Annotated in this window: 49 protein-coding genes, 1 tRNA gene, 1 rRNA gene and 3 pseudogenes (1 of these 54 running past the window's edge); 15 read left to right on the top strand and 39 right to left on the bottom strand. The window is 70.0% G+C overall.

The annotated features are described in order from the left end of the window. Positions 1-1,320, top strand: partial view of a glycosyltransferase gene (locus AB0E90_RS47740; RefSeq protein WP_360419702.1) — the 3' portion only. The gene continues 1,266 nt to the left of window position 1, outside the view; the window shows 1,320 of its 2,586 coding nt (coding positions 1,267-2,586); the start codon falls outside the window, past its left edge; the stop codon is at positions 1,318-1,320. 615 nt (positions 1,321-1,935) lie between these two features. Here AB0E90_RS47740 and AB0E90_RS47735 read toward each other — a convergent pair. Next, positions 1,936-2,088 carry a hypothetical protein gene (locus AB0E90_RS47735; RefSeq protein WP_360419700.1) on the bottom strand — a complete coding sequence of 51 codons (153 nt, stop codon included), beginning with the start codon at positions 2,086-2,088 and terminating at the stop codon, positions 1,936-1,938. A 43-nt stretch (positions 2,089-2,131) separates the two neighbouring features. Between AB0E90_RS47735 and AB0E90_RS47730 the strand changes: the two genes are divergently transcribed. After that, positions 2,132-2,512, top strand: a complete 381-nt coding sequence (locus AB0E90_RS47730; protein ID WP_360419698.1) for a hypothetical protein — start codon at positions 2,132-2,134, stop codon at positions 2,510-2,512. A 14-nt stretch (positions 2,513-2,526) separates the two neighbouring features. Here the strand turns inward: AB0E90_RS47730 and AB0E90_RS47725 are convergent, their stop codons facing one another. Beyond that, positions 2,527-2,976, bottom strand: a complete 450-nt coding sequence (locus AB0E90_RS47725) for a hypothetical protein (protein WP_360419696.1) — start codon at positions 2,974-2,976, stop codon at positions 2,527-2,529. Beyond that, positions 2,973-6,218 (bottom strand): CHAT domain-containing protein, encoded by a 3,246-nt coding sequence (locus AB0E90_RS47720; RefSeq protein WP_360419694.1) that lies wholly within the window; start codon positions 6,216-6,218, stop codon positions 2,973-2,975. The genes AB0E90_RS47725 and AB0E90_RS47720 overlap by 4 nt, the downstream gene beginning before the upstream one ends. Positions 6,219-6,375: 157 nt before the next feature. Between AB0E90_RS47720 and AB0E90_RS47715 the strand changes: the two genes are divergently transcribed. Next, positions 6,376-6,735, top strand: coding sequence for a hypothetical protein (locus AB0E90_RS47715; protein WP_360419692.1), 360 nt, complete (start codon positions 6,376-6,378; stop codon positions 6,733-6,735). A gap of 241 nt (positions 6,736-6,976) precedes the next feature. Further along, entirely contained in the window at positions 6,977-7,183 is a 207-nt protein-coding gene (locus tag AB0E90_RS47710) for a hypothetical protein (protein WP_360419689.1), read from the top strand. Between the two features lie 97 nt (positions 7,184-7,280). On the opposite strand, the gene AB0E90_RS47705 is transcribed toward AB0E90_RS47710, so the two are convergent. Continuing rightward, on the bottom strand, positions 7,281-8,249 hold the full coding sequence (locus AB0E90_RS47705; protein ID WP_360419687.1) for an HNH endonuclease: 969 nt from the start codon (positions 8,247-8,249) through the stop codon (positions 7,281-7,283). A gap of 885 nt (positions 8,250-9,134) precedes the next feature. Here AB0E90_RS47705 and AB0E90_RS47700 point away from each other — a divergent pair. Continuing rightward, entirely contained in the window at positions 9,135-10,001 is an 867-nt protein-coding gene (locus AB0E90_RS47700) for a hypothetical protein (RefSeq protein WP_360419685.1), read from the top strand. A gap of 286 nt (positions 10,002-10,287) precedes the next feature. Beyond that, positions 10,288-12,027 (top strand): hypothetical protein, encoded by a 1,740-nt coding sequence (locus tag AB0E90_RS47695; protein WP_360419683.1) that lies wholly within the window; start codon positions 10,288-10,290, stop codon positions 12,025-12,027. A gap of 830 nt (positions 12,028-12,857) precedes the next feature. Here the strand turns inward: AB0E90_RS47695 and AB0E90_RS47690 are convergent. From AB0E90_RS47690 to cmk, 3 genes are all read right to left on the bottom strand, one after another. Further along, a tRNA-Pro gene (locus AB0E90_RS47690) sits at positions 12,858-12,931 on the bottom strand. A 50-nt stretch (positions 12,932-12,981) separates the two neighbouring features. Further along, complete coding sequence (gene der, locus AB0E90_RS47685; protein WP_360419681.1) at positions 12,982-14,370, bottom strand: ribosome biogenesis GTPase Der; 1,389 nt, start codon at positions 14,368-14,370, stop codon at positions 12,982-12,984. Further along, positions 14,367-15,047 carry a (d)CMP kinase gene (gene cmk / locus AB0E90_RS47680; RefSeq protein WP_360419679.1) on the bottom strand — a complete coding sequence of 227 codons (681 nt, stop codon included), beginning with the start codon at positions 15,045-15,047 and terminating at the stop codon, positions 14,367-14,369. The genes der and cmk overlap by 4 nt, the downstream gene beginning before the upstream one ends. 113 nt (positions 15,048-15,160) lie before the next feature. Here cmk and AB0E90_RS47675 point away from each other — a divergent pair, with 113 nt between their 5' ends. Next, a complete protein-coding gene (locus AB0E90_RS47675) occupies positions 15,161-15,850 on the top strand; it encodes an enoyl-CoA hydratase-related protein (RefSeq protein ID WP_360419677.1) in 690 nt (229 codons plus the stop codon). A 32-nt stretch (positions 15,851-15,882) separates the two neighbouring features. Here the strand turns inward: AB0E90_RS47675 and AB0E90_RS47670 are convergent, their stop codons facing one another. From AB0E90_RS47670 to AB0E90_RS47655, 4 genes are all read right to left on the bottom strand, one after another. Next, positions 15,883-16,314 (bottom strand): hypothetical protein, encoded by a 432-nt coding sequence (locus AB0E90_RS47670; RefSeq protein ID WP_360419675.1) that lies wholly within the window; start codon positions 16,312-16,314, stop codon positions 15,883-15,885. Between the two features lie 338 nt (positions 16,315-16,652). Next, on the bottom strand, positions 16,653-17,810 hold the full coding sequence (locus tag AB0E90_RS47665; protein ID WP_360419673.1) for a helix-turn-helix transcriptional regulator: 1,158 nt from the start codon (positions 17,808-17,810) through the stop codon (positions 16,653-16,655). 33 nt (positions 17,811-17,843) lie between these two features. After that, positions 17,844-18,428 (bottom strand): helix-turn-helix domain-containing protein, encoded by a 585-nt coding sequence (locus tag AB0E90_RS47660; protein ID WP_360419671.1) that lies wholly within the window; start codon positions 18,426-18,428, stop codon positions 17,844-17,846. A 127-nt stretch (positions 18,429-18,555) separates the two neighbouring features. After that, positions 18,556-18,777, bottom strand: coding sequence for a hypothetical protein (locus tag AB0E90_RS47655; RefSeq protein WP_360419668.1), 222 nt, complete (start codon positions 18,775-18,777; stop codon positions 18,556-18,558). Between AB0E90_RS47655 and AB0E90_RS47650 the strand changes: the two genes are divergently transcribed. After that, a complete protein-coding gene (locus AB0E90_RS47650; RefSeq protein ID WP_360419726.1) occupies positions 18,676-19,236 on the top strand; it encodes an alcohol dehydrogenase catalytic domain-containing protein in 561 nt (186 codons plus the stop codon). The genes AB0E90_RS47655 and AB0E90_RS47650 overlap by 102 nt on opposite strands. On the opposite strand, the gene AB0E90_RS47645 is transcribed toward AB0E90_RS47650, so the two are convergent. The 7 genes and pseudogenes from AB0E90_RS47645 to ald form a co-directional block, all read right to left on the bottom strand. Next, positions 19,213-20,031, bottom strand: coding sequence for a pseudouridine synthase (locus tag AB0E90_RS47645; RefSeq protein ID WP_360419666.1), 819 nt, complete (start codon positions 20,029-20,031; stop codon positions 19,213-19,215). The genes AB0E90_RS47650 and AB0E90_RS47645 overlap by 24 nt on opposite strands. After that, positions 20,000-20,794 carry an SMC-Scp complex subunit ScpB gene (gene scpB / locus AB0E90_RS47640; RefSeq protein WP_360419724.1) on the bottom strand — a complete coding sequence of 265 codons (795 nt, stop codon included), beginning with the start codon at positions 20,792-20,794 and terminating at the stop codon, positions 20,000-20,002. Before scpB ends, AB0E90_RS47645 begins: the two co-directional genes overlap by 32 nt. 1,514 nt (positions 20,795-22,308) lie before the next feature. After that, positions 22,309-23,145 (bottom strand): annotated as a pseudogene (locus tag AB0E90_RS47635) (segregation/condensation protein A); the annotation flags it as partial. A 93-nt stretch (positions 23,146-23,238) separates the two neighbouring features. Further along, on the bottom strand, positions 23,239-23,907 hold the full coding sequence (locus AB0E90_RS47630; protein ID WP_360419664.1) for a hypothetical protein: 669 nt from the start codon (positions 23,905-23,907) through the stop codon (positions 23,239-23,241). A gap of 4 nt (positions 23,908-23,911) precedes the next feature. Further along, positions 23,912-24,844, bottom strand: coding sequence for an AAA family ATPase (locus AB0E90_RS47625; RefSeq protein WP_360419662.1), 933 nt, complete (start codon positions 24,842-24,844; stop codon positions 23,912-23,914). Between the two features lie 118 nt (positions 24,845-24,962). After that, a complete protein-coding gene (locus AB0E90_RS47620) occupies positions 24,963-25,865 on the bottom strand; it encodes a site-specific tyrosine recombinase XerD (protein ID WP_360419722.1) in 903 nt (300 codons plus the stop codon). Continuing rightward, positions 25,862-26,977, bottom strand: coding sequence for an alanine dehydrogenase (ald, locus tag AB0E90_RS47615; RefSeq protein WP_360419659.1), 1,116 nt, complete (start codon positions 26,975-26,977; stop codon positions 25,862-25,864). The genes AB0E90_RS47620 and ald overlap by 4 nt, the downstream gene beginning before the upstream one ends. Before the next feature lie 137 nt (positions 26,978-27,114). Here ald and AB0E90_RS47610 point away from each other — a divergent pair, with 137 nt between their 5' ends. Further along, entirely contained in the window at positions 27,115-27,777 is a 663-nt protein-coding gene (locus tag AB0E90_RS47610) for a class I SAM-dependent methyltransferase (RefSeq protein ID WP_360419657.1), read from the top strand. Here the strand turns inward: AB0E90_RS47610 and AB0E90_RS47605 are convergent. After that, positions 27,750-28,001, bottom strand: a complete 252-nt coding sequence (locus tag AB0E90_RS47605; protein ID WP_360419655.1) for a hypothetical protein — start codon at positions 27,999-28,001, stop codon at positions 27,750-27,752. The two genes, AB0E90_RS47610 and AB0E90_RS47605, sit on opposite strands and share 28 nt — an antisense overlap. Positions 28,002-28,187: 186 nt before the next feature. Here AB0E90_RS47605 and AB0E90_RS47600 point away from each other — a divergent pair, with 186 nt between their 5' ends. Next, entirely contained in the window at positions 28,188-28,604 is a 417-nt protein-coding gene (locus tag AB0E90_RS47600; protein ID WP_360419653.1) for a PPOX class F420-dependent oxidoreductase, read from the top strand. Between the two features lie 93 nt (positions 28,605-28,697). Next, positions 28,698-29,075: pseudogene (locus tag AB0E90_RS47595) on the top strand (SDR family NAD(P)-dependent oxidoreductase); the annotation flags it as partial. Here AB0E90_RS47595 and AB0E90_RS47590 read toward each other — a convergent pair. Together AB0E90_RS47590 and AB0E90_RS47585 are read right to left on the bottom strand one after the other, a co-directional pair. Further along, positions 29,061-32,354 carry a TIM-barrel domain-containing protein gene (locus AB0E90_RS47590; RefSeq protein ID WP_360419651.1) on the bottom strand — a complete coding sequence of 1,098 codons (3,294 nt, stop codon included), beginning with the start codon at positions 32,352-32,354 and terminating at the stop codon, positions 29,061-29,063. The pseudogene AB0E90_RS47595 and the gene AB0E90_RS47590 sit on opposite strands and share 15 nt — an antisense overlap. Before the next feature lie 120 nt (positions 32,355-32,474). Next, entirely contained in the window at positions 32,475-33,971 is a 1,497-nt protein-coding gene (locus AB0E90_RS47585) for a cellulase family glycosylhydrolase (protein ID WP_360419649.1), read from the bottom strand. Positions 33,972-34,075: 104 nt separating this feature from the next. Between AB0E90_RS47585 and AB0E90_RS47580 the strand changes: the two genes are divergently transcribed. Further along, positions 34,076-34,861, top strand: a complete 786-nt coding sequence (locus AB0E90_RS47580) for an alpha/beta hydrolase (protein ID WP_360419647.1) — start codon at positions 34,076-34,078, stop codon at positions 34,859-34,861. A gap of 174 nt (positions 34,862-35,035) precedes the next feature. On the opposite strand, the gene AB0E90_RS47575 is transcribed toward AB0E90_RS47580, so the two are convergent. After that, positions 35,036-35,818, bottom strand: coding sequence for a DeoR/GlpR family DNA-binding transcription regulator (locus tag AB0E90_RS47575; RefSeq protein WP_360419645.1), 783 nt, complete (start codon positions 35,816-35,818; stop codon positions 35,036-35,038). A 59-nt stretch (positions 35,819-35,877) separates the two neighbouring features. Between AB0E90_RS47575 and AB0E90_RS47570 the strand changes: the two genes are divergently transcribed. Further along, entirely contained in the window at positions 35,878-36,537 is a 660-nt protein-coding gene (locus tag AB0E90_RS47570; RefSeq protein WP_360419643.1) for an NUDIX domain-containing protein, read from the top strand. On the opposite strand, the gene AB0E90_RS47565 is transcribed toward AB0E90_RS47570, so the two are convergent. From AB0E90_RS47565 to AB0E90_RS47510, 12 genes are all read right to left on the bottom strand, one after another. Then, positions 36,527-37,114 carry an NUDIX hydrolase gene (locus AB0E90_RS47565; RefSeq protein WP_360419641.1) on the bottom strand — a complete coding sequence of 196 codons (588 nt, stop codon included), beginning with the start codon at positions 37,112-37,114 and terminating at the stop codon, positions 36,527-36,529. The genes AB0E90_RS47570 and AB0E90_RS47565 overlap by 11 nt on opposite strands. Beyond that, the gene (locus tag AB0E90_RS47560) at positions 37,111-38,793 is read right to left on the bottom strand and encodes a CTP synthase (RefSeq protein WP_360419639.1); all 1,683 of its coding nucleotides are present in this window, start codon (positions 38,791-38,793) and stop codon (positions 37,111-37,113) included. Before AB0E90_RS47560 ends, AB0E90_RS47565 begins: the two co-directional genes overlap by 4 nt. Before the next feature lie 122 nt (positions 38,794-38,915). Continuing rightward, a complete protein-coding gene (locus AB0E90_RS47555; RefSeq protein WP_360419637.1) occupies positions 38,916-41,123 on the bottom strand; it encodes a hypothetical protein in 2,208 nt (735 codons plus the stop codon). Beyond that, positions 41,120-42,250, bottom strand: a complete 1,131-nt coding sequence (locus AB0E90_RS47550) for a glycosyltransferase family 4 protein (protein WP_360419635.1) — start codon at positions 42,248-42,250, stop codon at positions 41,120-41,122. The genes AB0E90_RS47555 and AB0E90_RS47550 overlap by 4 nt, the downstream gene beginning before the upstream one ends. Next, positions 42,243-44,015, bottom strand: a complete 1,773-nt coding sequence (locus AB0E90_RS47545) for a lipid II flippase MurJ (RefSeq protein WP_360419633.1) — start codon at positions 44,013-44,015, stop codon at positions 42,243-42,245. The genes AB0E90_RS47550 and AB0E90_RS47545 overlap by 8 nt, the downstream gene beginning before the upstream one ends. Then, entirely contained in the window at positions 44,012-44,848 is an 837-nt protein-coding gene (locus AB0E90_RS47540; RefSeq protein WP_360419631.1) for a hypothetical protein, read from the bottom strand. Before AB0E90_RS47540 ends, AB0E90_RS47545 begins: the two co-directional genes overlap by 4 nt. 25 nt (positions 44,849-44,873) lie before the next feature. Then, complete coding sequence (locus tag AB0E90_RS47535; protein ID WP_360419628.1) at positions 44,874-45,809, bottom strand: copper transporter; 936 nt, start codon at positions 45,807-45,809, stop codon at positions 44,874-44,876. A gap of 18 nt (positions 45,810-45,827) precedes the next feature. Then, positions 45,828-47,006 carry a putative cytokinetic ring protein SteA gene (gene steA / locus AB0E90_RS47530; RefSeq protein WP_360419626.1) on the bottom strand — a complete coding sequence of 393 codons (1,179 nt, stop codon included), beginning with the start codon at positions 47,004-47,006 and terminating at the stop codon, positions 45,828-45,830. Between the two features lie 106 nt (positions 47,007-47,112). After that, positions 47,113-48,870 carry a DNA repair protein RecN gene (gene recN, locus AB0E90_RS47525; protein ID WP_360419624.1) on the bottom strand — a complete coding sequence of 586 codons (1,758 nt, stop codon included), beginning with the start codon at positions 48,868-48,870 and terminating at the stop codon, positions 47,113-47,115. 43 nt (positions 48,871-48,913) lie between these two features. Continuing rightward, positions 48,914-49,801, bottom strand: coding sequence for an NAD kinase (locus tag AB0E90_RS47520; RefSeq protein WP_360419622.1), 888 nt, complete (start codon positions 49,799-49,801; stop codon positions 48,914-48,916). Then, on the bottom strand, positions 49,802-50,647 hold the full coding sequence (locus AB0E90_RS47515; protein WP_360419619.1) for a TlyA family RNA methyltransferase: 846 nt from the start codon (positions 50,645-50,647) through the stop codon (positions 49,802-49,804). Next, positions 50,647-50,946, bottom strand: coding sequence for a hypothetical protein (locus tag AB0E90_RS47510; protein ID WP_360419616.1), 300 nt, complete (start codon positions 50,944-50,946; stop codon positions 50,647-50,649). The genes AB0E90_RS47515 and AB0E90_RS47510 overlap by 1 nt, the downstream gene beginning before the upstream one ends. Before the next feature lie 62 nt (positions 50,947-51,008). On the opposite strand from AB0E90_RS47510, the gene AB0E90_RS47505 reads away from it, so the two are divergent. Continuing rightward, positions 51,009-51,728 carry a pentapeptide repeat-containing protein gene (locus AB0E90_RS47505; protein ID WP_360419720.1) on the top strand — a complete coding sequence of 240 codons (720 nt, stop codon included), beginning with the start codon at positions 51,009-51,011 and terminating at the stop codon, positions 51,726-51,728. On the opposite strand, the pseudogene AB0E90_RS47500 reads toward AB0E90_RS47505, so the two are convergent. Beyond that, positions 51,629-51,919, bottom strand: a pseudogene (locus tag AB0E90_RS47500) (hypothetical protein); the annotation flags it as partial. The gene AB0E90_RS47505 and the pseudogene AB0E90_RS47500 sit on opposite strands and share 100 nt — an antisense overlap. Before the next feature lie 114 nt (positions 51,920-52,033). Here AB0E90_RS47500 and AB0E90_RS47495 point away from each other — a divergent pair. Next, the gene (locus AB0E90_RS47495; protein WP_360419613.1) at positions 52,034-52,369 is read left to right on the top strand and encodes an SCP2 sterol-binding domain-containing protein; all 336 of its coding nucleotides are present in this window, start codon (positions 52,034-52,036) and stop codon (positions 52,367-52,369) included. Here AB0E90_RS47495 and AB0E90_RS47490 read toward each other — a convergent pair. The 4 genes from AB0E90_RS47490 to rrf form a co-directional block, all read right to left on the bottom strand. Continuing rightward, complete coding sequence (locus AB0E90_RS47490) at positions 52,366-53,649, bottom strand: methyl-accepting chemotaxis protein (RefSeq protein WP_360419611.1); 1,284 nt, start codon at positions 53,647-53,649, stop codon at positions 52,366-52,368. The two genes, AB0E90_RS47495 and AB0E90_RS47490, sit on opposite strands and share 4 nt — an antisense overlap. Before the next feature lie 49 nt (positions 53,650-53,698). Continuing rightward, positions 53,699-54,691 carry an HAD-IIA family hydrolase gene (locus AB0E90_RS47485; protein WP_360419608.1) on the bottom strand — a complete coding sequence of 331 codons (993 nt, stop codon included), beginning with the start codon at positions 54,689-54,691 and terminating at the stop codon, positions 53,699-53,701. Beyond that, positions 54,688-55,704, bottom strand: coding sequence for a Replicase polyprotein 1ab (locus AB0E90_RS47480; RefSeq protein ID WP_360419718.1), 1,017 nt, complete (start codon positions 55,702-55,704; stop codon positions 54,688-54,690). Before AB0E90_RS47480 ends, AB0E90_RS47485 begins: the two co-directional genes overlap by 4 nt. A 1,885-nt stretch (positions 55,705-57,589) precedes the next feature. Beyond that, positions 57,590-57,671 (bottom strand): 5S ribosomal RNA (gene rrf / locus AB0E90_RS47475); the annotation flags it as partial.

Here is a 57,671-nt window from a genome sequence, read left to right as displayed (position 1 = left end):
TTGGCCACCGCCCTGACCTGGACCGGCCTGCACCTGCTCACCGACCGGCCCGTGCTGTGGCTGGGCGCGGCCCTAGTGGCAGGCACGCTGGTACTGCTATCGGTGCGGCCGCGCCGCCGACCGGATGGCCCGTTGCGGGTCCTGCACCTCGGCTTCGAAGACCCGGCCCGGCCCGGAGCCGGCGGCGGCTCGGTCCGGACCCACGAGGTCAATCGGCGGCTGGCCGCGTCCGGCGTAGAGGTTGTCGTCGCGTGCAGCCGGTATCCGGGCTTCACCGAACGGGTACAGGACGGCGTCCGGTACATACCGTGCGGCTGGCGACTCGGACCGCTCTCCGCCGGACACTTCCCGTCGCTGCTCGCCTACTTCGGAGCGGTGTTCACCGGCCTGAGCCGGATGGAGCGCCGCTGGCGGCCGGATGTCATCGTCGAGGACTTCGCCGCGCCCTTCTCCAGCATCGCCGTGCCCTACCTGACCCGGACACCGGTCGTCGGCGTCGTGCAATGGCTTTTCGCCGCCGACAAAGCCCGCCAGTACCACCTGCCGTTTCATCTGGTCGAACGGCTCGGCGTCGGTTCGCACGACGCACTGGTCGCGGTCAGCGCGGACCTTGCACAAGAACTCCATGGACGCAACCCCCACGCCGCCGTGTACGCGGTGCCCAACGGCCTGGAGCCGGCCGCATGGCGGACCCCTCCCCGCACGCGAGGCAACCATCTGCTGTTCCTAGGCCGGCTGGAGATCGCCCAGAAGGGAATGGATCTACTGCTGGATGCGTACGCGGCCGTAGCCCCATACACCGGCTCAGACCTGCACATCGCCGGCGACGGACCGGACGAGGACGTGCTGCGGGCCCGCGCCGCCGACCTCGGAATCGCTGACCGGGTGCACTGGTTGGGCCGGATCGACGGAGCCGCGCGGTTCGAAGTGCTGGCGTCCGCCCGGCTGGTCTGTATGCCGAGCCGCTACGAGACGTTCGGCATGGTCGCGGCGGAGTCCCTTGCGGTCGGTACGCCGGTGGTGGCCTTCGAGATACCGTGCCTGCGCGCCCTGGTGCGGCCGAACGTAGGTGTCGGAGTGCCGGCATTCGACGTCCCCGCGTTTTCAGCCGCGATGCTCGCGCTGGCCAACGACCCGGTCCGGTGCCGAAGGCTCGGCGCCGCGGGCCCAGCCTCGGTACGGCACCTCGACTGGGATGCCGTCGCCGCCGCCCAGCTCGCGGTGTACGAGTCCGTCCAGCCGGACTCGTCAAGCGTGAGGCAAACGGATTCGCCCGTCGACCCGGTTCTCGTCTTGTCGACGGGCGTCGAGCCGCGGTAGCCGTCAGCCGCAGCGACATGTATCCCATGGTTCGTAACAACGTCACCCGTTACTCTCCGACCTTGCCCTGCGGCAATCCGGTCGACGCCCACAGGCACTGATCCACGGCAGCCCATCCGCCGCCGATGCAAGCTGGGCACGGGGACCGGCTCCTGGTCGTGGCCGACTCGGACGCCGCCACGCTCACCGGCTTCCCCCTCGCCATGCCCGACCAGCTGACCGCCTGCACCCAGGCGCACCAAACGGACGACCGTCCTGTACACCAGCGGCGGCCGGGAGGCCGAGCTGGCGGCGGCCCCACTGCTGCTGGACCGGGCGGGCATCTCCCCCGACGAGCTGTTGGCGGCCCCGGTGACGGCGGTGCCGACGCTCGCCGAGTACCCGCTGCTCGCGGCCGCGAAGACGGCGCGGCACCGGGCTGCTGGCCTCGGACACCGACGGTGAGTCTCCTGGCTGGAACTCGCGGCAATGGCGATGGCAGCGAAGAGGTGGCAGGCGGGTGACCGAGGGCATCACCAGGACCACCTCCTCGGGACAGGGCGTCGCCTCGCCGTCGGCAAGATGCGTCCCGGCCGGGCTCCGGCTGACGGCGAGGCACCCGTCGACGACGCGGACCTAGAGGATCCGGAGGGCGATCCATGCTCGCATACGTTCGGACGGGCAGGCCAGGCCCGGAAGCAGCTCCGCAAGCGCCATGGCCGCGGTGGACGGGCTGCTCATGTGTCCGTTCTCGACGAACCCCTGCGCCAGCTCATAAACACGATTCACGCACGTCAGCGACTCTTTGCGGTGCGCAGCTGGCCCTCTCATAATGTTGAGCCACGCAGGTCAGCGGGTCAGCCGTGGCTCACGTCGTCTGAGAACAAACAGGTATCCGGTCAGCCCGACGCGCCAGCCAGCGAAGGTCTGGAGGCAGGTCGATAACACCTCTTCTGTCACCTACGAAGCCATCGGTCACGGCGACGCCGACGAGTTCCATGACGCTCTGGCCGAGCGCGGCATTGACTCCGCAGTGCAGGTCGCACGCAGGACCGCCTACCTGCTCAGCATCGAGGTGGCTTATTGGAACGGTGGCGCTTATTCCAAGGTCTCGGCCGGCCAGCAGATTACGCTGGGCAGCCTACCCGCCGGCAGCGATGACACAGGTCGCGTGCCGCGAAACCTACCGATCCGACGTGGTAATCCTCGATAACTGGCCTTCCACGCTCATCCGATGGCGTGCGGTCGTTGCACCTCCCGGTCTGCCTCGGTCGCCGAACGTCCGCTCACCAGCGCGCCGAGGGCCTTGGCGACATATTCCCCGACCTGCTCCTGCGGAAGGTCGGTGCGCTCCACCCGGTCGCCGTCATTCGACAGCATGATGACAGTGCCGGTGTGCACGCCGTCCAAGCGGGAGATGCGCGGATCGCCCTCGCCGCGGGCGTCGATGAGCACGCCGAACTCGCGGCCGCGGCGGCGCCACGCGGTCGAGACCGCCGACAGCGTCAGCGCTAGACCACCCGGGACGGTCACGCTGAGCACGATGACGTCGGACAGGCTCCGCATGGTCTCGGTCTTGACCGCGGCGCCGCCAGCAGTCAGTGCCCGGGCGATGTCCTGGGCCTCCTCCGACGAGGAGGATAGGAGGTTGAAGTTGAGGTCGGCCGGCAAAGTCACTTCGCGCCTCCTTGACGCCAGTCACCGGTCAGGACAAATGCGGCCCAGTCTCGGTACCGGGGAAACTCCTGCCGGGTTCGCAGCTGGGCGTGGCGAAAACAAGACATTGGTGCGACGCCGCCGTCGGCGAGCGCCCGGTAGAACTCAGTGAAGAAAAGCTTCGCGGCCCCGTCGGAGACGTTCCAGATGGTTCCCAGCACGCTCGCCGCGCCGGCCATGAGGAGTGATGCGGTGACGCCTCGCTGGTTGCCGCTGGTGTCGATGCGCCCGAGCGAGGTCTCGCACGCGCTCAACGATACGACCTCCAATCCACGAAGATCCAAGTCGAGTACCTCGTACGCGGCCAGAGTGCCGTCGGCGTCGTCGGGTGCGAGGTAGAGCCGGTGTAGCGACGGCGAGTCGGGCAGGTGTCGGCCGTGAGTCGCGAGGTGTACGTAACGTGATCTGCGCAGGGCCCGACGGAACCGCTGCTTGGTCACCTCGCCGTCGAGCACTGCCGTCTCGCCCATGGCCGCGGCGACGTCGCTGGCCTCGTCGCGCGCTCCGCGCAGCACGGGCAGGCCTCGGGGATCGCCGGCAAAGGAGATGCCGAAGGACTCCAGGCGCCGCTCGCGCGCGGGCACGTCCCATCGGCGCGTCGCCAGCAGTTCGAGGCAGGGTAGGTAGGAGATGGTCCACGTGTCGGCGAGGGGCCGCCCGGCCGGAGCCAGCAGGTGGAACGGGAACTGGTGCAGCGGGCCATGCGGCTCGATGACTAGGTGGCGCGCGCCCGCGGCGTACTCGGCGTCCAGGATGTCGGCCACGTTCGGGAAGTAGGAGTCGAGGCAGGTCGCGAGTGTCTGGAGCGCGAGCGAGGAGGCGACCTCGCCGCGTCGCGCGTCGGCGTTGACGAGGCTCCGCACCGAGTAGACGAACAGCTCGAGTGGCCGAAGCTCGAACTTTCGCCGTTCGCTGGTGATCGACCAGTGCGGTATCTCGTTGAACGCGTCGGCGTACGCGATGTATGGCTCCCTTCTCGGTCCCAGGACGACGGAGTAGAGGACGTTGCGGCCTCTCTCGTCCTTGGCGAAGTAGATGGACCACAGAACCGAGTCGCGGGGGAGTTCGTCCGCCAGATCGTTGAGATTCCTCACGTGGAAACGGACCGGCGGCGCGTGCAGCAACCGCTGCAGCCTGGACTCGAAGGTTCGTTCGACGTTGGCGCGATACACCGTATTGACATTGTTTGCGGAGCGCACTGGACGATCGTCGTAGGCGGACACCACCACCATCTCGAGGTCGCTTGCGGCTGCGATCACCTCCTGCCGGTCCTCGCTGACGGACCGGATGGAGTCCGCCAATGCGAAAAGGCTCTCGTCGCGCCGTCGGTCGAGCAGCACCGGCGAGTTCCGCAGCGCGGCGGCCAGCCGCGCACCCTTGGCCAGCTGAAAGAGTTCGAGAATGTCCATGCCGTCGCCCGCCGCGATCGAGTCGGCGACAGCTTTCGCCCAGATCTGCTGCAGCGCCACCCGGGCGTACTCGCCGGCCGAGGTCTCCACGGCCAGCGCCCACGGAGCGACATGCTCAAGGAGCGCCTTGTTTGCAGGCATTCCGAGGTGATCCAGGCCTCGCCGGATGACGGTTACCGACTCGGCGGCGGCGTCCGCCCAGCGCAGTGCGAGGAACTCCAGCATTGCCTGGGTGTTGAGCTCGATGAAGGTCGCCACGTCGCGCTTCTGTAGCGCCTCAGCGGCGATGTCCGAATCCTGGACCGCTCGGGCAAACGCCAAGGCCGGCCGGAATAGGCCGCGGTCTTCGAAGGCGGCCGAGGCTAGCCGCAACGCCTCCCGCTTGACCGTGATGTCCACACCCGGCGTCATCGCCAGAGCAAGGCGGCCACGAGCAAGAGCGATCGGATCCCAGGACTCTTCCTCGGCGGCGCGCAGGAGCGACGACTCCGTCATTGAAGTGGTCAGCTTGTCCATGACCGGGACGAACAGGTAATAGAGTTGTGCCTGCAAAAGTTGCTGCGCCGGTCTCTCGGCCAATCTCGGGTAAAGAAACACCGTGCTGGCGGCTAGGTCGACGGCGTCACTGCCGGTGGCGGTCAGGACGCCGAGGAGACTCAGCGCGGCGGCCAGCGCGTTGGTCAGGCCCGATCTACGCTCAACCTGCAGGAGATCCAACGTTCGCAGGAATTGAACGTCCGGGTCGATCAAGGTGTGGTCCACCGTGCATCGCTCGGCGAGCAGCCGGATCCTCGTCTCGACATCAGCAGTGCCGATGTCGTCCAAGGCTTGATCGATGTCGCGGACGATACCCGCTGTGTCGAGCGGTTCCTTGAAATGGAGATGCAACCAATAGCGTGTCCGGACGAGCAAGGCGACAGCCCAGGCCCTCTGGACCCCATGTAACAGCCCGGCCGCCTCATCCAACGCCGAGCGCCCGCGGCGCAGCTTCTCGCCAATTCGCCAGTAGTCCTTGACCGCGGGAAGTCGCCCTCCGGACCGCACGAAAAGATCTTCGATGTTCTTTTCCAGCCACCGCCTCGTCGAGCCGAGATCAGCCAGGGACCTTCCCAGCACGACCGGCTCGACCAGAGCGCGGCCCAGCAGCAGAACCGCACCAGCCAGTACCGCCTCGTCGGCCGCCGCTCGCGCCACCGCCACGACGTCACCGGCCAGATCGACCGCCCGGTCCCAGGCGTCGAAGTCGCCGATCAGCCGCAGCCCTAGAAGGTTGAGCTCGACCGACCCGTGAGCCCCGATCAGACGAACGGGGTGTCCGTGCTCGAGATGGCCGACCGCGGCGTCGATCAGCTGGGCGGCCACGATCGCGAGGTGCGGATTGGACGGATCCGCCGCCTGAACGAACCCGGCGAACGCGCCGACGTAATGCTCGCTGACCACGCGCCGCATAGCGGCCGACCCGGCTTCCCGGACGGCCGCTTCCTCGTCGATCGTCACCCCCGTGCTCAGCCAGAGCGTCTCCAGCGGCCCACCGCCGATCTTCCACGTCGTCCGGCGCTCGCGCAGATCGGCCTCAAAGCCTGCGAGGACCTCCCGAGTGGCCGCAATCCGAGGATCGGCCGACGAGTGGTCCGCTGCTCTTAGAGTGGCCCGGAAGAAGACACCCACTAGGACCGGATTCTGAAACAACAGCGTGCCGAGCTCGCCGCTCTCATGCGCGGAAAGGATTGTCCGGCAGGCTTGAAGCAGACGTTCGGGCGGCAGAGCACCCTCAGCGTCATCCTTCTCCCCCATGGACCCTCCTGGTTCAGAAGCCGGTAAGCCAAGCTACCTTCATGCCCGGCTGACCGCCCAGCATGGAGGCCGCTCACCTAGAGTGACGCGTTGAGCTGGTGAAAGCATCTTCGTGCGCGGACGGTTACCGCCGATTCCGTCAGGGAACCGTAAGGAGATGAGCACATATCCTGATCCGGCCTGGCACGGCGACGTCTACCCCTCTGAAGAGGAGATCGATCCGGCCGGCACCGACGGCCCGGTCGGGGCGTACGCCAGCCGGCCCGGCCCACTACCATCCTCCGCGCCTGGATCGCCGCCCATCCCCGGACCGGCGGGCCGGGTCGCCACCACCGCTAATTCGATTGTCAGCCGGCGCTCGGACGGATCGATTGAGGTGGTCACCGACCTCGACGGTGACGGCATCGCCGACGTGGTGCAGCTCGACCTCGACGGTGACGGGGTGCCCGAGCTCACCTACCTCGACACAGACCGCGACGGGCAGCTCGACACCGTGCTGCGCACCCCGAACCACTGACAGCACGGTGCTACGCCGATCCCATTTCCGGACCGCACCCGCGGCCGCAGCTCATCGTGCCCGGAGCGGTGACGACCCAGACTGCCGCAGCGACCTCAGCGACGGCTGAGTGCGGGAGAGCTGATCTCGTCAGCGTCGAGGTGCTCCTGCACGGATCCGCTACGAAAACCGACGGGCAACGCGCCACCAGCACGCGAGTACGCTCCACGTTTTGTCTGCGGCATGAGAGTAAGTTCGGCTCGTGACCGACGACATCACGCTTCGGCTCGATCGGGCCACCGCCGAGGACCTTTACGTGGCGTTGTATGAATCGGGAGAGCACATCGCAGCCGGCGCCGCGATCCATGAGCCCAGCACCGACGAGGTCAAGCGGCTCGGGAAGCTTCTGCAGGATCTCGGCCATCGTCTCGGACGCACTTGCTCGCCTTACTGTGACCAACTCATCTGATCCGCGGCCGCACGGATTGCGGCATGTCAGTGCGCTGCCCGCCGAGAGGCTGCGAAGGTCTGCCGCGCGTGGACAGTGCATTTCTGCGAATTACGCCTCACCCTTTGGCTCGGCAAGCTACAAGCTCTCGCAGTGCCTCAACGGTCAACCATGGATGAGTTCGATGCACCATGCGGTGACAGTTGGAGCAGATAAGCGCCAGGTCACTTAGGCGGGTGTCTGTCTCGCCAGTGACGTGTAAGGGTGTCCGGTGATGACACTCGATGTAGTCGCGTCCCCGGTCGCCGTAGACGCGTCCGAAGTCGAAGCCGCACGCCTCGCAAGCAATTGGTTCGCCGCCGCGCTTTGCCTCGGCGATCTTCAAGCGGCGAAGCCTCGGATCCCGCTCGCGCCGTAGATGCACGCGCAGCGCTACTCCGCCCTCGCGCGCACCGATCTCGTCGATGTCGAGGTCGGCCGGATCAGGACCGACATAGGTGCCGACGGGTGTCTGCATTAGTTCACGAATGCGACCGGCCAAGGCGCGCATCCCCACCGGATCGGCTAGGAACTCTCTACGTATCTCGTCACAGAGATGGCCTTGGCCAGGAGTGGCGAGGCTGCGAGTCTTCAGCGCGACGCCTGCCGGATTGCGGAATTCCGGATTGCGGTGGTCGCCGTGGATGGTGGGGCTCCGCAGCAAATGCGACAGGACCCTCACCCGTTCGTCGTTGATGTCGAGCCGCTGCCAGCCGTTGGCCTCAACTGCCTCGCAGACGAGGATAAGCTCGTCCCTGGTCCACTCGGGATTCGGCAGGAAAGCAACGGTGAAGCCGAGGTCTTCGAGCTGCCGCGTTACGGTCTTGTCCCCGCCGCTAAAGTCTCTTGGCCTCCATGGCGTGCCCGTGTCAACCCCGTGGGCATACCCCATCAGCGGCTTGGAATCGTAGAGCTGCCCTTCGTGGTCCAGGAAGTAAGCCTTCGACCTGCTGAAGCCATGGTCGGCGAGGAATGCCTCGCGACCGAGGCGATTGAACTCCTCGACGGCAGCGAGCACACCAGCGCGAGTCACGTCAGCAAGAGTCACGTACAGACCCTACGACGCGTTCCCAAGCTGATAGCCGCTCACTACCGAGGTCGGGCACCGGCGCACGCATCGGCCACCTGGCGATGCGGCTCGGAGGCGACCGCCCGCTCATTCACCTACTCACGCTGCCGTCGCCTAAAGACGGCCCACTCCGGACTTCGGATGCGATGGAACTTCGAGTCACCAGCGGAGGCCGTTGCCCGATGGCCGAGGCCTCCGAGGACGCCAGACTGCGGCTGGCTGCAAAACCGGTGCTGCAGGGACGCGCTATCGGGGCAGCGTCGAACTGGAGCATCCGCTGCCCGCGCCCGTACCGAAACGTCGCATCGAGGCGCCGGCCAGCGCCGACGACCTACGAAGGCCGCCGGTCGCGCTGATAGCAACCAGAAGAGGACGTTCGACGGAACGCCGGCAAGTTGCGCCGAGATCAAGATGAGAACCATGACCGCCAAAGACGAGATTCTTGCTGCGCCGCCTGGCATCGAGGTCCGAACCGCAGACGGCTCGTTCCAGCCCCCAAGACGTCGTAGACGGGTTGCGCCGACGCGAAACCGATCTTGCGGAGTTCACGATACGAACCCATGTCATGAGCCGGATGTGCTCCAACGCCCCTGACAACCACGCCCGTACCTACGACGACTTGGAGCGTGTGTCGGACGGCCGCTACCGACGCAAGTAGCCGGCCCGTGCGGCAGCGGGCTCGCGCACTATCTGCGGCCATGAGTGCGCGTCCGATCAAGCCGGGCTCAGTCATACCAGCAGCATCTAACACTGCTCCGACGGAACGTCAACGAGCATTCGCAGTCGCGCAGGCGGCTGGCACTAAGCAGGCGTCGGACCAAGGAACCACCCCCGCGTGACTCTGTGGCTGCGTACGATTACTCAATGTCGCGATACAACTTACAAGAATGGCGCTGCCCTGACTCTGATTCACCCGATGCACAGGGTCGGCTGGTGCAAGTAACCTCAGACAAAAATCAGTACGTAAGAATTGGCACCCTGACGGGCGGCCCCGATAGGTGGGAGCAAGAGTTTAGACTGCCGGCAGGCGGTCATGTGTCAATCACTGAAGCTAAGAAGCAGCACAGTTTGACTGAACTAATCGATTGGTTGAATTCTAACGGAGCGGTTCCTGCCAAAGCGAATCCGAGGCCGACGCTCGTCCGGGAATTGCCAGAACCAGGATGGATGGCTGAAGCTAAGGCTGCCGTGGAGTCGGGGTTGGATTCACTAATTGACGACTTTCTCGAAGATCCCTTTCGTCATCGGGTGGAGCACTCGCTTCACGTGCTTTTGTACGAACGCCTGGCAGCGACGGGCGGTTTTAGCAAGCTCTGCCCGATAGGCGATACGCAGTATCGCACAACAATGCTGCACAAGGAATGGCCCGAGACGACGCCCAGGCCTGAGAAGAGTGGTCGCGGAAACTTCGATCTTGCCATCATTGCGCCTAATCAACTGGAGCAGACTAAGCTGCCCCAGTTCGTCGGCGGACATGTGGAAGCAGCCATCGTCATTGAAGTTGGACTCAACTACGGCCACAATCACCTTAAGAACGACTACAACAAACTCGATGCGGCAAAAGTCGTTGCAGGCTACATATTGGATCTGCACCGGATCGGGCAACCGAACCCCATGAGCGTCAGCCTTGCAAGGAAATCTGGGCCCTCAATACATGTGGCGTATGCCCATTACCTGCGCGGACGAGAGCCGGTCTATAAATACGTTCGAGGTGATTTCGTCGGGTTGTAGAAGGTGAAGCCGGTCCTTGGCGTGTCCGCTCATCGGCATGAGCGCGCGGCTGGCACCGCGACCGGCTCACGCCGCGTGACGGGTTTCGGCCGGTCCGCCGCGCAGGGGCAGCGGCATGAAAGCACACACGTCCGCGCAATCTCGATCACTGAAAAATCGAAGTCTAAAAGTCCTTCGGTCTGCGACACTCGGTGATCGAACGCCCTCCTCGACGCAACTCGCAGTGAAGAAGGAGGCACACTATTCTACTAACAGGCGTCTAGCGCCGACTGGGAGTGAACACAGTATGCGTCCCGACGGCCGGGTGGAAACATCGCAGACGCGCACGCTTCGGGCAGCGACCCGGGCACTGCGGCTCCATCTGGACACGCTGCCGATAGATGTCTCGGTTGACGTATCTGGTGATCATTTTCTAGCCGGGCTGGCATTCATGTTCGCCCGTCAGCGCTATGACTGCGCGGAATCGATGATCGGGGCTGGGTTCGGCGGCACAGTGTTGGGATCTATGGCCCGTAGTCTGCTCGTCGACGGCCTCCGTTGGTTATGGATAGGGGAACAGCCGCATCGGCGCCGAGCGCTGCTTGGCGATCTGCTCGAAGAACGCAACCGAATCTGCATAGCCTTGGAGAAGGCCGACGCGAGTTGCCCCATCCTGACTCGCTGGCTCATGCCGTTGCCCGCGGTTGCAGATCTGACTGGTCAGTCCATGTCATGGGTTGACGCTCCGCCAATGCCCAGCGAGGACCAGCTACTCGACGACCTATTCGCTCCGACCGCACCCGGCCCGTCGGCGGTGCCGACCGCCACACATCTGCCGGCGCAGTTGCGGATAGCACGCCAGCTTCTAGACATGGTCGGACTTCGCGGTGCTGCAATGGTCTTGGCCCATGCCGGCCACGGTAATCACCTGGGCATGCTGAGCAGCTTGACCGACGATGGTGTGGCGGGCCACGACCTGCGAGCCGACCACGAGGCTCTGTTCATGCAGGTGGCCGCGGCCGGGGTCGTTACAACGCTCCTCGGCGCCGTCGCGGCAACGCCCGAGTCCTGGCCACCGGACGTGGAGCAGGAGCCCTACCTGCAGCGTGCCGTCGACCTGGCCGCCGACGTCGCGGCAGCCGCGGTCCCCATTCATGGGTTGGCCACGACACGCGCCGTCCGCGCGCAGTCCTCCAGGAGCCAGAGCCGCGCCCGCCCGCGCCAACCGGTTCTGCTCCGTCCACAAGCGTTGCTCGCCGCTGACGATTTGCTTCCAGATGTGAACTCGGCTGCAGAGGTGGCTTTTGCAGCCGAGGCGTACTACGAGGTGGCTCGCACCATGGCGATCAACCCGTGGGAGCACGGCTCACCGATTCTGCATAGCTTCCTCACTTACGGTGGGGGCCACTCAGGCCTTCAGACCGTGATCTCCACCTACAACCAACCGGGCTCGGCCGTGATCTCTGTCTTCGCGGCTCGCATGTTGCTCGAGGAGGCGGCCCGGCTAATCTGGCGATATTCCGACCCGACCATTGTCGAGGAGCGGGCAAAGCAGTATTTCGACGAGTATCGCGCCCGACAGAGGAAGACAATCAACACCCTGGTCAATGCTGGCGTGCCTAAAGCTGCCGCCGAGAGCATCTTTTCTCGTCCTAGCAACGTGATCTTGACGCCTGAAGGAATTGCCAGAGGGCGTACGCCTTTGCCCTCAATCTCCGTCATGCTGCGACAAATGGGAGCACCCTTTCCGGAGCCCGGGTGGCTTGAGGTGGCCTACTCGATGCTGAGCCAAGTCACTCACAGCACAGCACTGGGGCATCTGCACACCGTTCGATTTAGCAATGGCATTTGGCAGGGCAACGCGCTTAGTGCGGAGATGCAGGCCCTTGCACTGGATGTGGCATGCCTCGGTAGCGCCCACCTGATCGGCCTGTCAGCAGCTGTTCTGGCAGACCTTAGCGAGGAGTCGAAATCGTACCGGCATGCCCTGCTCCGGTCCTCCGCGCAGGTGCACAATGCCGCTCGCCTGGTCCATGGCCTCGACTAGGAATCATGACTTAATCGGGGCATGGGGGGTACTACTACTATTTAGTTGCCGATCGGGCCGGGCAATTGTTATCTCAAGTGGCGGTCCGCTTAACACCTCTGGTGAACGCTCCTCGGCATTATCGGATGCACTATTCTCGGCAGACCCGTGCGTCGATCACGTAGCCCGATCGACCTCGATTTCACGAAGCGTGACGACCTCGCGTCATTGGTTCACCGACGTAACCCGGCCCACGCCGCCACGTCGACGACACGCAGGCCGCGCCACGGCCTACCCCATGCGATGGCCCCGCCATCGCTGTACGTGCAAGGTCGGCACCGACGAACTCCCACGGCGGCGGCCCGGAGCAGCTCCGCCCACTCCCTCAGAAAGCCGACACCTGCTCCAGCACCGACGTCGACGATTCAGTCGGACGCCGGGACAACCACAGACAACCCCCGTCAACTTCCGCACCTCGCCGCCAAGCGCGATCATGGATTCACCGGCCCGGCCGGTGAACCAAGCGAAGATCACCGTACGAGCGTTCGTGTCACCCAAGTGTCACGATCATCCACAGTAGACATGGACAGGCGCCAGCAACTGCGGCAACCGTCAGGTCCCGAAAGCTAGACACCTTCGGACACGTATCACCAGCTCAGCGCCATGTTCCCAGAAGAGCAGGACCAAAGCGTTGCCCGAAGCAGCACGGCACCACAAACCGGAATGGAGGATCCGACCAACGAGCGATACGTAAACCGTACGCGCGTTCGGGCAAAAATGCGTGTCGCGGAGATCCGGACGTATTCACAGCGGGAAATGAAAAAGGCCAGCTGAGCTGGCCTTTTCAAAAGTCGGGCTGACAGGATTTGAACCTGCGACCCCTTGACCCCCAGTCAAGTGCGCTACCAAGCTGCGCTACAGCCCGATGCCACCCGGTAACCTCACCGCGTGGCAACCTCTACACCCTACCAACCCCTAGCCATGGGCTTTCCCGCGACCCCCCGGCCCCAGCTTCTTGCGCGGCTTCACGGTCAGCTCGATCGGGGACCCCTCGTAGCCGAACTCTTCGCGCAGCTTGCGCTCGATGAAGCGCAAATACCCCGCGTCCATCGGCCCGGTGGTGAACAGCACAAACCGGGGCGGCGCGATGCCGGCCTGGGTGGCGAACAGGATCCGCGGGGCGCGGCCGCCACGGACGGGGTGTGGGGTCGCCTGGGTCAGGGCGGTCAGCCACTGGTTGAGGGCCCCGGTCGGAACCCGCTGCTCCCAGGATGCGAGCGCCCGGCGGATGGCCGGGGCCAGCTTGTCCATGGCGCGGCCGGTCTTGGCCGAGATGTTCACCCGAACCGCCCACGGGAGGCGCTTCAGTTCGCGGTCGATCTCCTTGTCGAGATAGAACCGGCGGTCCTCGTCGACCAGGTCCCACTTGTTGAAGGCGATCACCAGTGCCCGCCCGGCCTCGACGACCTGCGACAGGACTCGCTGGTCCTGTTCCGAGATGACCTCGCCCGCGTCGAGGAGCACGACCGCTACCTCGGCGGCCTCGACGGCGCCGGCGGTGCGCAGGGACGCGTAGTACTCCGTGCCGGAGGCCTGGTTTACCCGCTTGCGCAGGCCGGCGGTGTCGACGAACTGCCAGACCTCGCCGTCCATCTCTACCAGGCTGTCCACCGGGTCGACCGTGGTGCCGGCGACCGAGTCGACTACCGCGCGTTCTTCTTTCGAGACCTTGTTCAGCAGCGACGACTTGCCCACGTTGGGGCGGCCGACCAGGGCGACCCGGCGCGGGCCGCGTGGGGCGCCCTCGATGATCGGCGGGGGCGACGGCAGTGCGGCCAGGATGTCGTCGAGCAGGTCGCCGGAGCCGCGGCCGTGCAGGGCTGAGATCGGGTGTGGCTCGCCGAGGCCCAGGGACCAGAGCGAGACGGCTTCGAGCTCTAGGTTCTGGTTGTCCGCTTTGTTGGCAACCAGGATGACCGGCTTGTGGCTGCGCCGCAGCATCTTCACCGCGGCCTCGTCGACATCCGTCGCGCCGACGGTGACGTCCACGACGAAAATGACGACGTCGGCGGTCTGGACGGCGATTTCGGCCTGGGCGGCGATAGCGGCCGCGCGGTCCTTGGCGTCCGGTTCCCAGCCGCCGGTGTCGACGACGGTGAAGCGGCGGCCGACCCACTGGGCGTCGTAGGGGACGCGGTCCCGGGTTACGCCGGGGACGTCCTCCACTACCGCCTGGCGGCGGCCGATGATGCGGTTGACCAGCGTCGATTTGCCCACGTTGGGGCGGCCGACGACGGCCACTACCGGAACCGGACCGGCCACGTACGATGTCTCGTCGAGGTCGGCGACGGGGAGCTCACTCACTTGGGCACCTTGGAATTCAGAAGCTCGAGAAGATGGGCAACGACCTCGTCGATGCCCATACCGGTCGTGTCGACCTCGATCGCGTCGGAGGCGAGACGCAACGGGTCGGTCGCCCGCGAAGAGTCAAGTTTGTCACGCCGCGCCAGGTCGGCTTCGGTCGCGGCCACGTCGGTGGCGTCCTCGGCGCTGCGCCGGGCGGCGCGGGCGGCCGCGGAGGCGGTCAGATAGACCTTCAGGTCGGCGTCGGGGGCGACCACGGATGCGATATCGCGGCCTTCGACGACGATGCGCGGATGTGCGGCGATGATCGCCTGCTGCAGAGCGACAAGCTGCTTGCGTACGGCGGGGACAGCCGCGACGGCGGAAACCGCACCGGTGACCTCGGGTCCGCGGATCGGCGCGTCGACGTTGGTCCCGTTGGCCGCGAAATGGGGCGCGGCCGGGTCGGTGCCGATCGACAGCTCGGCCTCCAGCGCGATCTTCGTGATCGCGTCCGGGTCGGACAGGTCGGCGCCGGCCTGGAGGACCGCCCAGGTCACCGCCCGGTACATCGCGCCGGTGTCGAGGTAGACCCCGTCGAGAGCGGTGGCGAGTCGCCGGGAAACAGTGGATTTGCCGGAACCGGAAGGCCCGTCGACGGCCACCACGCACTTGTCTGGCCGCACTTCTTCCGCCACCGTTCCCCCCAGGTTTGTCAACCGGTCAAAACCAACCCTCCCATTGTGCCGGTTGTCCCGCGCATCGACGAATTAGGGTATGTTACCGGCGAGTAACCACGGAGGGAGCTGCCATGCCGACGATCGACCGCCACGACGCCGTCTTCGTCCTCGACCTGGGCGACACCGAGAACCGCTTCCACCCGGACTGGATCGCCGAGGTCAACGCTCATCTCGACCAGGTGGAGAAAGACGCAAGCGCGCTGGTAACCACCGCAAGCGGGAAGATCTGGTCGAACGGTCTCGATCTGGAATGGCTCATGGAACATCCGGAGCAGTTCCCGGCGTACACCTCAAGCGTCCATGATCTTCTTGCCCGGATGCTCAGCCTGCCGATGATCACGGTCGCCGCCCTGCAGGGCCACACCTTCGCGGCCGGCGCAATGCTCTCGCTCTGCCACGATTTCCGCATCATGCGAGCCGACCGCGGCTACTGGTGCCTGCCCGAGGCCGACATCAACATCCCGTTCTCGGTGGGCATGAGCGCGCTCATCCAGGCGCGGCTGACGCCGCAGACCGCACACCAGGCGATGGTCACGGCCCGGCGGTTCGGCGGCCAGGAGGCGTACGCAAGGCAGATCGTCGACGAAGCGGCGCCCGAGGCCGAGGTCCGCGAGAAGGCACTCGCCCTCGCCACGGCACATGTCCCCAAGGCCGGCCCGGCACTGCAAACCATCAAGACGCGGATGTACGCCGGGGTTCTCGCGGCCCTGAAATCCGAGTCGGACAAGGCCCCGGACGCACAATTGCTCGGCCGGCCATAGCAAGAGCTACCGCTCGGCGGCCGATTGCGGGCTCAGGAAGCGCTGCCGCCCGCGATCTCCGCGCGGGCGGCACTGACCAGCTCCGCGTTGGTGTGGGCGTGGCCCCACAGGCCCCAGCCGCCCTCGGCCGCCTCGGTCAGCAGCACCCAGGTCCGCTTGCCCAGCGCCGGATCGCCGGCCGCCGACGCCACGATGCTCGTCAGCCGCTCCACCACCGCGAGCTGCTTGTCCCGGTCGAGGGCGCCCGCGTTCGTGAGCACCTGAACCCGCACGTAGTCGCCGTCGCCGTCGACGTTCGCCAGATCACCGGCGGGCAGGTCGTGCACGAAGGCCGCCGTGTTCTTCCGGAACATCGCGATGTCCGGCACCTTCTCGATCTCCTTGACTGCGGTGGCCAGGTCAACGGCCAGCTTCCGCTTGTCGGCGAAGGTGCCGGCCGTCGCATAGACATCGATCATCGGCATGGAGCCACCTCTTCCGGTCGTTCACAGACAGCATGATCGAACCAGCCCACCCGCCGCCGCGACATCACATGAACACGTGAGGACCCGGCGCCGCGGTGAGGTGGCACGGTGTGCCGCGACAAGAATGGAACGATGGCCGGCCACGCGGTGGGGCGGCGGCGCGATGGGTCGGCGGCGCGATGGGTCGGCGGCGCGATGGGTCGGCGGCGCGATGGGTCGGCGGCGCGATGGGTCGGCGGCGCGATGGGTCGGCGGCGCGACTGGCCGGCGCGATGGGTCAGCGGCGCGGCGGGTCAGCGGCGCGACTGGCCGGCGCGGCGGGTCAGCGGCGCGGCGGGTCAGCGGCGGGCATGCAGGACGTTGGCCAGTTGCACCCGTGACTGCACGCCGAGCTTGGCGAAGACCGAGCGCAGGTGGGTGCCGACCGTGTTGATCGAGACGCCCAGCTCGGACGCGACGGCCTTGTTCGTGTTGCCGGCGCCGATCAGGTCGGCGACGCGGCGCTCGGCCTCGGTCAGATCGGACCACCCGCCGGCCGCCACCGCCCACTTGGCCCGGCGCGCGCCGGCCGCCCGCATGAGGCGTTGCACCTGAGCCCGGTTGGCTCGGGCGCCCATCAGGTCGTACTCGTCCCACGCCCGATCGAGCTGGGCCAGCGCGTCGGCCTGCCGGCCCGCAGCGAGCAGCGCCTTTCCGTATGCCAGCGCGCCCCCGCCGCGCAGCACCGGCCGCGGGCTCGCCGCCAGGACGGCCACCGCGCGCGCCAGGAGATCCAGATCGCCGTCGAGCGCGCCGCGCAGTTGGAGAGCGACGCCCTCGAAGCTGGCGACGCCCGGATTGCGGGCGGCCGCCGTCTCCGCGGCCTCGACGGCGTTGATCGCGAATTTCCGGTCGCCGGCCGCCGCGCCGATGTCGAAGATCAGGCTCATCCAGCACGGCCACAGCGGCCAGAACCCGGCGAGCGCGTCGGCGCCGGCCAGGACCGGCCGCAGCACGTCGAGCGCCGCCGGCAGGTCACCGCGGGCGGCCGCGAGCCAGCCGCGCATGACCGCGATTCCCGGGTTGTCCACCGCCGAGTCCGCGGCCGCCAGCTGGGCCTGCGCCGTCTCGGCGTCGCCGCGCAGCAGGGCAACGGCGCCGCGGGTGGTGACCGCGTCCAGGAGATAGACCGGAGTGCCGAGCTGCCGGCCCAGCTCCAGCAGCGCGGCCGCGCCGGCGTCGGCCTCGGCGAGCCGCCCCAGGTTGAAGTCGTGCCACATCTGCGCGCACTGCACGCTCGGCAGCAGCGCCTCGATGCTCCCGGCGCGGTCGAGCAGCGCCTGCGCCTGGTCGTAGTGGTCGAGGAACTGCAGCGCCGTGACCTCACCGCCGGAGTAGGCCCCGGTCAGGACGCGCTGCTCGTGAAAGCGTTCCAGCGCGACCTGGTGCCGGCTCTCGTTTCGAGCCACCTCACCAGCCGCCTGCAGGGCCGCCGCCGACGTTTCCTCGCCTGCCACCTCACCACCCCCGCGCCCCATGATCCCCCAGGGTCAGGGTGCCGGCTGCGGGAGTGGGCGGGCGCCCTCCGGGCGTAGGCCGTCGAAGATGATGCCCAGGTAGCGGCGCCACAGCTCGGGCGGTGCGTCGGGCACGTAGCTGACCACGTGGTTGGGTGCGCACATCAGCAGGATCACGTCGAGGCCGGAGATGTCGGGGCGCAGCGCCCCGGCCTCCTGGGCCCGGGTCACCAGCGCGACGATGGCCGCGAACAGGCCCTCGCGTGCCCCGGCCAGGAGATCGTTGACCGCTCCCACTTCGCGCAGGAACGACAGGTCGAGTTGCTGCTGGCGCTGGGCGGCCACGGTCAGGAACTCGAACAGCGCTGCGCCGGCGTCGTCGGCGAGGTAGAGCTTCCGGGCCAGCGCCGCCAGCTCCTCGACCCGGTCCAGGACCACGGCCGCCAGCAGCTCGTCCTTCGTGGCGAAGTGGCGGAACACGGTGCCCTTGCCGATGCCGGCGCGGCGGGCGATGTCGGCGATCGACGCCTCGATGCCGTGCGACGCGAACTCCTGCGCCGCGGCGGCGAGCAGGAGCGTTCGGTTGCGCGCGGCGTCGGCGCGCAGGGGGCGGGTCACGGGCCGACCCTAACAAGTTTGACCGGTCGGTCCGCTTATGCCTAACCTGACCGCCTGGTCCGAATAAGCTCGGCCCGAATGAGGGGGCAGCGATGCGAGCGGTCTACACCGACACCTACGGCGAGGGCTACACGGTCGGCGCGCTGGCCACCCCGCGGCCCGGGCCGGGGCAGATCCAGGTGCGGATCAAGGCGGCCTCGATCAACGCGGTCGACGTGAAGCGGGCCCGGGGCGAATCCCGGTCGACCTGCCGTTCCCGCATGTCCTCGGCAACGACTTCGCCGGGACGGTCACCGAGGTCGGCGACGGCGTCACGGCGTACGCAATCGGGGATGAGGTTTTCGGTCATGAGGTTCCGCGGGCGATGGGCGGGATGCTGCCGATCGCGAGGCCGAGTTTGACCACCGGCACGCTGGCCGAGTTCGCGGTCTTCGAGGCGGACACCCCGTTCGTCGCGCGCCGGCCGCCGGAGCTGGATGTCGTTGTCGCCGCCGCGCTTCCGACCGTGGGCCTGACCGCCAACGCGATCGTGGCGACGGCGAAGATCCGGGCGGGCGAGAAGGTGCTGGTGATCGGCGCGACCGGCGGCCTCTACTCGATCACGTTCCCGCCACCGAAGCCGGCGCGCCTCGACATCCACGCCGAGCTCATCCTCGACACCGAGGGCAAAATGGGCGGCGTCCAGCAGACCGCCGCCCTCACGCCGAGAATCGCCAAGATCTACTCAATGAGCGAGGCCCCCGCGGCGCTCAGCGACTTCACGCACCGGCACACCCTGGGCAAGCTAGTCGTCCGACTCGCCCCGTGAATCCAGTGCCTCCTGGGACTCCCGGGTCTCCCCCGCCGGACCGTCGCCCGCGGCGTTGAACAGTGCCGCGATCTCCGCATTGGACAGATGGCGGAACCCGCCCGGCCGCAGGTCGCCGAGCCGGATCGGGCCGACCGCGGTGCGGACCAGCCGGGTGACCGGGTGACCGACGGCCTCCATCATGCGGCGCACGATGTGCTTGCGGCCCTCGTGCAGCACCAGCTCGACCTGCGCGGTCTTGCCGAGCACGCCGACCAGCTTGAACGCGTCGGCCTTGGCGGGACCGTCCTCCAGCTCGACGCCGGACAGCAGCTTGCGGCCCACGTTGCGGGCGAGCGGCCCGTTGATGACCTCGGCCAGGTAGGTCTTGGTGATCCCGTACCGCGGGTGGGTCAGCTTGTTGGTCAGATCGCCGTCGTTGGTGATCAGCAGCAGGCCCTCGCTGTCGGCGTCGAGCCGGCCGACATGGTGCAGCCGCTGCTGGAACTGGCCGAGGAAGTCGGCGAGCTCGGTGCGCCCCTTCTCGTCATCGAGCGACGCGACGACCCCGCGCGGCTTGTTCAGCGCGATGTAGACCAGCTTGGTGTCGGTGATCACCCGCTGCCCGTCCACGTGGATCTCCGCGGTCGAAGGGTCGACCTTGTCGCCGAGCTTGGCGACCCGCCCGTTGACGGTGACCCGCCGCCGGAAGATCAGGTCTTCGCAGGCGCGGCGGGAACCGACACCGGCAGATGCCAGCACTTTCTGGAGGCGTTCGGCGGTGTCAGCCTGGGGCATCGAGCACTTCTTCCACATCGTCGGGCAGGAACGGAGCGAGCGGCGGCAGCTGGTCAACAGAGTTGAGCCCGAGCTTCTCGAGGAAGAGGTCAGTGGTCCGGTACAGATGTGCCCCGGTTTCACTCTCGGTGCCGCACTCCTCGATCAGGCCGCGCGTAGCAAGAGTACGCATGACCCCGTCACAGTTGACGCCGCGGATGGCCGAGATGCGAGACCTCGTCACCGGCTGCTTATATGCGACTACCGCCAGCGTCTCGAGCGCCGCCTGGGTCAACCGCACCGACTGCCCGTCGAGCACGAACCTTTCCACATAAGCCGCATACTCCGGCCGGGTGTACAACCGCCAGCCCCCCGCGGCCCGCCGCAGGTCGAACCCGTGCCCCGCCGCCGTGTAGCGCGCCGAGATGTTCTCCAGCAAGATCCCCACCCGCTCGGTGGGCTGCTCCAGAATCTGCGCCAGCTGCATCTCCGCAACCGGCTCGTCGACGACGAGCAAAATCGCTTCGAGCGCCGCGGTGAGTTCGGCATCATCGGTCAGGTCCGGCAGGTCGTCCGGTTCCGCCAATTCAGCCGTACGGGCATCGGCTTCCACAACCGCAACCGCACTCGTCCGCTTACCGCGCGCCTGCTCGGGCACCGCCGAGCCGGCCTTCGCCCGCCCCGCCCCCGAACCCGCTTCCGCCGCCGGCTGAGCGGTGAGCTGAGCTGCGGCGCCTTCGGCGAACGGCAGATCAAGCTCCCCGTCGTCGCTGACGTCATCGTCCGCCGCCGCATCGAACATGCCACCCGCATCGTCCCCGTCCGGCGCAACCGGCGCATCAGCCGGAACCCCGTCCGGATAATCCGCCTCAGCGGCATTCCCGATAGCATCCGGCAGCTCAAGGTCAGGCCCGATCTCGGCCGCAGTCGGCTCCGGCTCGTCAAGCTCCGCATCAGCATCAACCGGCGCATCAACGCTGACCGGCACCTCATCACCAAGCACCGCCTCTTCCGGCGCCTCGCCGCCCGCCCCGTCCACACCCTGGTCCGATGCGAACTCGTCCGCGTCGCCCTCGTCCGCACCGTGGGCCGCCGCGGGCTCGTCCACATCTTCCGTGTCGTCGACCTCGTCGGCATCGAGGGCTGCCGCGGATTCGCCCGCGCCGTCCTCGGCCGCGTCGACGGCCGCCACAGGCTCGTCCGCGTCGTCCTCCGCCGCGGCAGGCTCGTCCGCGTCGCGCGTGGAATATCCCGGCGGGTTCGCGCCCTCGAACGCCTCGTCGAAGTCGTCGTCACCGTCGGCGAGGCCGGCCTCGGACAGCTCCTCACCGTCGGCCGACTCCGGGTCCTCCCCCGCCCGGCGGGCCGCCTGCTCGGCCGCCGCCTGATAGGCACGGTCGGGCGGCCGCTGCTGGCGCTCCCACGGCGGCACCCAGGCCGCTGCCTGGGACTCGAGCGATTCGGGCCGCTCGTCGTTGCTCACGATCGTTCCTCCACCGCGGCCGGGGCCGCGTCGTCATCTGCCCCGCCAAGATCACGGCGGTCTTCAGGCAAGTCAAATCTGCCCGCCGGGAAGACCCCCGAGTCGGACACAATCGCACCGGATGTGCCCTCCCCGCCGTCTCCCGAATCGTCGCTGCCTACCACGGCATCGCCGTCGCCCAACTCACCCCACCGGCGATCCAGATCCGACAAATCCGACTGGTCACCAGCTGCGTCGAGGTCGCTCAGCGCACCCTGCCCGCCGTCCAGATCTGGCAAATCCGACTGGTCACGCGCTGCGTCAATGTCGCTCAGCGCGCCCTGCCGGCCGGCCAGGTCCGGCAAATCCGACTGATCGTCATCCGCATTGGTAAGACTCGGCGCGCCCAGCTGGCCGTCCAGATCCGGTAAATCCGACTGGTCGCCCTCCGCGACGGCATCGCTCAGCGCACCCCGGCCGCCGGCCAGATCCGGCTCGTCGCTATTCGCGTCGGCATCGCCGTCTCCCAGCTCACTCCACCGACCCGCCAGGTCCGGCTCATCGCTGTCCGCGTCGGAATCGTCGCCGTCCGGCTCGGCCCACCGACCGGCCAACACTGTCCCGTCGCTGTCCGCGTCCAGCTGATCGCCGTCCGGCTCGTCACCGGCCGCGTCGGGATCGCCGTCCGGCTCGCCCCACCGACCGGCCAACACTCGCCCGCCGCTGTCCGCGACCAGCTCGTCGTCGCCCAGGTCGTCGTCGTCAAGCTGGTCGTCGTCAAGCTCGTCGTCGTCCTCGGCGGACATTTCCGGCTCATTGCCCGGGAGGGGCTCGGCGGCGGTGTCGAGCTCGGGTTTGCTGCCCTCGTAGTCGTCGATGTCCAGCTCGATGTCGGCGGCCTCGCCGCCGACCCAGCGGACGGTCAGCTCGTCGAGCGACACCGGCTGCTCGAACTCGATCAGGCCCTCGCGGTAGAGCTCGAGCAGCGCCAAGAATCGGGCCACCACTTCGAGCGTGTTTTCGCAGTCGGCGACGAGCAGCGTGAAAGTGGCGCTGCCGGCTCGGGCGAGCCGGTCGCGCAGCAACTGTGCGTGCTCGCGGACGCTCACCCGGGCCTGGTGGATGTGCGCGATCGACACCTGCGGCGGGCCGGGCTTGGGGGTGAACTGTTTCAGCGCGAGCTTGAACAGCCGCTCCACCCCGATGCCCAGGACGAGGTCGGGAAGCGCCTCGGCATAGCGGGTCTCCATCGACACCGCCCGCGGATAGCGCTTGCCCCCGGTGCTCTCGAGGTCGGAGATGTAGGCCGCGGCTTCCTTGAACGCCTTGTATTGCAACAGCCGGGCGAACAGCAGGTCGCGCGCCTCGAGCAGGGCCAGGTCTTCCTCGTCCTCCACCTCGGCCGCGGGCAGCAGCCGGGCCGCCTTGAGGTCGAGCAGGGTGGCCGCGACCAGCAGGAACTCGCTGGTCTCGTCGAGGTCCCAGTCGTCGCCCATGGCGCGGATGTAGGCGATGAAGTCGTCGGTCACGGTGTGCAGCGCGACCTCGGTGACGTCGAGCTTGTGCTTGCCGATCAGCTGCAGCAGCAGGTCGAACGGGCCGGTGAAGTTGACCAGCCGCACCGTGAACTTGCCGGACTCCTCGACCGGAGGATCGACGGCGTCGGGCGGGGCGACAGGCTCTTCAGGCACATGCTGACCGTAGACCACCGGTACGACAACCTGTTCCGGGCTCACACCGGCACAACGCGGCAAGATCAATTCGGTAACGAAAGTGACGGAGAGTCAGCCCCACACGCGGACGAAGACCAGGCCGAGCGCGTTGATGATGCGCAACAGGAACGGGTAGCCGAGCGGGAACAGGCAGCAGATCAGCAGGATCAGCACGCCGATGTTCTTCTCCTCGAACCACAACCGCATCCACTGCATGCTCGGCCCGGGCCGGCGCAACGCGTTGTAGAGGATGCCGAAGCCGTCCAGCGGCGGGATCGGGATGATCGCGAGGAGCCCGAACGAGAGCAGCCCGACCGCGAGCGACAGCAGCACCGTCTCGGCGAACGGCAGCCGCACGCCGAGGAGCACGTCGGCCGGCCCGATCACGTCCAGGAAGTTCGCCGGGTAGATCACCGAGTAGACCGCCAGGAGGACCTCGCCGAGCACGATGTTGCTCAGCGGCCCGGCGGCGAAGACCGCGGCGGCCCGGCCCCGGCCCCGGTAACGGGGGATGTCGTCGACCGAGAGCATCTTTCCCCAGCCCATGCCGCCGAGCGCGGCGCCGACGGCGCCGAACGGGTCGATGTCTTCCCGCGGCGTCGGCATGAGGCTTTCCTTGCGGTCCGCGAGACCAAGGCTGCGAGCAGTCAGCCGTACGGCGACCGCGCGCACGACGAGGCCGAGCAGGAAGGAGATCACCAGGGCGGCGAACGCCACCGGCGTGCCGAGCGCGAACAGCAACCGATCAGCCGCGCTCGACCTTGGCCGCGATGACCTCGCGGGCCAGTTGGCGGTAGTTGCGCGCGCCCGAGGAGGCCGGGTCGAGCGTGGTGATCGGCGCGCCGGCCACGGTGGACTCCGGGAACTTGACCGTCTTGGTGATGACGGTCTGGTAGACCTTGTCGCCGAACGCCTCGACCACGCGCTGCAGCACCTGGCGGCAGTGGGTGGTGCGCGAGTCGTACATGGTGGCGAGGATGCCCTCGAGCTCGAGGTCGAAGTTGAGTCGCTCGCGCACCTTGTCGATGGTGTCGAGCAGCAGGGCCACGCCGCGGAGCGAGAAGAACTCGCACTCCAGCGGGACGAGCACGCCGTGCGCGATGGTCAGCGCGTTGATCGCCAGCAGGCCCAGCGAGGGCTGGCAGTCGATCAGGATGAAGTCGTATTCCTTGCGGACCGATCGCAGCGCCCGCGCCAGGGCCATCTCGCGGGCGACCTCGTTGACCAGCTGGATCTCGGCGGCCGACAGGTCGATGTTGGCGGGCAGCAGGTGCAGGCCGGCCACGTCGGTCTTGATGATCACGTCTTCGGTGGCGACGTCGTCCTGCATGAGCAGGTTGTAGATGCTCAGGTCGAGGTTGTGCGGGTTGACGCCGAGGCCGACCGAGCAGGCGCCCTGCGGGTCGAAGTCGACGAGCAGAACCTTGCGACCGTACTCAGCCAGGGCCGCGCCCAGGTTGATGGTCGTCGTGGTCTTGCCGACGCCACCCTTCTGGTTGGCGAGGGCGATGATCCGCGCCGGGCCGTGCCGATCGGTCGGCATGGGCTCGGGGATCGGACGGCGCATTGTGTACGCCGTGGGATCGGCGGGGCCGAGGTCGGCGCCCAGGTCCAACGAGGCCTGCTGCTCACGCAGTGTGGAGGTCCAAGCCTCCGCCCGTGAACCGTTGCCCGACATAGCCTCGCCCCCTCCCGACTCACCGCTCACCGCCGGAGCCGTCGCCCGACTGTACGCCACACGCGCCGCCTCGAAAGGGTGCCGGTCCGGCGTGTCGCCATCTATGGGTGCGCAGCGTCTAACGAGCCCGCGGGTGTGCGGTCGCGTACACCTCGCGAAGCCGGTCCACGGTGACCAGGGTGTACACCTGCGTGGTCGTCACCGACGCGTGCCCGAGAAGCTCCTGGACAACCCGCACGTCGGCGCCGCCGTCGAGCAGATGGGTGGCATAGGAGTGCCGCAACGTGTGCGGGCTCACGGCGTGTGGTCCCTCGACCGGCAGACCCACCGCCTCGGCCGCCCGGTGCAGGATCGTCCAGGCGCTCTGCCGCGACAGCCGGCCGCCGCGGGCGTTGAGGAAGACGGCGGGAGTGCCCTTGCCATTGGCGGCGAGCGCCGGTCTACCCCGTACCAAATAGGCATCGAGCGCGGCTTTCGCGTAATCGCCCACCGGGACCAGACGCGTGCGCCCGCCCTTGCCGTGCAGGATCGCGGCGGCATCGTCGCCGAGATCGAGATCGTCGATCGCCGCACCGACCGCCTCGGAGATCCGCGCCCCGGTTCCGTAGAGGAACTCCAGCAGCGCCCGGTCGCGCATGCCCAGCGGGGTGCCGTCGGCGACCGCGAGAAGCCGGGTGACCTGGTCGACGTCGAGGGCCTTCGGCAGGCGTTTGGGCGGGGCGGGCGGCTTGACCTCGGCCGCGACGTCCACCGCGACCAGTCCCTCCCGGACGGCGAAGCGGTGCAGGCCGCGCACCGCGCTCACCGCCCGGGCCGCGCTGGCCGGCGCCAGGCCGGCCTCGCGCAGCGTGGCGAGGTGCTCGGTGACGTCGGCAGCGCGTACCTCAGCAAGATCTTCCGTGGTCAGGAAGATGGCATATCTGTCGAGGTCGCGGCGGTAGGACGCGAGGGTGTTGATCGACAGCCCACGTTCGACCGCGAGATGATCGAGATAGGTGTCGATGGCACGTTGAACGCTCAGTTGAGCACCTCGGTTGTCGGCAGGGTCCGCATGCCGTGCGCCTCCGCCACCGGTCCATAGGTGACGTTTCCGTCGAACGTGTTCAAACCCAGAGCAAGCGCGGGGTCGGCCCGGAGGGCCTGGCGCCAGCCGAGGTTCGCCAATTCCAGAGCGTACGGGAGGGTGACGTTCGTCAGTGCGTAGGTGCTGGTGTGCGGCACGGCGCCGGGCATGTTGGCCACGCAGTAGAACATCGACTCGTGCACCCGGTAGACCGGGTCGGCGTGCGTGGTGGGTCGCGAGTCCTCGAAGCAGCCGCCCTGGTCGATCGCGATGTCGACCAGCACGCTGCCCGGCTTCATCCGGCTGACCAGCTCGTTGGAGATCAGATTCGGCGCCTTCGCGCCGGGGATCAGCACGGCGCCGATCACCAGGTCGGCGTCCACGACGGCTTTCTCGATCTCGTACGCGTTGGACGCGATCGTCTGCAGGTGACCTCGATAATCCGCGTCGGCGGCTCGCAGCCGGGCGATGTTGCGGTCGAGCACCAGCACCTCGGCCTGCATGCCGAGCGCGATGGCGGCCGCGTTCATCCCGGAGACGCCGGCCCCGATCACCACGACCTTGGCCGCGTAGACGCCGGGGACGCCGCCCATGAGCACGCCGCGGCCGCCGCCGGAGCGCATCAGGTGATAGGACCCGACCTGCGGGGCGAGTCGCCCGGCGACCTCGGACATCGGGGCGAGCAGCGGGAGCGACCGGTCCGGCAGCTCGACCGTCTCGTACGCGATGCCGGTGACCTTGCGGTCGACCAGGGCGTCGGTGCACTCCTTGGACGCGGCGAGGTGCAGGTAGGTGAACAGCACCTGCCCGGCGCGCATGCGCGGGTATTCCTCGGCGATAGGTTCCTTGACCTTGAGGATCAGGTCACCGGTCTGCCAGATCTCGTCGGCCGTGGCCAGGATGGTCGCGCCGGCCGACTGATAGTCGCCGTCCGTGATCGAGGACCCGGTGCCGGCGCCGGCCTGGACGAAGACCCGATGCCCCGCCCGGGTGAACTCGTAGACGCCCGCGGGCGTGATCGCGACCCGGAACTCGTTGTTCTTGATCTCGCTGGGGATGCCGACCTTCACGACAAGATCCGCCTTTCTCGACGCTGAGTGAGGCCCTTGGCCGAACATTACCCCGGCCTGACCTCGGGAAACGACCGTTTCGTCCGGTTCGAAGATTGTTCGCCTTCCACATAGGAACGGGCTTTAAGATCCTTGCCATGACCGCCCGGAGCACGCTGCTGACCGAGCCGCTGCGCGGCGTCCTCGAGCGGCTGCACGCGGCGGCGCTCGGCGACGACGACCTCGACATCGCCCCGCTCGGGCCGGAGGCGACCGCGCAGGAGCGGGCCGACGCGCTCGCGCCTGTCTTCCTGCCGATCTCGGCCGAGGGCGGCCGGCTGCTGCACAACCTGGTCCGATCGGCGCGACCGCAGCTGGTCGTCGAGTTCGGCACCTCGCACGGCATCTCCACGCTCTACCTGGCCGCCGCCGTCCGCGACAACGGGGTGGGCCGGGTGCTGACCACCGAGCTGAGCACGATCAAGGTCACCTCGGCCCGGGCGTCGTTCGTCGAGGCCGGCGTCGACGACCTGATCGAGGTGCGACCGGGCGACGCGCTCGAGACCCTGGCCGCGCTCGACGGACCGATCGGGCTGGTGCTGCTCGACGGCTGGAAGGGCCTCTACCTCCCGATGCTGCGGCTGCTCGAGCCGAAGCTGGCCGACGGCGCGCTGGTCGTCGCCGACGACACCAGTTTCGAGAGCCTCCTGCCCTATCTGGATTACGTGCGCGACCCGGCCGGCAGTTACGTCAGCGTGGGCTTCCCGGTCGAGGACGGCATGGAGATCAGTTGTTACTCCACCAGCCAGCGGCCCGACTGATCACGCCAGCCCTTGGCCAGCCGGCCGGGCGGGAACGGGCCGACCTGGCGCCGCGGCGGCAGGGTCGAATCGAGCTCGACCATGTAGGACGAGGCATTGTCGTTGTGTTCGACGGCGGCGATCCGGCCGTAATGCTGGAAGTTCAGGATGTAGGGATCCCGGTCGTACGGCGGCAGCACCGTCACCAGGTCCCCGACCTTGAATCCCTCACTCCGCGTGGTCACCTACAAAATGTAGTTGCACGGACCACTCGCCGTCGAGCCGCCGATCGGGCGTCTATTCACCCAAATTCCGCGTCGATTTGAATCGGTCCAGAACAGTCTTCGGAATAGCCCGTCCGGAAAATGCTCGCGGTAATGCGAAAGGGCCGGCTTGACCTCAACCAAGGTTGAGGTTGCAGAGTGCACGGCGTGAGCTTTTCGGAGAACGAGATCGCGTACCTCGGCGGCCAGCACCTCGGGCGGCTGGCCACCATGCGTCCGGACGGGACCCTGCAGAACAGCCCGGTCGGCTACCGCTACAACGCCGCTGCCCAGACCATCGACATCGCCGGCTTCAACATGGAACGCAGCCGCAAGTTCCGCAATGTGGCCGCCACCCACGAGGTCGCCTTCGTCGTCGACGATCTGCCGTCGGTGCAGCCGTGGCGGGTGCGGTGCCTGGAGATCAGGGGCACGGCCGAGGCGCTGGACTCCCCCACCGACTCGGCCTACGGCAATTCCGGACCGATCATCCGGATCCACCCGCGGCGAATCATCGCGTTCGGCCTCGACCAACCCGACACCGAACCGCACCAGCTGGTGCCGAACAGCCGCGACGTCCACTGATCAAGTCGGCGGTGCTCGCTACCATTGCGCGTGAATGCAGGCGGGAAGAACCGATGAACGCCCTCGTCATCGGGGACAGCGACGGCATCGGGGCCGCGCATGCCGGCCGCAAGCCGGGGTCACATTATCGGGCTCTCCAGCCTCGCCGACGCGGTGATCTCCGCCGAGGCGCCGGGCTACGCGGCATCGAAGGCCGGCCTGACCGCCTACCTGCTGGGTCTGGACGCCGCGCTGCGCCCGCGCGGCGTGGCGGTCACCACCGTCCGCTTCGGCTTCGTCGACACCAAGATGGCAAAGTCTCCGGTCACCCCGTTCAAGATCTCCCCGGACCAGGCCGTGGACGTGCTGATGCGCTGCATCCGCACCCGCCCGGCGATCGTCTCCTATCCGCGCCGCATGGCCGCCGTGACCGGCACGCTCGGCCCACTGCTGCGCGCCGGCGCCCGGTTACGCCGCTCACCTCAGCGCTGACCCGGCCGCCGCCGAGACGGTCGCGGTGAATGTGTAGGGCTCGCGGATCGGGACGCCGCCGGCGCCTGTGCTGCTCACCTGGGCGACCGTGGCTTGGTATGAGCCTGGTGGCAGGGAGGTGGACGGGGTCCAGACGAGGGTGCCCGGGGTGGGCTCCGTGGTCGTGCCGGCGATCGGCCCGGCGGGCCCGGTCAGCGTTATCGCGCCGGTGTAATCGGTGCCGGTGGTGGGCTGGACGTCGCGCTCGAAGCGCACCGTCACGGCGGCGGCAGTCACTGTGGTCGAGACGACCAGGGGGTCGCGCCAGTACTGGATCGCCAGGTGGTCGTCGGGGACGCCGGTGCCCCACGCCGTGGACGTGTCGTCGATCAGCATCGTCTGGGTTATGCCGCCGTCCACCGTGACTCCGCGGTTCACCGTGCCGGTGATCGAGCCCCAGTCCTCGACCGTCTCCCACGTGCCTCGGGTGTATTTGTACTGGATGTCGGTGCCGTCCAGCACGGTGATGGTGGACTCCCAGATGCCGTTGCCGCGGTTGGTCATCGCCAGCTTGCCCGGGTCCCACGGGCCGAGCAGGTCGATGTTGCCGGGCACGTAAAGGGTGGCGTCGGGCGGCGTGCCCGGTGGCGCCAGCACGCGGAACGTCACCGCGACCGGGCGGACGGGCACGGACAGCGCCGCGGGCGCTTCCACCGTGGTGCCGTCGGGGTTGCGGTAGGCGACCCGTGCGATCACGTTCGCCGTGCGCGGGGACGCCCCGGTGGGCGTGACGTCGTAGGTCACCGCGAACGTCGCGCCCGGGGCCAGCGAGGCCCGCGTCGTCGCGCTGCGCGGGGTGATGACCCAGCCAGTCGGGGTGGCGACGCTCGCCCGCAGATCGCGGATCGTGCCGGGGCCGGTGTTGTGGACGGTGGTGACCAGGCTGCTGGTGGCGCCGGACTGCAACCCGTCGGGCGCGGTGAAGGTGACGTCGACGGCGGGCTGCGGGGTCACGGCCAGTGGCTTGCCGTCGTGGGTGACGGTCACCGCCCGGCCGCTCGCGGTTGCCGGCACCTGCACCGTGAGCAGGTGTTTCGCGGCGTCGTAGGTGAAGTCGGCGCGGCGGCCGCCGGCGGTGACGGTGTGCGGGCGGCTCACGTCGGCGAACGCGACCGTGTAGTGCCGGGTCGTCGGCGCGCCCGGGTAGGTGCCCGCGACCGGGCCGACCGTCAGGGACGGGGCCCGGCCCTCGGTGTAGCGGGCCGGAATCTGCGCGAACTGGCCGGTGCGGTAGCCGAGGCCGTCGCCGGCGTCCTCGTAGACCCGGGTGGCGCCGGTCGCGTGCGGGTAGGCGGTGAGGGTGAGCCGGTCTTTCGCCTGGCCGGCCACGTTGGTGTCGCCGGGCCGCTGGGCGATGATGCCGCCGGCCCGCACGTAGACCGGCATGTGGTCGGGACTGACGCCGACCGTGCGGGTCGCCGGGCCGCGGAAGGTGGCGCCGGTGAAGAAGTCGGTCCAGGTGCCGGGCGGGAACCAGACCGGGGCGGTGGTGGCCAGGCCGGGCGTGGTGACCGGCGCGACCAGCAGCGAGTCGCCGAGCAGGTATTGGGTGTCGTGCTTGTATGCCTCGTCCTGCTCCGGCCACTGCAGGTAGAGGGCGCGGGACATCGGCAGGCCGGTGTCGTAGCTCTGCCGGGCGGCCGTGTACAGATACGGCACCAGCGACTCGCGCAGCCGCAGGAAGTCGGCGGCCGGGCCGGCGACCGCGTCCGAGTATTCCCAGGGCAGCCGGTCGCCGTGGTCGGAGTGCAGCCGCAGGATCGGCTGGAACGCGCCCAGTTGCACCCAGCGCAGGTAGAGGTCGTCGGGCAGGTGCTTGCCGGCGAAGCTGCCGATGTCGTGGCTGACGTAGGACATGCCGATGCTGCCCTCGGCCGGCGTCATCTTCGCCGCAACGCCCAGGGTCGTCCAGTCGGGGCGGGTGTCTCCGGTGAAGTGGACGGTGCTGCGATGCTCGGCCCACGGCCCGGAGGCACCGGGCGTGGTGTAGTCCGGGAACGACGCCCCGATCCGGGCGAGCGAGAAGCCGCGCTGCCCGCGGGCGTCGCCATTGCGCTTATAAAGCTCGTTGACCCAGCTGTCCGCGGTGACGCCCGGGGTGCTGACCGTGCTGTCGTCGCAGCAGTAGTCGAGCCACCACTGCTGCACGCCCTGGTCCTCAAACGGTTTGTGCAAAAGCGAATAGGCGGCGGCCTGGTCGGCGTCACCCCAGTCGAAGCGGAACGGGTTCGGCGCGAAGCTGCTCGCGGCCGGGGCCAGCTTGCCCTTGGCGGTGGCCTGCGCGGCGGCGAACTGCGGATCGTCCCCGCTGATCGCGGCGTGCACGTTCAGCGTGGTGTTGATGCCCTGCTTCTTCAGCTCGGCCAGGAACGCGGCCGGGTCGGGGAACAGCGCCGGGTTCCAGTTCCACCCGGCCCACTGGTTCGGCGACTTCCAGTCGGTGTCGACCACCAGCGAGTCGAGCGGCACCCGGTGCTCCCGAAAGGCGGGCAGCAGCTGGTCGCGGTAATCGGCGGTGCTGTACGCCTGGTATTTCGAGAACCAGGTGCCGAAGGCCCACTCCGGCGGTAGCAGCGACGGGCCGGTGAGGGTGCGCAGGTCGGCCAGGCCGCGCTGGTAGTCGTGGCCGTAACCGAAGAGGTAGCCGTCTTGGTAGGGGTCGCTGCGGGCGGGCCGCGCGGCCACCCAGTCGTCGCCGGTGCGGACGGCCGTCGCGGTGTCGTCCAGCAAATACCACCCCGAGCGGTTGAGCATGCCGGGGTGCAGGGCGATCTGGTCGGCCGGGCCGGCCTGGCCGCCGTAGAAGTCGAGCCCGCGGTACCACCCGCCGAGCGCGTCGGCGCGCGCCGGGGAGCCGAACGCCGGGTGCACGCTGGTGCGGCGGCCGGCCACGGTGAGGTCGAGGGTGGTGTTGGACTCGGTGACCGGGCCGCTGTCGAGGCGGTAGTGCAGGGTGACGGCGCTGGTCTCGACGCGGAGCTCGCCGCCGGCGGTGCTCGCACGGAACCAGGTGCGGCCCGGGGAACGGTCGACGGCGGTGAAGGTCGCGCGGTTTTCGAAGACGTCGTCCGACGCGTACTCAAGCCGGAGCAGCGTCGGGCCCAGAACCTGGACGCGCAGATGGCCGGAACGGATCTCCTGGCCCCTGATCTGCGCCGCGGGCGACGCGCCCAGCGCGGCGACAGGCGTGCCGACGAACCCGAGAAGCATGACCAGCACAGCAGCAACGCGTCGCAACATGACGGCCCCCGATCGGTGACGTGCTCGTCACACAGTGGAGTCTCCCCCGGGAGGAGAGTCAATAGGGCGGCGTCGATGTTGCCCGAACGCCCGGCCCTCGAGAGGGCCGGGCGCGAGGCGTCAGTTGGAGACGGTGGCCAGGCGGGTCTTCAGGCCCTGGCCGTAGTTGGTCGCGGTGCCGTTGTGGTCGCTGATCAGCGACGGGCCGCTCGAGCAGTCCCAGGTGTTCCAGGTCCAGCCGAGGTAGCCGATGCCGTGCGCGTCGGCCCAGTCCATCAGGCCGTCGACGAAGCCGTGGGCGCAGTCGTTCTCACCGATCTCGGAGAGCGTGACCGGCACCTGCGCCGCCGTGGTGGCGATCTGGCTGTCCCAGCAGGACGTGGTCGAGCAGGTGTTGAAGTTGTAGATGTGGGCGAAGGCCGACAGGTTGTTCAGCGGGTCGGTCGGCTTGTAGGTCAGCCACTGGCTCAGGTTGTTCGAGTAGGCCAGGCCGCCGATCATGATGACGTTGGTGGCGCCGGTCGCGCGGACCGTGTTCACCAGCGACTGGAAGCCGGCCACCTGGTAGGTGATGCCGGTGCAGGTGCCGCCGTCACGCCAGCACTTCCAGCCGGACGTGTCGTCGCCGGTCGCGCGCTCCGGGTAGGGCTCGTTGAACAGGTCGAGGATGACCGCGTCGTTGCCCTTGAACGCGTTGGCGACGCCGGTCCAGAACGACGGGGCGTACTGCGCGTCGGGCATCGGCTTCTGGCAGGTCGCCTTGACGTCACTGCAGCCGGACGAGGTGCCGGTGTAGAGGCCGTAGCTCCAGTGCATCTCGACGATCGGCGTGATCCCGTTCTGGATCAGCAGATTGACGTACGCCTTGACCTCGTTCTGATACGCGGTGCCGCCGTAGGCCGCCGGGACGTCGGCGGTGCCCAGCCAGCACTCCTCGTTCAGCGGAACCCGCACCGCGCGGATCTTCCAGGTGCGCATCGCGGTGATCGAGGCCTGGTCCATCGGGCCGTCCCAGAAGCCGTTGCCCTGGATGCAGGCGAACTCGCCACCGGAGCGGTTGACGCCGTAGAGCTTCACGGTCTGCCCGGACGCGTTGACCAGCTTGTTCCCGGAGACCTTGAGCGCCGGGGCGGCACCGGTGGCAGGCGGAGCGGTGGTCGGAACAGCGGTAGTCGGGGCGGTAGTCGGCGGCGTGGTCGCCGAGACACCGCCGGTGCATGCCACTCCATTGAGGGTGAACGCGGCCGGCACCGGGTTGTTGCCACTCCACGACCCGATGAAACCGACCGAGGTGGTCGCGCTGGTGCCGAGCGACCCGTTCCAGGCCGCGTTGGTCACGGTCACGTGGGCGGCGGACTGCGCGAACACGCCGCCCCACGACTGGGTGACTTTTTGCGTCGTGGTCGGGAAGTCGAAGCCGAGCGACCAGGACGAGATCGCGTCGCCGAGGTTGGTGATCGCGATGTCGCCCTGGAACCCGCCCTGCCACGAGCCGGTGACCTTATAGGCGACGGAACAGCCGGTGGTGGCCGCGGACGCCGGGGATAAGGTCACGGCGAATGCCCCGGCCACGGCCAGTGAAGCGGCCGCGGCCAGGGACAACGTGCGTAGTCGCATGGGGATGCCAATCGACGGGGGACGATTTGGGAGCGCTCCCAGATTCGTCCACCCACGACATCGTTGTCAAGCCTCTTGTCGGACCCGGGGCATAGCGTGGGGGCATGGCTGATTCAGTTCTCTCCCGCCCCGGCGCCGACCTGGCCTATGAGATCGCCGGCGACGGCCCGATCCTCGGCTATTCGCACGGCATCTTCTTCAGCCGAGCCGCCGAGGATGAGGTCGGCCTGCTCGACTGGTCGCCGATCACGAGCAAACACCGCCTTGTTCGGTACGACGCTCGCGCCCACGGCCGATCCACCGGCTCACCCGACTCGGAGCAATACCGGTGGCCGAGCCTCGCCGACGACCTGATCGCCCTGGCCGACGAGGTGCGCGGCGGCGAGCCGGTCGACTGGGCCGGCGAGTCGATGGGCACCGGCACCCTGCTCTGGGCCGCGACGAAGGCGCCCGACCGCTTCCACCGGCTGATCCTGATGATCCCGCCGACCACCGGGCCGACCAGGGTGGCCGCCGCCACGATGTATTCGTCGGGCGCCGACCAGGTGGAGAGAGACGGCAAGGCCGCCTGGGTCGCCGGCCTGCAGCAGGTGCCGGTGCCGGAGATCTTCGCCGACGTGCCGGACTATCGCTACGACGCCGACGTGCCCGAGCCGCTGCTGCCTTCGCTGCTGCGCGGCGCCGCTGCCGCCGACCTGCCGCCGGCCGAGGCGATCGCCGCCCTGCCCCACCGCACCCTGATCCTGGCCTGGGAGACCGACCCGATCCACCCGGTCTCGACCGCGGAGTTCCTGGTCCGCACCCTGCCGGAGGCTTACTTGCACGTCTCGTCCACCTCGGCGGGCGTGCGCACCTGGCCCGAGCGGATCGCCGCGTTCCTGGAGGAGTGAATTCGAAAGCTATGAATCGGCTGGGATGGTTGCTCAGAAGTTCTTCGATGCGGCGCATGGGAGGACGCGGCACGCACGGCCGGCATTTCGCAGCGCATTGCGGAATGCCGGCCTTCAAACTTCAGGAGTACGGGTCAGCACCGGTCCCGCCTCCCCGGTGACGCCGGGTGCGGCTCACCCTCCGCGCGCCACCGCCGGGCGGGCCCGGGACAAGACCACGACCCCCGCCTCGCGAAGCCGGCCGAGCTCGGGATGGTCGTCAGCGACGTCGGTGACGACCCCGGCCACCTCGGCCAACCCGAGCACCGCGAACGGCGAGGCGGCCCCGATCTTCTCCGCGCTGGCCAGCACGTAGGTCTCGGCGGCCCGGGAGGCGAGAGTCCGCTTCATGGCGGCCTCATCGGGATCGCCGGTGGTGAGGCCGGCCCGGTGATGAACACCGGTCACGCCCAGCAGGAACACGTCCGCGGTGATCCGGGCGGCGGCCTCGGCGGTCGCCGCGCCGCAGGCCACCGCCGAGTGCTTGAAAAGCCGCCCGCCCAGCACGTAGACGTCGACCGTGGGGTGGGCGACCAGGGCGGCCGCGACCGTCGGGCTGTGCGTGACGATCGTCGCGCAGAGATCCGCCGGCAGGGCCGCGACCACCGCGAGGGCGGTGGTGCCACCGTCGAGGATGGCGGTGCCACCGGCCGGGATCAGCGTCGCGGCGATCGCGGCCACCCGACCCTTGCTGTCGGCGGCCACCGTGGTGCGGGTGGCGTAGTCGGCGGCCGCGGCCGCCGACGGCAGGGCCCCGCCGTAGACCCGCTGGCACAGCCCGGCGGCGGCCATCTCGCGCAGGTCGCGGCGGATGTTGTCCTCGGCCACCCCGATCTCGGCGGCGATGTCCTTGGCCACCACCTTGCCCCCGGAACGCAGCCGGGCCAGCAGGAAGTCGCGCCGCTCGGCGGCAAGCATTACGTGTTTCTCCTTGCTGTTGTCGACTCTTGCGTGTTTCGGAGTGTACGGTGCCGATCATGACAACACCAGGTATCGACGTGCCCGATGCACGCGGGCGCACCGGCCTCGACCGGGCCGGCCGTGAGCTGACCGGCAATCCGGATGTCGTGGTCCGCGACGTCGAGCTGCTCGCCACCGCCTGGCACGTGCTGCGCCGCACCACCTACGACTACCGGCAGCGGGACGGGAGCTGGTCACGCCAGCAGCGGGAGACCTACGACCGCGGCGACGGAGCGACCATCCTGCTCTACGACGCTGATCGGCGCACGGTGCTGCTGACCAGGCAGTTCCGCTATCCGGCCTATGTGAACGGACATCCGGACGGGATGCTCGTCGAGGCCGCGGCCGGGCTGCTGGACGACGACGACCCGGCCAGCGCGATCCGCCGGGAGACCGCCGAGGAGCTGGGCGTGACCGTCGGTGAGCTGCAGGAGGTCTTCAAGATCTGGATGAGCCCGGGTTCGGTCACCGAGCGGCTGCACTTCTACGCCGCGCCCTACACGCCGGCCGACTGCACGGGCGACGGCGGCGGCGTCGCGGCCGAGGGTGAGGACATCGAGTCGGTCGAGCTGCCGTTCGACGAAGCGCTGGACGCGATCGCCGACGGCAGCATCGCCGACGCGAAGACCGTCATGCTGCTGCAGTGGGCCGCCTTGAGCGGCCCCTTCAGGAAGTAACGGGGCGCAGCGTCGCCCAGCCCTCGTCACGGGCCCGGGCCGCCGCGAACAGACCGCCGACCGCCGCCGCGTTGGTGATGTCGCCGCGGAAGATCATGGCGACCGCCTCGTCGAGATCGAACCAGTGCAGCTCGATGTCGGCCTCCTCGTCGGTGCGGCTGTGCCGCTCCGACTCCGGAACCGCGGTCAGGTCGCGGGCCAGGAAGAGCCGGATCGACTCGTCCGTGAAGCCCGGCGACGTGTGCAGATCGATCAGCTGGTCCCAGCGGCCGGCCCGCAGGTCGGCCTCCTCGGCCAGCTCACGCCGGGCGCCCACGACCAAGTCCTCGCCGGCCACGTCCCGCAGACCGGCCGGCAGCTCCCACAGGCGCGCGCCGACGGCATGACGGTACTGGCAGATCAGCGCGACCCGGCCCACGTCGTCGAGCGCGACCACGCCGACCGCGCCCTTGGCCTGCACGATGTCGCGGGTGACGGTGTTCCCGCCGGACATCGTCACCCGATCGGTGAAGACCTCGAAGATCGGCCCGGAATACCGCGAGTCGCGGGAGACGGTCTCGTGCACGAACGCGGTCACGGGGCCTCCACCGGCAGCTCGTCCGCCGCCGCGTACTCGACGGCGGCCTTGACCAGGCCGTCGAACAGCGGGTGCGCCCGGGTCGGGCGGCTCTTCAGCTCGGGGTGCGCCTGGGTGGCCACGAAGTACGGATGCGCGTCGCGGGCCAGCTCGATGAACTCGACCAGGCGGCCGTCCGGCGAGGTGCCGGAGAAGACCAGGCCGGCCTGGGCGAGCTTGTCCCGGTAGTCGTTGTTGACCTCGTACCGGTGGCGGTGCCGCTCGGAGATCTCGGTCGCCCCGTCGTAGACGCCGGACACCACCGACCCCTCGGTCAGGACGGCCGGGTAGGCGCCGAGCCGCATGGTGCCGCCCAGGTCGCCCTTGCCGGCGACGATGTCCTGCTGGTCGGCCATCGTGGAGATCACCGGATAGGCGGCGCGCTCGTCGAACTCCAGCGAGTTGGCCCCGGTGAGCCCGGCCATGTTGCGGGCCGCGTCGATGGTCATGCACTGCAGACCGAGGCACAGGCCGAGGATCGGGATCTGGTTCTCCCGGGCGTACCGGGAAGTGTTGACCTTGCCCTCGATGCCGCGGACACCGAACCCACCGGGAATGACGATGCCGTCGACGCCCTTCAGGGCGGCGGCCGCGCCGGCCGTGGTCTCGCAGTCGTCGCTCGGCACCCAGCGCAGCTGGATCTTGACGTTGTTGGCGAAGCCGGCAGCGCGGATCGCCTCGCTCACCGAGAGGTACGCATCGGGCAGGTCGACGTATTTGCCGACCAGCGCGACCGTGATGGTGCGCTTCGGGTGGTGCACCCGGTGCAGCAGGTCGTCCCAGGTCGCCCAGTCGACATCACGGAAGGAAAGGCCGAGACGGCGCACGACGTACGCGTCGAGACCCTCGCGATGCAGCACCTTGGGAATGTCGTAGATGCTCGGCGCGTCCGGGCAGGCGATGACGGCCTCGCGGTCGACGTCGCAGTAGAGCGCCAGCTTGTGCTTGAGCTTCTCGGGCAGCACCCGGTCGCTGCGGCAGATCAGCGCGTCCGGCTGGATGCCGATGTTGCGCAGTGCCGCCACCGAGTGCTGGGTCGGCTTGGTCTTCAGCTCGCCGGACGGCGCCAGGTAGGGCACCAGCGATACGTGCAGGTAGAAGACATGATCGCGGCCGACCTCGTGCCGGACCTGCCGGATGGCTTCGAGGAACGGCAGCGACTCCATGTCGCCGACCGTGCCGCCGACCTCGGTGATCACCACGTCCGGGACCCGGCCGGACTCGTCCGGGTCGGCCATCGCGAAGATCCGGCTCTTGATCTCGTTCGTGATGTGCGGGATGACCTGAACGGTGTCGCCCAGGTATTCGCCGCGGCGCTCCCGCGCGATGACCGCCGAGTAGACCTGCCCGGTCGTCACGTTCGCCTTGCCGGACAGCGACCGGTCGAGGAATCGCTCGTAGTGACCGACGTCGAGGTCGGTCTCCGCGCCGTCCTCGGTGACGAACACCTCACCGTGCTGGAAAGGGTTCATCGTGCCGGGGTCGACGTTCAGGTAGGGGTCGAGCTTCTGCATGACGACCCGCAGTCCGCGCGCGGTCAGAAGATTGCCGAGGCTGGAGGCGGTGAGGCCCTTGCCCAGCGAGGAGGCAACGCCCCCGGTGACGAAGATGTGCCGCGTGTCGCGCACTGATGAGGCCAACGCCCGCTCCCGTGGGTTGTCTGTAGATCCGACATGCAGACCGGGGTTGTGAGCCCCATCCACGGGAGTTCACCGTAACACCTGCTGACGGGAGCGCACGTTCGGGCTGGTCGCGGCGCGTGTCAACGAGATGCTAAGGACTTGCGCAGGGCGGGCCCGCCCGGACCGTCGGTCTGACCGTCGGGCCGGGTGCGGTCGGCGGCGTGCAGCAGAACCCGCAGCGTGGTCAGCACCGCGGCGGGCACGATGAACGCCGCCGCGGCCCCGGCCACGGTCAGCGCGGAGCCGCCGAGCAGGCCGGCGACGAGGGTGGCCACCGTGGTGCCGGCCATCGCCGCCCGGATCGCCGGATGCAGCCCGAAGAGCCGGTTCAGGCCACCCCACGGTGAGTACTGACAAAAAGCCAGCATGAGTACGCCGATGAGCGCCAGGACCGTCAGCGGGCTCGACAGCAGCGTCTCGCCGTTGGCCGCGGCGGCGCGCTGCATCGCCGGGCCACCGGTGCCGCCCGCCAGCTCGGTGAGGAACCGGCCGAGGCTGCCCTGCTCGAGCTCGGGCCGGCGCAGGTCCATGACCGCGAACCCGATGGTGACGGCGAGCCCGGCGACGGCCGACCAGGCGAACCGGGGGAACGTGAGCCAGCCGCCGGTGCTGATCGCCGCGGCCACGCACACCCCGGCGGTGACCGCGATCGCCCCGACCGCGTCGGCGCCGAGGTAGGGGCTGCCGACCATGACCACGCCGATGCCGCCGAGCAGCACCACGATGACCGGCCGCCACGTCCGGGTGACCCATTGGGCGAGCGAGCCGGCCAGCACGAGCAGGCCGGCCACGAAGACGCCGACCCCGACCCCGCCCACGCCGGCATACCGCGCGCCGGTGGTGGCCGAATAGCCGGCCACGCCGTTGAGCTGAAGCTGAGCGCCGGTGAGCAGGTCCAGGCCGACCACGACGGCCCCGATGGCGGCGATCGCGGCCATCGGCCACAGCGTGCGCCGGTAGCGCGGCGCGGCCCGCACCAGGGCCGTGCCGGCGATGATCAGCACGCCGGTGACCAGCCCGAAGGCCCAGGCCGGATGATCGCTGCGCCACCACGGCGACGCGTCCGCGAGCAGCGCGGCCGGCAGCGCCAGCGCGACCGCGATCAGCGCCAGCTCGAGGGCCGCCACGACCCGGCCGGACGGCAGGGCCGGCCCCTTGGGACCGCTGTGCCGGCGGGCCCGGACCATCACCGGCACGAGCAGCGCGAAGATCAGGAACTCGAGGATCGCCAGCACGGTGAAGAAGATCGAGGCGACGCCGCTCTGCGCGGTGGCCCGCCGGTCGGCGTTGTGATCGCCCTGCACGGCGTCGGCGACATTGTCGGGTTTGCCGGGCACGACGTTGGCGGCCCGCCCGGCGAACAGCTTGTCCGGCTGGGACTTGTCGAGGGCGGTGAGCACGGTCGGCGCCAGGTCGATCAGCTGCAGATAACCGTCGCGGCCGGTGCCGGCGGAGGTCAGCCAGCCGCCGTTCCAGCCCGGACCCTCGGCGATCGCGACGTGCAGCCGGGAGCCCTGGTCGGTGTCGGAGACGCCCGCGACCAGCAGCAGCGACCTCTCCGGCCGGGCCGCGACGACCCGGGCGAGGGTGGCGTCGGCCGCGGCGACGGCGGCCTTGCGGGCCGCTCCGGAGCCGCTGATGGTGCCGAGGTCGACGAAGCTGAGGATGCAGTCGGAGAGCAGCTTTTTCGGGTCGGCGGGCAGTTCGGCCTCGTACTGGTCGACCCGGCCGAACGGGCGGGCGGCCGCGATGGCCGCGCCGGAGCCGACCGCGACGGTGCAGCGCACCGATTCGGCGAGCGCGCCCGGGACCGCGCCGTACGGCAGCCGGTCCTGGTTGTCGCGGACGATGTTGCGCTGGTTGGTGATGTTGGCGCCGATCTCGTCCGGCTCGGTGATCTCGGGCGCGGGCGCCACGCACTGGCTCCCGCCCGCCCGCGGGTAGGCGGCGTAGTTGCCGGCCCCGAGAGTGACCCAGCCGTCGGCGGGACACGTGTTGCGGGCCGCTGAGCGCACCGACAGCCAGCCGATCGAGCCCTCGGTGGCCTCCCGCCACAGGGCCGGGGTCGTCTGCGGGTCGAGGTCGTCCCAGCGCAATCCGGCGGCACCGGCCATGATCACGTAGTCGACGGTCTGCTGTGGCGGGCCGGTGGCCGGTCGCAGGGTCAGACCGGTCAGGCTGGCCGCGACGGCTAGCAGGACCATGGCGTACGGGACCCAGGTCGCGGCCCGTTGCCCGGCCGGCGTGCCGAACGGCCGGACCCGGCGGAGACGGTCGAGCGCTTTCACCCGCGCGCCGTCACGTCGGCGTACGCGGCCCGGACGTCGTTCACGGTGTCGGCCTCGCTGGGCCAGGTGGCCGCCTGCCGCAGGCCACGCTCGCGGTAGTCGGCACGCATCGCCGGGTCGGCCAGCAACTCCCGGACGGCGTTGTCGAGGGCGTCCAGGTCGCCGGGCGGGATCAGCACGGCCGCGTCGTCGACCAGGCCGGGCACGCCGCCGACGGCGGTGGCGACCAGCGGCACGCCCGCGGTGAGCGCCTCCTGGGTGAACAGCTGCCGGGCCTCCCAGTCGCTGGTGACCACCGCGAGGTCGGCCCCGGCGAGCAGGTCGGGCACGTCCTTGCGGTGCCCGAGCAGGTAGAACGGAGCGTGCCGCTCGGAGGAACGCTGGGCGAGGGACATGTAGCTGGGCCCGGAGCCGGCCACCACGACGACCGGGGCCGGGTCGAGGTCGCGCCACCGGGCGGCCGCGTCGACCAGCAGGTCGTAGCGTTTCTGCGGGTGCAGCCGGCCGACGGTGAGGATCAGCGGCGTGTTCGGCTTGAGGCGGAACTCGGCCCGGACCGCGCTGCGGGTGCGCTTGGCCGGCCGGAGCGCCGGGGCGGCGACCGCGCCGAGGCGGGCGTTGCGGGCACCGACCGTCTTGGCCCGGGCCACCAGGTCGTCGGAGGCGCCGAGGGTGAGCGCGGCATTGCGCGCCACGATCCGCTCGACCAGCGCGGACGCCTGCCCGCGCAGGCCCCGGGCGAGGACGGCGTTGTGCCAGGTGACGATCAGCGGGACGCCCGGGCGGGCCAGGCCGGCGACGAAGCCGGCGCGCAGGCCGTGCGCGTGCACCACGTCGATCGGGCGGCCGGCCAGGGCGTTCTTGAGCTGCCGCACGGCGCCGGCGTCCGAGGCGCCGGGGTTGGCCGGGATCTCCACCGGCACGAAGGTGGCGCCGCCGGCGGTGAAGCCGAACAGCTCGTCGGTGGCCTCCGGGCCGCAGACCAGCACCTCGCAGCCGGCCGCGCGCAGGCCGCGGGCGAGCGACGCGACATGCTGCCCGATCCCGCCGGTGCTGGAGGCCAGCACCAGCGCCACCGAACCACGCCAGCCGTCGTCCTCGATCACGCCGTCCCCTTCCTCACGCATCAGCGCCGCCTTGGGAAGCCGGACCGCCGCCTTGGGAAGCCGGACCGCCGCCTTGGGAAGCCGGACCGCCGCCTTGGGAAGCCGGCCCGCCGCCTTGGGGAGCCGACCCGCCGCCTTGGGAAGCCGGCCCGCCGCCGCTCACGTTGGCCGGCCCATCCTCTCCCGCTCCGCGGCGGGCTGATCGGGCGCGCAGTGCGCGGATGCGACGGGTCACCGGAGCCAGGTCCTGGCGGGCCGTCGGGTAGACCACCGCGCCGAACACCGCCAGCACCACGAGGCCGCCGAGCACGCCCTGCACCAGGCTGCCGCCCAGGGTGGGTCGCGCGCCCACCAAGTGTCCGATTCCGGCCACCACACCCCAGCCGGCGAGGGCGGCGATTCCCGCGGCAACGATACCGACGGTGGTGGCCCGGCCGAGCCCGGCCAGCGCATCGCCGACCGCGTGCCGGCGGACCGCGAGGACGAGCAGCACCCCGAGCACGGTCATGCCGGCCGAGCTGGCCAGGCTGAGCCCCAGCACCGTCGCCCCGCCGCCGGCGCCGGCCGTGATCAGCGCGACCGCGGCGGCCACCAGCCAGCCGGCCGCCGTGGACGCGGCCGCCGCGACGGTGGCCCCGCGGGCGTAGAGGGCCCGCGACAGCAGCGCGAACAGCGCATAACCGAAGAGCCCCGGCGCGAATCCGGCAATGCCGGATTCGGCGGGCTGGGCGTCGATCAGGTAGGAGATCGGGCCGGCCAGGGCCGCCAGGGCGGCCGCGCCGAGCCCGGCGAGCAGGACCACGGTCCGCGCCGAGGCGGACAGCGACGCTCGATAGGTCTCCTCGTCCCCCCGGGCGGCCGCCGCCGACAGCGTCGGATAGACCGCGGTGGCCAACGGCACCGCGAGCACCGCCCAGGGCAGCAGGAACACGGTCTGGGCCGCGTTGTAGGCGGTGAGCGCGCCACTGACGGCAAGCGCGATCACGACGATCGTCATGATCTGCTGCGAGCCGACGGTCACCGCGCCGGCCCAGCCGAGCCGCACCGCCTGGCGCCCCTCGCCGCCGGGGAAGCGAAGCGCCGGCCGCAGGCGCAGGCGCAGTCTCCGCAGCGGGATAAGCAGGCACAGGGCGAGTACGACGACGCCGGCCGTGGTGCCCGCGGACAGTGTGAGCTCGCCGGTGCGGGTCAGTCCGCCGAAGTCGCTCTTGGCTCCGTCGACCGCCGCGTAGGTGAGGTAGGCGCCCATCACCGTGACGCTGGACAGCAGCGGCGCGATCACCGGCCAGGCGAAGCGGTGGTGGGCCTGCAGGACGCCGGTGAGCACGATGCCGATGCCGTAGAGCGGCAGTTGCGGCGCGAAGACCCGCAGCATGCTCGCCGCGGTCTCCTGGTGGTCGGCCGGCACCTTGGGCAGCAGTCCGGCGATCGGCCCGGCCAGCAGCCAGACCAGCAGCGCCAGCGGCACCATCAGCACGAGCACCCAGGTCAGCAGAGCCGACGAGACCGCCCCGACCCGCCGGGTGTCGCCGGCCGCCACGTGCCCGGCCAGCAGCGGCACCACCAGGCTCGCCAGCGCGCCCCCGGCGACCAGCTCGAAGACGATGTTCGGGATGGTGTTGGCGGCGTTGTAGATGTTCGCCAGGTCGTCGATGCCGACCGTGTGCAGGAAGACGAAGGTGCGAGCGAAACCGGCGATCCGAGCGAAGACCGTGAGACCGGTGATCAGCGCCGCGGCGCCGGCGATCCGGACAGTACCGATCTGGCTTGGGTCACGATTCGTCACGCGGTCGGCCGGCGGCCCAGTTCGTCGAGGCGGCGCAGCCACGGCGTGTCCTCGATGACCCGGGTGAAGCTGACCCGCTCGCTGGCGGCGGTGAGGCCGGCCAGCCCGGCGAGGGCGACGAATCGCCCGAACGTGCCGGTGCGGGCGGTCAGCGCGACGCCGAGCAGCGCGCCGAGCGAGTTCGCCCCGGCGTCGCCGAGCATGATCTCCTCGGCGAGGTCGTCGGGCAGCAGCGCGGCCGAGGCGCCGAGCGTGCCCGCGGCCACTCCCCCGCCACGGCCGAGAGCCAGCGGCGCACCGATCACGGCGCCGGCCTTGATCGCCCGCCCCGGCCGCAGGTCGAACAGGTTGACCGCGTTGGCCGCGCCGGCGATCACGCCCGCGCCCAGCAGCACGTCGGTGGTCCGCCCGAGGAAGCTGGTGCGGCGGCTGCCGATCAGCGCGGAGGCCGCGAGCCCGGCCGCGCCGACTCCGACGATCTTGAGGAGACCGCTGGTGACCTGCCCCTCGCGCAGCGCGCCGAGGTGCCCCGCGAAGCCCTTGACCGCCTTCTGCGCGGGCTGGTTGCCGACGATGTCGTCGTAGAGCCCGACCGCCCCGGAGACGAGCCCCGCGGTGAGCGCGGCCGCCGACGTGCGCGCGTTGGCCGCGCCCAGGGCAGCCCCGGCGGAGGCGCCGAGTGCGAGGGCGGGACCGCCGGCCAGCGTGACCGTGCGGCCGTGGAAGTTGGTGCGTTCCAGCATCGCCGATTTCGGGTCGCGCCGGATCCAGGCGAGCGCGCCGCGCGCGACGGACGCGCCGACGCCGAACGACCTGAGGACTCCTGTGGCCATGACCCGGAAGTCTAGAGACCCGCTACTAGCTCGCGGCCTTCGGCACCAGGGAGGAGGCGCCGGCGTTCAGGCCGTACTGACCGATCTTGCCCTGCACCAGCCGCTCGAAGGTGACCATCGCGGTCGCCACCTGGCCCTGCACGGTGCTCGCGTTGTCCACCGTGGAGATCTCCTTGACCAGCGTCGGGTCGCCCCGCACGGCCGAGATCAGGTTGCCGTCGCCGACGCCCAGCCCGGCCACCACCAGCGGCTTGACCTCGTGGAACTGGTTGGCCATGGTGACCTGCGACTGGCCCTTCTTGGCGGCGTCCTTGTCGGTGTAGGGCTCGCCCGAGACGATCACGGCACCGTCGGCGCCGCCGACCGCGCCCTTGTCGACCGTCAGATAACTGCCTTTGGTGTACGCCGTGAGCACCGCCGTCACATCGTTGACGCTCGGCTGGGTGCCGCTGGCGTGCTGCAGCAACGCCGAGGCCAGCTGCGCGCTCGCGGTCTCGACGGCGTCGCTGTTGAGCGGCAGCCCTTCCATCCCGATGGTCGGCTGCGACGACTGCCCGGCCAGGTCGAGCAGCTCGATGTTCATGTTCGGGTCGAAGAACTTGTCCTGCACCGTGACCTTGGCGGTGACCGTCGCGCCGGCCACCTTCAGCATCTGGATGACCCCGTCGGCGTAATCGTTCGTGCCGGGCATGGCGATCACCACGATCTTGCGGGTGGCGAGCTTGTCGGCCAGGTAGAACGGCGCGATCTCGGTGGCGAACTCCTGGTTGCGGTTGATCTCGTCGCGGTTCTGGTTGATCTGGTCGCGCTTGTTGCTGAGGTCCTTGTTGAGCGCGGTGATCTGGCTCTTGAGGTTGTCGGCCACCGGCCCGTTGAGCGCGGCGGTGCCCACGACCAGGCCGATGGCCAGAGCCAGGAAGACCGCGGTGAGCGACACCACGTGGTACCGGAAGTTGATCACGACAGAGCCCCGAAACTGCTAGAAGAGGTGGCCGAGCTGGAAGACCAGATTGTCCCACCACTCGGAAACCACCGTGAGGTACGCCTTGCCGACGGTCGACACGGCCACGGCCGACGCCATCGCGGCGATCGCGGACAGCACCAGCAGCAGCAGCGCCGAACCGGAGATGTTCTGCCGGTAGAGGCGGCTGACGCCCTTGGCGTCGACCAGCTTGCCACCGACCTTGAGCCGGGTGAGGAACGTCGAGGCCATGCCGCCGCGGCCCTTGTCGAGGAACTCGACCAGGTTGGCGTGGGTGCCGACCGCGACGATCAGGGTGGCGCCCTTCTCGTCGGCGAGCAGCATCGCCAGGTCTTCGCTGGTGGCGGCGGCCGGGAAGGTCAGGGCGGCGACGTCGAGCGAGTGCACCCGCTCGAGGCCGGGCGCCCGGCCGTCGGGGTAGGCGTGCACGACCACCTCGGCGCCGCAGCGCAGCACGTCGTCGGTCACCGAGTCCATGTCCCCGATGATCATGTCGGGGGTGTAGCCGTTCTCCACCAGTGCGTCGGCGCCGCCGTCGACCCCGATCAGGACCGGCTTGTACTCGTGGATGTACGGCCGAAGGACGTCGAGGTCGTCCTTGTAGTCGTAGCCGCGCACCACGATCAGCACGTGCCGGCCGGCGATCTTCGTCTGCACGTCGGGCACGCCGACGCCGTCGAGGAGCAGGTCGCGCTCCTGCTTCAGGTAATCCATGGTGTTCGCCGCGAACGCTTCGAGCTGCACCGACAGGCCCTCGCGGGCGTCGGCCATGGAGGCGGCCACGGTGTCGGAATCCTGTCGCACGCCGGAGGCGATCGGCTCGCCGGCCAGCAGCACGGTGTCGCCCTCGACGGTGACGAGGTCGCCCTCGTGCAGTCGCTCGAAGACCTCCTCGCCCAGATCGTCGACGAGCAGCACGCCGTTTTTGATCAGGACCTCGGGGCCGAGATTGGGATAGCGGCCGGAGATCGACGGTTTGGCGTTGAGCACGACCGCCACCCCGGCCGCGACGAGCGCGTCAGCCGCGACCCGGTCGATGTCGACGTGATCGATCACGGCGATATCGCCCGGGCGCAGGCGGCCGGTGAGCCGTTTCGTGCGCCGGTCGAGGCGGGCGGTGCCGGTGATCGCCTCAGGATCGAGGCTTCGGGCACGCCGGAGAGTGGGTAGTCGCATCCCGGTCATCCTGACACGACGGATCACCCGCCTAGCTCGCGACATGCGCAGCCTCACCCACAAATCGGGGCAAAGCGCCCCGCTAGTTCCCCCGCTGATCGAGCGATCAGCCCCGCTTCTCCCGACCGGCCACGGCCAGCAGCTCCTCCGCGTGCGCGATGCCCAGATCGGAATCGGGCAGGCCGGCCAGCATGCGGGAGAGCTCACGAGCGCGTTCGGTCTCTTCGACGATACGCACCCCGCTGGTGGTGATCGCGCCGCCGGTGTCCTTGGCGACCACCAGGTGCCGGTCGGCGAACGCGGCCACCTGCGGCAGGTGGGTGACGACGAGAACCTGGTGGGTGCGGGCCAGCCGGGCCAGCCGCTTGCCGATCTCGACCGCCGCGGTGCCGCCGACGCCGGAGTCGACCTCGTCGAACACCAGCGTCTCGGGGCCACCGGCGCCGGCGAAGACCACCTCGATGGCGAGCATGACCCGGGACAGCTCGCCGCCGGACGCGCCCTTCTGCAGCGGCAGCGACGGCGCGCCGGGGTGGGCGACCAGCCGGAGCTCGACCTCGTCGGCGCCGTCCGGCCCGACCGGCAGCTCGGCGCCGTCATGGGCAACGGTGGGCTCGTCCTTGCCGACCGAGCGCGGGATGACCGCGACCTCGACCCGGGCGTGCGGCATGGCCAGGCCGGCCAGCTCGACGCTGACCGCCTCGGAGAAGCGGACGGCCGCCTCGGCGCGGGCCGCGGTCAGCCGCGCGGCGAACTCACCGACCTGCGCGGCGAGCCGCTGACGCTCCCGGTCGAGCTCCTCGAGCAGCTCGTCCGAGGTGTCCAGGACGGCCAGCTTGGTGCGGGCCTCCTCGGCCCAGGCGATCACGCCGTCGACGTCGTCCGCGTATTTGCGGGTCAGGCCGCGCAGCTCGGCCCGCCGCTCGTAGATCTGCTCGAGGCGGGCCGGGTCGGCGTCGAGCGACATCAGGTAGGCCGACAGCTCGGCGGAGACGTCGCCGATCAGGGTGGCCGCCTCCTCCAGGCGGGCGGCCAGGTCGGCCAGCGACGGGTCGACCGACGCCTGCGCCTCCAGGGTGCGCCGGGCGGTGCCGAGCAGCTGGGTGGCGTCGGGCAGGTCGTCGGTGACCTCGGCCCCGCCGGCCAGGGCCTGCGCGGCGGTGGCGGCGGCGACGCGGAGACCCTCGGCGTGCTCGAGCCGCTGCACCTCGGCGCGCAGCTCCTCCTCCTCGCCGGGCTGCGGGTCGACCCGGGTGATCTCGTCGAGGCCGAGCTTGAGCAGGTCGGCCTCCTGCGAGCGGGCACGCGCGTTGCGGCGGCGATCGGCCAGGTCTTCGACCACGGCGCGCCAGCGGGTGAACGCCTCGCGGTAGGTGTCGAGGAGTTTCTCGTGCTCGGGGCCGGCGAACCGGTCGAGCGAGGCGCGCTGCTCGGACGGGCGCAGCAGGCGCAACTGGTCGGACTGGCCGTGCACGGCCAGGACCTGATCGCCCACCTCGGACAGCATCGCGACCGGCATGCTGCGGCCGCCGACGTGCGCCCGGGACCGGCCCTCGATGGTGACGGTGCGGCTGAGCAGCACCGAGCCGTCCTCGTCGACCTCGGCGCCGGCCTCGGTGATGCGCTGCAGCACCGCGTCGGCGAGTGGCCCGGCCATCCGCAGCCGGCCCTCGACGATGGCACGGCCGGGGTCGGCACGCACCCGGCCGGCATCGGCCCGGCCACCGAACAGCAGACCGAGGCCGGTCACGACCATGGTCTTGCCCGCACCGGTCTCACCGGTGATGACATTCATGCCCGACGTCAGCTTCAGCGTCGTGTCATCGATGACGCCGAGCCCGGTGATCCGCAACTCCTCCAGCACAGGGCAGACAGTAGTGGTGCCCACCGACAATTGCCCAACGCGTTCACCTTCGGTTGCCGCGCCAACCTTCGACCGGCAGAGCGAACTTGGCCACCAGCACGTCGGTGAACGGTTTCGGCGCCAGTCGCACCAGGCGGACCGGGAGCTGGCCGCGCTCCACCGTGACCTTCGCGCCGGGCGGAAGATCCCAGGTGCGGCGGCCGTCGCAGCACAGCACCGCGAACGAGGTGTACGGGTCGACGGTCACCACGAACGACGAGGTCGGCGCGGTGACCAGCGGCCGGGAGAACAGCGCGTGCGCGCTGATCGGCACGAGCAGCAGCGCCTCCACCTCGGGCCACACCACCGGGCCGCCGGCCGAGAACGCGTACGCCGTCGAGCCGGTCGGAGTCGCGCAGACCACGCCGTCACAGCCGTACCGGGCCAGCGGCCGGCCGTCCACGTCGACCAGCAGCTCGAGCATCTGCGCCCGCTGCCCCTTCTCGACGCTGACCTCGTTGAGCGCCCACGAGTCGGCGATCAGCCGGCCGTCGTACTCGGCGCGGACGTCCAGCGTGAGCCGTTCGTCCACCTTGTACGTGCCGGCCACGATCTCCTGCACGGCCTGGTCGATGTCGGCGACCTCGGCCTCGGCGAGGAAGCCCACGTGGCCCAGGTTGATGCCGAGCAGCGGCGCCTTCACCGGCCGGGCCAGCTCGGCCGCCCGCAGGAACGTGCCGTCACCGCCGAGCGCGAGCACGATCTCCACGCCCTCGGCCGCGGACAGGCCGCTGACCGGCGTCACCTCCGGCGGCAGGTCGAGGTCGGCGACCTCCTCGGACACCACCCGCACCTCGAAGCCGGCGGCGAGCAGGTCGCGGACCACGGTCTGGGCGTGTTGGGTGCTCTGCCGGCGCCCGGTGTGCGTTACCAGCAAGGCCGAGCGCATCATTCAACCTCCAATGGGGGCATCCGGCGCAGAAACTACCGCCCCGGACGGCCCGGCCGCGACCACTCGCTCGATCTCCGCACGATCGGCGGAAGGCGCGTCCCGGCGGAACCAGACGAAGAACTCGACGTTGCCGCTCGGCCCCGGCAACGGTGAAGCGGTCACCCCGGCCACACCCAGGCCCAGCTCAGCGGCGGTGGCGGCGACGTCCATCACGGCCTCGGCGCGCAACTGCCAGTCGCGCACCACCCCACCCGTGCCGACCCGTTCCTTACCCACCTCGAACTGCGGTTTCACCATCAGCGCGAGGTCGCCGTCACCGGCCGTGCAGGCGGTGAGCGCCGGCAGCACCAGGCGCAGCGAGATGAACGAGAGATCCGCCACAGTCAGGTCGACCGGGCCGCCGATCATGTCCGGCGTGAGGGTTCGCACGTTGGTGCGCTCCAGCACGACGACCCGCTCGTCGGTGCGGATCGGCCAGGCCAACTGCCCGTAACCGACGTCCACCGCGACCACCTGGGCCACCCCGGCCCGCAGCAGCACGTCGGTGAAGCCGCCGGTGGAGGCGCCCGCGTCGAGGCAGCGCCGCCCCGCGACGGCCAGCCCGCGCGGGCCGAACGCGGCGAGCGCCCCGGCCAGCTTGTGCCCGCCGCGGGAGACGTACTCGGTTGCCGGGTCCTCGCCGGTGACCAGCACCGGGTCGGCCGGGTCGACCATGGCGGCCACCTTGCGGGCCACCGTGCCATGCACCTGCACCCGGCCGGCCTCCACCAGGGCGGCGGCCTGTTCCCGGGAGCGGGCCAGCTTGCGACGCACCAGTTCGGCGTCGAGTCGAACTCGCCGGGCCATCAGCCCTCGATGCTCGACAGGGTTTCCTGCAGCACCTGGTGCGCGGCCTCGTAGGCGGCGATCTGCTCACCGGGCGCCAGCTGGGCGGCGTTGGCGAGCGAGCGCAGCACGGCGTCGACGGCCGGATGCCCGGTCTCCTCGACGATCCGCGGCTCGGCGGGGGCGGTGCTCTCGGCGTACGGCTGCGGGTTGTGGACCGGAGCCGGAGCCGGCGGACCCGGCCGGAAGCCACCGGGGGGTGGGCCGGGCCGGAAGCCTCCGGGGCGCGGGCCCGGCTGCGGTGGGTGCGGGAAGGTCATGACCTCATGCCTCCGGGTTGTTCGGAGCGGCCTTCTTGGCCGCCTTCTTCGCGGGCGCCGACGTGACCGCCGCCGACTTCGCGGGCGCGGCCTTAGTGGGCGCGGACTTGGTGGGCGCGGACTTGGTGGGCGCGGACTTGGTGGGCGCGGACTTGGTGGGCGCGGACTTGGTGGGCGCGGACTTCTTCGCCGGCGCTGACGCGGTCGTCGCGACCTTCTTGGCCGGCGCCTTCTTCGCGACGGCCTTGGCCGGCGGCGCGGCGGCGGCCGACGACTGCGTGGGGGCCGGGTCGACCGGAGAAGCCTCGGCCGGCTCGGTCGGGAAGGAGGGCACGCTCCGCGCGGCCGGCATGCTCGGCGAGACCGGCGGAAGCTCGACCGCTTCCGCGGCCTCCTTCACCGCGGCCACCGGCGACTCGGCCAGACCGGGCGCGTTCTTGACGGCCTTCTTGGCGACGGTCTTCTTCGCCACCTTCTTGACCGGAACCGGCTTGGTGGGGGCGGCCGGTATGTTCGCCGCCGGGGTGGCCGGCGTCGTCCCCGCCGACGGCATCGCGTTCGGCGTGGCCTTCACGGCCTTCTTCGCCACCGTTTTCTTGGCCACCTTGCGCGGCAGCGGCGCGGGCTGTTCCAGCCGGGCGCCGGCCGGCTCGGCCTGCGCCGCGACCTTGGCCTGCGCGGTGCGAAGCTCGGTTTCCAGATCGCGGACGCGGGTGGTCAGCTCGGTGACCTCCTCGGCCGTGGCCAGGCCGACGACGCCGAGCGCCCGGTCGACCTCGTAACGCACGATGTTGGTCAGCGCCTCGCGGTTGGCCATCCCGGCCGACATCAGGTCCTCGACCAGGCCCTGCAACTGCCCCGCCGTGGCCCCGCCCCGGTTGACCAGGTCACCCACCGCTTTCTGGGCGCGCTTGCGCGGCGCCTCGGTCAACCCGAGCGCCATCTCCAGATACGCCCGCCATGCGTCCGGCATGATCCCTCCCAGTCTTCAGCGGCCTCACGTCGGGTGCCACGCTACCGGGCGGTTCGAACACCTACTGAGGTACGGTGCGGTACGGCGGGCGGTGTCGCGAGGAAAGGTTGGCGGATGGCCAGCGTGGACGAATGTCGGCAGGCGTTGCATGACCTGGCGGCGAAGCTCGATCGCAACGCCGAGGCGCGCGGCAAACTCGATCTCGACCGCACCCTCGCGTGCCGCGTCACCGACCTGGGCACGGCCTTCCACGCCCGGCTCAGCGACGGCCGGCTGGCCGACATCGCCGACGGCGACGACCCGAAAGCCAAGATCGCGCTGACCGCCGCGAGCGACGACCTAGTCGCCCTGCTCACCGGAAACCTCGACGTGACCAGAGCGATCGCGTCCCGCCAGATCTCGGTGAAGGCGAACCCGTTCGACCTACTGAAACTGCGGAAGCTCCTTTAGCGCGAGCCGGTGAGGCGGTCGAGGCCGGCCAGCACGTGGTCGGCGGCCTCGGTGGCCTCGGTGAGCTGCTCGGTGACCTCGGTGAGCACCCGCGCCTGCTCCTCCACCGCCTGCGCGATGGTGAGCTGCACCTGGTGGATCTCGCCGACCGCGTCCGAAGTCGTGCCGAACGTCTGCGCCACGTCGTCGGTCTCCGCCACGATCGCCGAGATCACCTGGTTGACCCGCTCGACCGAGGTGGCGGTCTCCCGGGCCAGATCCTTGACCTCACCGGCCACCACCGCGAAGCCCTTGCCGATCTCACCGGCCCGGGCGGCCTCGATGGTGGCGTTGAGCGCGAGCAGATTGGTCTGGTCGGCGAGCGACGCGATCAGCGCGTTCACGGCGGCGATCTCGGCCACCGAGCGTTCCAGCGCCCGCACCTTCTCGCCGGCCGAGGTGGCCGACTGCATGCCGTCGGCCGCGGTGCTGGCCGCCGCACCGGACCGTTCAGCGATGTCGCGCACCGACCCGGTCAGTTCGCCGAGCTTGCGGTCGACCGCGGCGACGGCGCGGATCGCGGCGTGCGCCTCGGAGCTGATCGCCTGCACCTCGCCGGTGATCCGGCGGGCCGCCTCGGCCGCGTCGTCGGAGCGTTGTTGAAGATCGGCGGCTGCCTGGTCGCGGGCCGTCCGCTCGGCCACCTCGATATCCCGGCGGGTCTGGTCGGCCTGCGCGGCGAGCAGGTCGTTCTCCCGCTCGGCGACCTCCGCGAAATGCCAGAAGATCACGATGCCGACGACCTCGAGGCTGGCCAGCCCGGCGTGCAGCGCGACCAGCCCGAGCGCTGCGGCGAGACTCATGTGGTGCATGCCGAACACCCGTTCCGGGGCGATCAGGCCCAGCACGGCGTGATGCAGGACGACCACGACCACCGAGGTGATCAGCGGAGACCACTGCTGGTACAGCGCCACGAAGATCAGAATCGCGTAGAGGTGGATGTGCGCCGACATGTTGCCGCCGGACAGCTCGATCGCCACGAACGTGCACGAGATGAGACCGACGCTCACCAGCGTGGACCGGGCGGTCGTGGTCGGGAGCAACCGGCTTGCCGCGGCGACCGCCGCGATGCCTAGCGGCAACAGGATCGCCTCGGCCGTCGGCCGCGGCCCGAGGATGCCGAGCAGCAGGAACGCGGGCACGTGCAGCCACAGCAACCCGACCATGATCCGATGGCGGGCCTGCCAGGAAGCTGCGGACAGGCGCGCACCGCGAGGCAGATTGTCGAAAGCACCCGGCATACCTAGATCATCGGTTCAATACCGGGCGACCGCTCCAACTCCGGAAAACCTAAAAGCCCCACTTTTTCAGCAGATCGGCGGCCGCCGGCGAGGCTGCCTCAATTGCCTCCGGGTGTACGCCGTCCCAGGTAACCCCGCACAGCAGCCGCAGCGCCGTCACCGGATCGCCCGATCCGGACAGCTTCGACCCGTCCAGCCGCCAGCCGCCCGCTTCCTCCGCGCGCAGTGGCAACCGGGCCTCGTCGGCCGGCCGGAACAGCCCGCTCAGGTCGGCCGACACGTACGTCGGCCGGCGCTCCGGCGGAGCGGCCAGCAGCTCGGCCGGGCCGCTCACGCCGGTGAGAACCAGCAGGCTGTCCATGCCGGCGCCGACCGCGCCCTGGATGTCGGTGTCCATCCGGTCGCCGACGGCCAGCGGCCGCTGCGCGCCGGACAGCGACGCCGCCGTGGTGAACAGGCCCGGCTCCGGCTTGCCGACAACCACGTCCGGTTCCCGGTCGAGCGCCGTGCGCAGCACCGCGACCAGCGAGCCGTTGCCCGGCAGCGGACCGCGCGGGCTGGGCAGGGTGCGGTCGGTGTTGGTGGCCACCCAGACGGCGCCGGCCCGCACCGACAGCGCGGCCTCGGCGAGGATCTGCCAGCCCACCTCGGGGCCGTAGCCCTGCACGACCGCGACCGGCTTCTCCTCGAGCGTGGAGACCGGGGTCAGGCCGGCGTCGCGCACCTCGGCGCGCAACGCCTCGGCCCCGACCACCAGCACCGGCGAACCGGCCGGGAAGCGCTGGGCGAGGACGGCCGCCGCGGCGCCGGCCGAGTTGAGCACCTCGCCCTTGTCGGCCGAGACACCCATGCCGTTGAGCAGGTCGGCGACGTCGGCCGCGCGACGCGACGCGTTGTTGGTCGCGTACGCCACCGCCGTGCCCGCCCCGCGCAGCCGCTCGACCGCTTCGGCCGCGCCGGGGATCGGCTTGTCGATGAGGTAGACGACCCCGTCCAGGTCAAAGATGACCAGGTCGTAGTCGCCGACCAGCTCGTCACTCACTCCTGGGGCCGCTTTCCGGCCTCGGCGACGAACTCGTCCCCGGCGGCCTTGTCGTCGTCCTCGTCATCCTCGTCGTCGGCGTCGGCCTTCGTCTCGGCGATGCGGTCCGCCGGGAGGTCGTCCTCGTCCTCGTCGTCGTCGGCGTCGGCGTCGGCCTTCGTCTCGGCGATGCGGTCCGCCGGGAGGTCGTCCTCGTCCTCGTCGTCATCGGCCGGCAGGCCGTCGGCGCGGTCGGTCGGCGCGTCGTCGAGGTCCTCGTCGTCCTCGAACTCGTCGTCGTCGTCCTCATCGTCGAGGTCGTCGTCCCCGGCCTCGTCGTCGCCGGCTTCGGCGCTGACCGGGTCGGTGTTGACGTCGGTGTCGGCGGCCTCGGACTCTTCTTCGTCCTCGTCCTCCTCGTCGTCACCCTCGATCGAGATGCCGTCGAGCTCGAGCAGCCGCTCGGTCGCATCGGTGAGCTGGTCCTCGTCGACGGCCGCGGCCCGGGAGAACCACTCGCGTGCTTCCTCGCGCCGGTCGGCGGCGAGCAGCGCGTCGGCGTAGGCGTAACGCAGCCGCGCCGCCCAGTTCGCGTCCTCGTCGGCGGTCAGCTCGCGCACCTGCAGCATCGCCACAGCCGCGTCGTGCTGGCCGAGGTCGCCCCGGGCGCCGGCCGCCACGATGAGCAGCTCGATCGCGCCCTCTTTCTCGAGGTTCTCGATGTCGGCGCCACGGTAGAGATCAATCGCCCGTTCCGGGCGACCCAGCGCCCGCTCACTGTCGGCGATCTCGGCCAGGTGGGTCTGGCGTCCGCTCATCCGGTGGTACGTCCGGAGCTCAGCGATCGCGGTCGTCCAGTCGCCGGCGGCGTACGCGGCCAGGCCGACCGCCTCGCGCACCACGGCGATCCGGGACGCGATCCGCCGCGCCGCGATCGCGTGCTGCAGCGCCAGCTCGGAGTCCTCGTCGATGATCTGGCCGGCCGCCACGAGGTGCCGGGCGACCTGGTCGGCGGTGTCCCGCGCCAGCGACAGCAGCTCGGCGCGCACCTCCTTGTCGAGGTCGGTGGCGACGATCTCCTCGGGGATCTCCGGCGCCTTGAACGGAGCCGGCTGGTCCTCGTCGCCGACCGGCTCGGCCCGGACGTCCTCGCGGTCCCGGTCAGCCCGGAAGCCGCCCCGGTCCTGTTCGCTGCGGAAGCCGCCCCGGTCACGGTCGCCACCACGGAAGCCTCCGCGGTCGCCGCCACCCTGGTAGCCCGGGCGGTCGCCCTGCGGACGGTCACCGCCACGGAAGCCGCCCCGGTCGCCGCCACCCTGGTATCCACCACGGTCGCCCGACGGACGGTCACGGAAGGCGCCGCGGTCACGCTCGCCACCGCGGAAGCCGCCGCGGTCACCCTGGGGCCGGTCACCCTGCGGCCGGTCACCCTGGGGCCGGTCGCCACCGCGGTAACCACCACGGTCGCCGCCACCCTGGTAGCCCGGGCGGTCGCCCTGCGGACGGTCACCGCCACGGAAGCCGCCCCGGTCACCGCCCTGGAAGCTGCTGCGCGGCCCGCTCTGCTCGCGGTCGCCGCCACGGAACCCACCCCGGTCGCCCTGGGGCCGATCCCGGAACCCGCCGCGGTCGCCCTGCGGCCGGTCGCCACCGCGGTAACCACCACGGTCGCCACCACCCTGGTAACCACCACGGTCGCCCTGCGGACGGTCCCCACCACGGAAGCCGCCCCGGTCGCCGCCGCCCTGGTAGCCACCACGGTCACGGTCGCCACCACGGAATCCCCCGCGGTCGCCACCACCCTGGTAGCCGGGACGGTCGCCCTGCGGACGGTCGCCGCCACGGAACCCGCCGCGGTCACCCTGCGGCCGGTCGCCACCGCGGTAACCACCACGGTCGCCGCCACCCTGGTACCCGGGACGGTCGCCCTGCGGACGGTCCCCACCGCGGTAACCACCACGGTCGCCGCCACCCTGGTACCCGGGACGGTCGCCCTGCGGACGGTCCCCACCACGGAACCCGCCACGGTCGCCCGACGGTCGGCCCTGGTAACCACCACGGTCGCCCTGCGGACGGTCACCACCGCGGTAACCACCACGGTCGCCACCACCCTGGTACCCGGGACGGTCGCCCTGCGGACGGTCCCCACCACGGAACCCGCCGCGGTCGCCGCCACCCTGGGAACCACCACGGTCACCCGACGGCCGGCCCTGGTAACCACCGCTGCCGCCCTGCGGACGGTCGCCACCGCGGAAACCGCCACGGTCGGTCTGCGGACGGTCTACGCCACGGAAGCCGCCCCGGTCGGTCTGCGGGCGGTCGCCGCGGTAACCACCGCGATCGCCACCGCCCTGGTAGCCGCCGCGGTCGCCCTGCGGGCGGTCACCGCCACGGAAGCCGCCCCGGTCGCCGCCACCCTGGGAACCACCACGGTCACCCGACGGCCGGCCCTGGTAACCACCGCTGCCGCCCTGCGGGCGATCGCCGCCGCGGAACCCGCCCCGGTCACCCTGCGGCCGGTCGCCACCGCGGTAACCGCCGCCCTGGGAACCGCCACGGTCACTCGACGGCCGACCCTGGTAACCACCACGGTCGCCGCCGCGGAAGCCGCCGGTGCGGCCGGCCGGCCGGTCACCGCCGGACGAACTGCCCCGATCCCGGTCGCCGCGGTAGCCGCCGCGATCTCCGGACGCCGGGGCGCCACGATCCGAGTCGCCGTCCCGCCCACGGCCGGCGCGGCGCTCATCGTCGCGGTCGCGGGAGCCGCCGTCGTGCGGTCCAGTAGTCACGGATCATTCCTTCCAGTTCGGCGGCCCAGACATGGCGGGCTTCGCCTCGACACAAAGTTACTCGGGGGGACATACGAAAACGCAGACGAGGGCCAACCCCGACCGGGGTGGCCCTCGTCTGTCACGTTGAGTCCGGCGGCGTCCTACTCTCCCACACCCTCCCGAGTGCAGTACCATCGGCGCTGGAGGGCTTAGCTTCCGGGTTCGGAATG

It is taken from the genome of Actinoplanes sp. NPDC026619, assembly GCF_040638295.1.
In the GTDB taxonomy this organism is placed as follows: domain Bacteria; phylum Actinomycetota; class Actinomycetes; order Mycobacteriales; family Micromonosporaceae; genus Actinoplanes.
The sequence above is the reverse complement of the archived record's forward strand: the minus strand, read 5'-3'. Positions and strand labels throughout refer to the sequence as shown.

Coding starts and splice junctions, on each gene's coding strand:
- AB0E90_RS47730 (WP_360419698.1), top strand. CDS start 2,132: ATGTTGAGCCACGCAGGTCAGCGGGTCAGCCGTGGCTCACGTCGTCTG.
- AB0E90_RS47720 (WP_360419694.1), bottom strand. CDS start 6,218: ATGGGGGAGAAGGATGACGCTGAGGGTGCTCTGCCGCCCGAACGTCTG.
- AB0E90_RS47715 (WP_360419692.1), top strand. CDS start 6,376: ATGAGCACATATCCTGATCCGGCCTGGCACGGCGACGTCTACCCCTCT.
- AB0E90_RS47700 (WP_360419685.1), top strand. CDS start 9,135: ATGTCGCGATACAACTTACAAGAATGGCGCTGCCCTGACTCTGATTCA.
- AB0E90_RS47695 (WP_360419683.1), top strand. CDS start 10,288: ATGCGTCCCGACGGCCGGGTGGAAACATCGCAGACGCGCACGCTTCGG.
- AB0E90_RS47675 (WP_360419677.1), top strand. CDS start 15,161: ATGCCGACGATCGACCGCCACGACGCCGTCTTCGTCCTCGACCTGGGC.
- AB0E90_RS47670 (WP_360419675.1), bottom strand. CDS start 16,314: ATGCCGATGATCGATGTCTATGCGACGGCCGGCACCTTCGCCGACAAG.
- AB0E90_RS47655 (WP_360419668.1), bottom strand. CDS start 18,777: ATGACCGAAAACCTCATCCCCGATTGCGTACGCCGTGACGCCGTCGCC.
- AB0E90_RS47645 (WP_360419666.1), bottom strand. CDS start 20,031: ATGTGGAAGAAGTGCTCGATGCCCCAGGCTGACACCGCCGAACGCCTC.
- scpB (WP_360419724.1), bottom strand. CDS start 20,794: ATGTTCGATGCGGCGGCGGACGATGACGTCAGCGACGACGGGGAGCTT.
- AB0E90_RS47625 (WP_360419662.1), bottom strand. CDS start 24,844: ATGTCGGGCAACGGTTCACGGGCGGAGGCTTGGACCTCCACACTGCGT.
- AB0E90_RS47610 (WP_360419657.1), top strand. CDS start 27,115: ATGACCGCCCGGAGCACGCTGCTGACCGAGCCGCTGCGCGGCGTCCTC.
- AB0E90_RS47590 (WP_360419651.1), bottom strand. CDS start 32,354: ATGTTGCGACGCGTTGCTGCTGTGCTGGTCATGCTTCTCGGGTTCGTC.
- AB0E90_RS47585 (WP_360419649.1), bottom strand. CDS start 33,971: ATGCGACTACGCACGTTGTCCCTGGCCGCGGCCGCTTCACTGGCCGTG.
- AB0E90_RS47580 (WP_360419647.1), top strand. CDS start 34,076: ATGGCTGATTCAGTTCTCTCCCGCCCCGGCGCCGACCTGGCCTATGAG.
- AB0E90_RS47575 (WP_360419645.1), bottom strand. CDS start 35,818: ATGCTTGCCGCCGAGCGGCGCGACTTCCTGCTGGCCCGGCTGCGTTCC.
- AB0E90_RS47570 (WP_360419643.1), top strand. CDS start 35,878: ATGACAACACCAGGTATCGACGTGCCCGATGCACGCGGGCGCACCGGC.
- AB0E90_RS47550 (WP_360419635.1), bottom strand. CDS start 42,250: ATGCGTGAGGAAGGGGACGGCGTGATCGAGGACGACGGCTGGCGTGGT.
- AB0E90_RS47540 (WP_360419631.1), bottom strand. CDS start 44,848: ATGGCCACAGGAGTCCTCAGGTCGTTCGGCGTCGGCGCGTCCGTCGCG.
- steA (WP_360419626.1), bottom strand. CDS start 47,006: ATGCGACTACCCACTCTCCGGCGTGCCCGAAGCCTCGATCCTGAGGCG.
- AB0E90_RS47520 (WP_360419622.1), bottom strand. CDS start 49,801: ATGATGCGCTCGGCCTTGCTGGTAACGCACACCGGGCGCCGGCAGAGC.
- AB0E90_RS47515 (WP_360419619.1), bottom strand. CDS start 50,647: ATGGCCCGGCGAGTTCGACTCGACGCCGAACTGGTGCGTCGCAAGCTG.
- AB0E90_RS47510 (WP_360419616.1), bottom strand. CDS start 50,946: ATGACCTTCCCGCACCCACCGCAGCCGGGCCCGCGCCCCGGAGGCTTC.
- AB0E90_RS47495 (WP_360419613.1), top strand. CDS start 52,034: ATGGCCAGCGTGGACGAATGTCGGCAGGCGTTGCATGACCTGGCGGCG.
- AB0E90_RS47490 (WP_360419611.1), bottom strand. CDS start 53,649: ATGCCGGGTGCTTTCGACAATCTGCCTCGCGGTGCGCGCCTGTCCGCA.